The sequence below is a fragment of the Massilia horti genome, assembly GCF_004614195.1.
Lineage (GTDB): Bacteria > Pseudomonadota > Gammaproteobacteria > Burkholderiales > Burkholderiaceae_D > Telluria > Telluria horti.
In genome coordinates this window covers 1-43,461 of sequence record NZ_SPUM01000092.1, presented here as the reverse complement: position 1 = coordinate 43,461, position 43,461 = coordinate 1, and the positions used below count along the sequence as shown (strand labels likewise).

Sequence of the window (43,461 nt, the reverse complement as noted above, 5' to 3'; positions counted from 1 at the left end):
TGCCTATGGGGGGAACAGCGCCAGTGGCGCTGTTCCCGCCTTCGCGGGAACGACGTGCGTTTTTTTTTCGGGCGCTGGTGATTCAGCTACGAAACCACGCGTACCGGTCTGGCCATAGGCGGCTGGCCTCAGGCGTGTCCAGCGCCGGCACGGGATACTATCAGTCGACCCAGTTCACCCGGTCGAACTTGGAGCGGAATTCTTCCGGCATGGCCACGACCTGGCTGGTCTTGTAGTTGTAGAAGACGAAGCCGGACTTGGCCATCGCGATCAATTTTTTGTCGCGCGGGCGGGTAACGCGAAAGATGATGTCGCCGCCGTATTTGTTGAAGTCCATTACGCCGACCTCGAACAGCAGCTGGTCGCGGGCATGCGCTTCGGCACGGTAGGTGGTGGCCAGGTCGGTGACGATAATGCCGGTTCCGTCGCGCTCGGTCTCTGCGACGCCGAATTCGAACAGGAATCGCGCGCGTGCCTCGGAAATCATCGAGATCATCGAATCGTTGCCGAGGTGGTTGGCGGCATTGATGTCGGTGACGCGCACGGTCAGCGGTGTTGAATAGTAGAACTGGTCTTCGGGGAAGTTGAGTTGTAAGCGTGCCATGCCGCGATTGTACCCTCCTTGGGTATTCGAATGTCCACATCGCTGCGCTCCCGTCAAGCGAGGCGCAGCAGATGTGCCGGCTGTTACCGCGTCAGCCGGTAGATCAGGATCGCCGTGCGGATCGCGGCCCGCTCGATCGACGCCAGCTCCACTTCCTCGTTCGGCGAATGCGCGCCGCTGCCGCTGGCGCCCAGCCCATCGAGGCTGTCGACGTAAGGCGCCACGAACTGGATGTCGCCCGCGCCGCGCGCCTCGGCCGGCAGCGAGCCGACCACGCCCAAGCCCGCGTCCTGGCTGGCCTGTGAGTACTGTTCCAGCACTTTCAGGTTGCCGGGAGTGACCGCCATCGGCGGATACGAGTCATGGAAGGTGATGGCCGCGCTCGCGCCCGGCAGGCTTTGGGCCACGATCTCGCGCATCCGGGCCTGGGTCCGGTCGCGCTGCGCGTAGTCGAGGTAGCGCAGGTCGCCTTTCACGGTGGCGGTATTGGCGATCACGTTGGTCTTGCCGAACGCGCTGCCCCTGGAGTTGGCATCGTCGTACGCGACCTCGGTGCCGCCCAGGATCACGCCCGGGTTGTAGGTCAGCCCCGGTTCGACCACCTCGCGCCGGAACGTGTCGAGGATGCGCGCCGCCTCATACACCGCGCCATAGCCGGCACTGCCGAATACGCCAGCCGAGTGGGCCTGGTGGCCCTTGACGTCAAGTTCGAACGAGGCGGTGGCGCGCCGGCCCACCGTGCCCATGGCCTGGCCGTCCCTGGTGACCGCGCCTTCGAAGCCGAGCGCAATGTCGCTGCGTTTGGCCAGTTCGACCATGTCGCGGCGCGAGATGCTTTTCGGGTTGCCGGCTTCTTCCTCGTCGCCGGTGAACATCACAGAAATCGTGGTGTTCTCGAGCGCGCCGACCTGCTTGAGTGCGCGCAGCGCCTCGATCACGGCCACGTCGCCGCCCTTCATGTCGGATACGCCCTGGCCGCGCGCGCGCTCGCCCTGGCGCTCCCAGAGCGGCGACTTGGCATCGCGCTCGAACACCGTGTCCAGGTGGCCCAGCAGCAGCAGGCGCTTGCCCTGCTTGCCTTCGCGCGTGGCGACCAGGTGGCCGGCGCGCTGCATCTCGGGCGGCATGTCGATCCACTCGGTCTTGAAGCCGAGCTGGTCGAACTGCTGGCGGAACAGCGCACCGACCGCGCGCACGCCCTCGTGGTTCATGGTCCCGCTGTTGATCTTTGCGCTCTGTTCAAGCAGCGCGATGGCCTGCGGGGAGTGGGCCTTGATTTCGGCGACGATCCGTTGTTCGACCGGCGACAGTGCGCCCGCCGTGGCGTTGGCGCCGCATGAGATTGCCAGCGCGAGCGCGAGTCCAAGCTTTCGATTCATGTGCAACTCTTTCCTGATGGCAGTTAAGAGCTGCAACTGTACTACTTATCAGCTTGCTTGAATGTAAAGATGTGGCGCGGCTGCGACGCTGGGCGCCGCCTGGCATCACCAGTAACGTACCCGCCCGGTATCCAGGTGCACGAACCGCGAGTCCGGATAGTAGCCGACGCCGCCGCCGCGCGCCGCCATGGCCGCCTTATGCAGGTTGGCAAGAGCGGTGCCGGGAAGGCGGACGTCGATCGCCTTGCCTTCCATGTGCAGGCTGTGCTTGGCCACGCCGCCGGTGTGTTCGTGCAGCATCTCGTTGGTTTCAGGAGAGCGATAGCCGGAAATCACGTGCAGCACGTGCTGGTCGCCGAATTGCGCACTGACGCGGTCGAGCAGGACCAGCAACTGCGGATCCATCCGCGTCACCTGGTTGTTGCGGTGGTCGCGCAACAGTTTGTTGATGTCCTGCAATGCCTCCGGGATGAATTGCCCTTCGGCCCAGAACACGCTGCTCAGGCTTTCGCCCGTATGGGTGTTGTACAGGCGCAGCGAGCGCTCGGCGGGGACGCTGCTCTGCGCGGCTTTCGAGAGGGCCGGGAGGCCGAGGGCGGAGGCGAGGACGACGGAACTTTTGAGGAAGGAGCGGCGTTTATTCATGATGCAACCCTTACGCAAATCACTGTGTTCCATGATACCGGGGGCAGGCGTGTTCTGCAGCCCATGACACGTTTCCTTACCACCTTTACTGTGCGGAAAAGCGGCGGGGTGGCGGTCGGATCAGCACACGCCTGCGCCTGCCATCAAAGGCTTTGATGTACCTCGCTCTACAGTACCGTGGCGCGGCCATGATGAGCTCTCTCGCGGCCATTCCCTGCCGGCCGCCGCGACCTGGGTATGAAATATCTGCAAGGACAATGGCATGTTGCGCAAGCTTTTTTCGAGAGCAGTTTCGGCCTCGCAACGCTGGCGTACGCGCAGCGATGGCACGCTCGCCGTCGCCCCTGGTCTTGGCATGGAGCTGGTCGGGTCCGGCACCCTGTACGCGCTGGTGGCGTTGCTGGTGCCGGCCTTCTTCCTTCTATACGGGCTCAACGCTTTTCCGCTGCGCGACAATAACGAAGGCCTGTATGCGGAAATCGCGCGCGAGATGCTGGCCACGGGGCAATACATCATCCCGCACCTGAACGGCGTGCCGTACATCGAAAAGCCGCCGCTGCTGTACTGGCTGATCGCGCTGTCGATGTCGGTGTTCGGGCCGACGCCGTTTGCCGCGCGGCTGGTCTCGGCGGTGTCGATGCTGGCGCTGTGCGGCGGCCTGTTCGTGTTCTGCCGGCGGCACGGCAATGCCCGCGCCGGCTGTTGCGCAAGCGTGGCCGTGGCCAGCGCGTTCCCGGTCGCGCTGGTGGCGCACGTGGTCCTGTTCGATCCCTTGCTCACGGCGCTGCTCGGCGGTGCGCTGCTCTGCTTCCTGCACGGCTACCTGGCGCGCAGCCGCAAGGCGCACCTGGCGTATTTTTTCCTGCTGGCGCTGGCCGTGCTGGAAAAGGGAGGGGTCGCGCTCATGCTGGCATGGGGCAGTGCCGGCGTGTTCCTGCTGTTCATGCATGACCGGTCCGGCTGGCGCTACCTGTTCGATCGCACCGGGCTGGCGCTCCTGCTCCTGGTGGCGGCCTGGTGGCATGTGGCCGCGGCCTGGCAGCAGGACGGCTTCAGCCGGTTTTATTTTGTCAACGAACACCTGTTGCGCTTCCTCGGCCAGCGCTTGCCGGATGACTACCACCACGGCCCGATCTGGTTCTACCTGCCGCGCCTGCTGTTCATGTTGCTGCCGTGGACCCCGTTCCTGCTGCTGCTCGTGCGACCCATCGGCGCGCCGGATCCCGCCAACCGGACCATCGTCAGGTTTTGCCAGGCGGCCGTGCTGTTTCCGCTGGTGTTCTTTTCGCTGTCGCAGGCGAAGGCCGACTATTACATGCTGGTCAGCGTCCCGGCGCTGGCGCTGTGGCTGGCCGTCGAGGCCACGGGGCGGCTGGCGGGCAGCGACCGCGGGCTCGCGCTGTGCTGGGGCATGTCGGCCGCATTCGCGGTGGTGATGCTGGTGGCGGCAAGCCGCGCCGGGCAGCACGAGCTGGGCCTGGTGGAGGTGGCGATGCTGTCGCTGGCATACGCGGCGTTCGCGACTGTCGGCGCGCGATTGTTTCGTTCCTTGCAGTCGCTGCACGCGCGCGAGCTGGCGCTGCTGGGCGTGGCCGTGCTGGGCGCGCCGGTGCTGGCGCTGGTTCTGCGCGCGGTCGACGCGCGGGCCGGGCGCGACAGCAGCATCTACGTCGCGCGCATCATTCTCGAGCACCCGCAGCCGGAACGCGCGGTGTTCATCTACCGCGACTTCGAGGACGTGTTCTCGACCTTGCCGTTTTACCTGGGCCGCACCGTGCCCGTCATCGACAGCGCCAGCCGCGACCTGCAATTCGGCTGCCGCGCCGCGCCTGCGGCCACCTGCCTGTCGCCCGGCGAATTCCTGCGCTTGCGCGAAAAACAGCCGGTTGCGGTGGCGGTCAAGGCCAGCCGGGCGAACGAGTTCCTGGCCCTGGTCGGCGAACGCGGCTGGCAGGCGGAATGGGTTGCCGACAAGATCGTGTTCTTCGATAGCCGCTAGCCGCTGGCCCACGATAGCGACTTGCTGCCGCGCAGCTTGGCGTCCTGTGAACGGAAAAAGCCGGCTTGGCCCGAATCTCGCATCGCGGCCCATAATTCTCGGAGCGATGAAATATCTGTGAAAAGCGCTGTAAGCAAGAAGTCCCTTTGACGGATCGCGAGGGCGGCCATCGGAAAGTCACAGTTCCGCCATTGCTGCCTTCAGCTGCTGCAACCGTTCCTTGTTGACGCAGTAGCAGACGCGTTGCTCGTCGGACGAGCCTTCGATCAGGCCTGCCTCCTTGAGGATCGATACATGCTGCGAAATCGTCGACGGGGCCAACGGCAGCACATCGGTCAGTTTTCCAAAGTAGCAGTCGCCATGGTCGATCAGGTGCCTCAGCAGCTGCACGCGCGCGGGATGCGCGAGCGCCTTGCACATGCGCGCAAGGTCATCGGTATCGATGTCCGAGGTACGCGTCGTGGAAGTCTTGGGGGCGCAGCAGGAGTTCGACATAGTGCTCATTCGTAATTTGGCGAAGGCAGAATAAATGTCAGGCTGCGCTCTTGTCAAAGGCTTTCGCAGCCGCGCGCGGCCCTGCAGGGGCTATCGCGCCGAGGTAAAACGCGAGTGAAGCCACCGACATCGCCAACAGCACCACCAGCAGCACGACGGGTCTGCCGCCGTGGCCCAGGATTGCCGCCGCAGCGAGCGGACCGGCCGCCTTGCACACCAGCGACGGCCCGGCCATCGCGCCCGCGATCGCACCGTAGTTCGCCCGGCCGAACAGCACTTGCGGAATTGTCCCGCGCACGATCGTCAGGATCCCGTTGCTCAGCCCGTAAAGGATGCAGAAAGCGGCGACCGTCCATGCGTGGCCACCGAACAGGGCGAGCAGCAGCAACGCTCCCGGCAGCATGGCAAAGGTGAACTTGCCGACGGTCTGCGGCATTGCATTGCGCGCCAGGGACATCTCGCCCAGCCGTCCAGCCACCTGCATCGGGCCGATCAGCGTGGCCATCAGCACCGCCGTACCAGCCGAGAGGCCGAGTTGTGTTAGCAGCGGGATCAGATGCACCGACATCGCGGAGAAGATGAAGGTGTTGGCGGAAAAGGCGAAGGCCAGCTTCCAGAATCCCGGATGCCTCAGGGCCTCGGCGAGCGTATGACTCCTGTCCGCACCACTGGCAGGCACGCTGTCCTCGCGTGCCGGGTCGGGTCCGAGCAGCAGGTGCAGCGGCATGCATACGGCAAGCTGCAGGACCGCGAAGCACAGGTAGGTCGTGCGCCATCCGAGCGACGCGTCCAACTTCGCGGTCAGCGGCCAGAATAACGTGCTGGCTAAGCCGCCAAACAGCGTCAGGGTGGAGATGGCCTGCCGAGCCCCGGTCGCCATCTTGCGGTTGATTGTGGCGAACGCCGCCTCGTACAGCGTGAGCGCCATCGCCAAGCCGATCAGCGTCCACGCTCCGTAATAGGAGACAGTGCCGCCGGCGCGGGCGAGCCAGGCGAGGCCCAGCGCGCAGAGCAGTGAACCGGTCGCCATCACATAACGGCCGCCGTAGCGGTCAAGCGCGACCCCGACTGGGGTGGCGACAATGCCTGCCACGAGCAGGCTCCAGCAAAATGCACCAAATGCGAGTTCCGGGCCGAGCCCCAGGTCGCGCTGGATATCGGGCGCGACGATCGAGAAAGCGTAGTACAGCGAGCCCCAAGAGGCAATTTGGGTGACGGCGAGGATGCCGATGGTCTTCCAGGATTGGCGCACGATCTACTCCAAGGTGAGGTCGCCGGCGCTGCCGGCGACACCAAACATAGCTTCAAGCGCAGCAGGCGGTGGCTGCAGGAGCGGGTTTGCTGCAGCTGGTGGCGCAGCCGCTTGCGGTGGCCGACCGCTCGGGCTTCACACAGCACCCGTCCGCCTCCGGCGGCGCTGCGCAGCACGAACCGCCCGGTACTTCTGCGGCATGCTGTTCGTAGGCGAAGCGCGTGTTGCATACACCCGTCTCCGGCAAGTCGAGCTGCACGTCATCGGCTGCAGCCGTGTCCCCGGCCAACGCCGCGACCACCGAGCGGACCTGCTCGTAGCCGGTCGCCATCAGGAAGTTCGGCGCGCGCCCGTAGCTCTTGGCGCCGACTGCGTAGTAGCCGGCCTCCGGGTGCGCCAGTTCGCGGTGCCCGTGCGGCCGCACCGTCCCGCAGCTATGTTCGTTCGGATCGATCAGCGGCGCGAGCGCATCCGTGCTCTCGAGCCACGGGTCGTGCCGCACGCGCAGCTCACGGGTGATGGCCAGGTCCGGCCGCGCGCCGGTCGCGCAGACGACCAGGTCGATCCCGTCGATCACCGGCGCCTTGCAACCTTCGGCCTCGCCGAGCACGCGCACCTTGCCATCCACTTCCTCCAGCTCCTGGATCCGGAAGTTCTGGTGCAACTCCAGGCCACCCGAATTGCGCAGCGCCTGCAGGCGCATGCCCAGCTGACCGCGAGCACGCAGGCCATCGGCGTCGCCACCGCCGAACACCCGGTGCAGCTGGCTGCCGCGGGTGGCCCAGACGATACGGGTCGCCGGGTTCTCTTCGGCCAGCTGGGCCAGTGCGAGCAGCGTGCCTGCCGCGGAGTGGCCCGCGCCGACCACCAGCACCCGGCGGCCGGCAAAGCGCGAACGTGCATTACCCAGCACATCCGGCATCCCGTAGTCGATCCGGGCTGCCAGCGCGTCCTCTCCAAGTGCCGGTATGCCGTTCGCTCCCAGCGGATTCGGGTGCGACCACGTGCCGGTCGCGTCGATGACGGCACTGGCCAGGTACTGGCGGACACCTTCCTCAGTTTCGGCACGGATCAGGAAGGGCGCACCTTCCCGGCCCTTCGTTTTGACCTTGTCAAAGCCGATGCGGGTGATCGCGGTCACGCGGTGGCCGAGCTTGAGGTCTGACGCAATTTCCGGCGTCCGGGCCAGCGGCACGAGGTACTGGTCGAGCAGCTCGCCGGCAGTCGGCAGGCCCTCGTCGTCCGGCGATTGCCAGCCATTGCGGGCCAACAGCCGTCGCGCCGCCTTGTCCACGTTGTACTGCCACGGCGAGAAGAGACGCACGTGGCGGTAGGTAGCAAGGTTGGCAGCAACGGTAGGTCCCGCCTCCAGCACCAGCGGCGTCAGCCCGCGTTCCAGCAGGTGGGCAGCAGCCGCGAGTCCGACCGGGCCAGCACCCAGCACAGCGACTGGCAGTGGTTGATTATTATTCGTCGTCATGTTCGTTCTCCTGATCAATGCATTCGTCGGAAAGGCTCGGCATGCGTCATCGCCGCATTTTCTATATTCGTCGAATGACGAATGAAAATGAAAAGTGCTATCGCTTGGGATGAGCCGGCCTGCCATCGCCGCGAACCGGCAAACCTTGTTTTCACTTCATTCGTGATTCGACGAATGAAGAATAAAACGTTGTTCATCATCCTGTCAATAAATTTCGATATCTTTGGAATCGTCGTATGAACCTTGCCAGGCAAATCTTAATTCGACTATACTCAAATAGTCAAAATAACAGATGTCTTCCCATGGAAACCACAGCCGCAATCGCTGCTCTCGCCGCGCTCGCGCAGGAATCGCGACTGGCCGCCTTTCGGCTGCTCGTGCAGGCCGGACCGAGCGGCCTGGCCGCAACCAAGATCGCCGAGGCACTTGGCGTCCCTCCTTCATCCATGTCTTTCCACCTGAAGGAGTTGACGCATGCGAAGCTCATCTCGCCGCGTCAGGAGGGCCGTTTCCTCTTCTATGCCGCGCAGTTCGACACAATGAACACCCTGTTGTCGTTCCTTGGCGAGAATTGCTGCGGCGGCAATCCCTGCTCGCCGGTCGGCGCGACCGTTTGCGCCCAAGGCTCGGCTGACTGTACCTAAGAATCCCCGGCTCACCACCCCAACATTACCTAACTGCTAAAAGCAACTGTGAACGTCCTCTTTCTCTGCACCGGCAACTCGTGCCGTTCCCTGATCAGCGAAGCTACCTTCAACCACCTCGCGCCTTCAGGCTGGCACGCTATCAGTGCGGGCAGCCAGCCAACCGGCAAACTCAACGAAAAGGCGCTTGCGCTGCTGGCGCTGAAGGGCATCCCGACCGAAGGCTATTACAGCAAGTCATGGGACGACCTGCCGGTCACGCCGGACATCGTGGTCACCGTCTGTAGCAGCGCCGCCGGCGAAACCTGCCCCGCCTACCTCGGTCAGGTGCTGCGTACGCACTGGGGCGTCGACGATCCGAGCCACGTGGCCGGCACCGAAGAGGAGATCCATGCCGCCTTCGAGCAGGCCTACGCGATCCTGCGCGCGCGGATCGAGGCCTTCCTGGCCTTGCCCCTCGACGAGCTGAAGAACGACAAAGTGCGTCTGAAGGCGGAGCTGGACCGCATCGGCACCCTGCTGCCGTAATGCGTTCGAGAGACTGAGGAGGAATCAAATGACATTTGCCAGACGAATCGTCGCCGAGGGCCTCGGCACGGCGCTCCTACTGGCCGTGGTGGTGGGCTCGGGCATCATGGCCGAGCGGCTGGCTGGCGGCAACGTAGCGATTGCCCTGCTGGCCAACGCGATCGCGACAGGCGCGGGACTCGTGGCTTTGATCCTGATGTTCGGCACGATCTCGGGTGCACACTTCAATCCGGTCGTCACGCTGTCCGAAGCGTGGCAAAAAAATCTGCCGGCAGCGGAGGTGATCCCGTACATCGCCGTGCAGATCGCCGGTGCCTTTGCTGGTGTGGCCGCCGCGCACCTGATGTTCGATGTCCCCGTGTTCGTCGCGTCGGAGCACGTGCGCACCGGCGCCGCACAATGGTGGAGCGAATTCGTCGCGACCTTCGGCCTGATCGCCGTCATCATCGGTTGCTCGCGCAGCCGGCCTGGTGTGACGCCGTTCGCGGTCGCCGCCTACATCACGGCGGCCTACTGGTTCACGTCGTCGACCTCGTTCGCCAACCCGGCCGTGACGCTGGCCCGCAGCGCCACCAATACCTTCGCCGGCATTCGGCCAAGCGATGTGTCCGGGTTCATCATCGCGCAGCTGCTAGGCGCAGCTACTGCCACGCCATTGTTCTGCTGGCTGTATCCGTCGGCTCATCGCGACGCGTCGGTGGCCGGCACGGTGGCGCAGAGCGACTTCGCCAGCCGCAAGGAGCCGGAGAAATTTAGCACAAGCGGCAGCTAACGCACACGGCGCCCATGCATCCTCACCCGGCGCGCTGAATATCCGCCGTAATCTCGTACGAGCGCAGACGCGCCGCGTGGTCAAAAATCTGCGAGGTGATCATCAGCTCGTCCGCCCCGGTACGGTTGACGAACGCCTTGAGCTGGGCGGCGACGGCATCGCGCGCGCCGATCGCCGAGCACGACAGCGTGTGCTCGAGCATGGTGCGCTCGGCGGGGCCGATCTGGTCGAGGTAGCCGTCCACCGGCGGCGGCAACCGCGCCGGGCGTCCGCTGCGCAAATTGACGAAGGCCTGCTGCATCGACGAGGCGTACAGCTTCGCTTGCTCCTCGGTGTCAGCCGCGACCACGTTAAAGCCGAGCATCAAGTACGGCTTGTCGAGCTGGGACGACGGGCGGAAGGTCGAGCGGTACAGCTCGATCGCCTGCATCATCATCTGCGGCGCAAAGTGCGACGCGAACGCGTACGGCAGGCCGAGCGCGGCGGCCAGCTGCGCGCCGAACAGGCTCGAACCCAGAATCCACACCGGCAAGCGCATGCCGGCGCCCGGTACCGCGCGCACGTGGCGCCGCGGCGAATCGGCCAGGTAATCCATCAGTTCGATCACATCCTGCGGGAACGCATCGGCGTCGGACGCCAGGTTGCGGCGCAGCGCACGCGCGGTGACGTGATCCGACCCCGGCGCCCGCCCGAGGCCCAGGTCAATGCGGCCGGGGAACAGCGACTCGAGCGTGCCGAACTGTTCGGCGATCACCAGCGGCGAATGGTTCGGCAGCATGATGCCGCCGGCGCCAATGCGGATGCGCGTGGTGTGGTTCGCCACATGGCACATCAGCACCGCAGTCGCCGCGCTCGCAATGCCCGGCATGCCGTGGTGCTCGGCCAGCCAGAAGCGGTTGTAATTCCAGCGCTCGCCGTGCTGCGCCAGGTCCACACAATTGCGGAAGGATTGGGCCGCGTCGCCGCCTTGGACGTTGGGCGCAAGGTCAAGAATGGAAAACGGAATCATGACGGCATGATACGCCGATCGGTTTGTTCGCGTGCGCGCCCGCCAAACCGGGCTCGTCTTGACAATCGTGGCTTGCTTGACCCCTCGCCACAGCATCCTTATGATTGCCTGGCAAGCCCTGCCGTAACGAGTCCACCAGACCATTCCATCCCATGCGCCACACCACCCTCCGCGCGCTGTTGCAGCGCAAGACCATCGTCGCCGCCGCCTGCGTCGCCATGTTCGCCGCCGGCTGCGCCCAGCTGCCCGCCGACCAGCCGGCCGCCGCGCCTGACAGCCTGCACGACAATGCCCAGCTCGACAGCGCACAATTTCCCGCGATCGACAACGCGATCGAGGCCGCCATCGCCGAGCGCAAGCTGCCGGGCGCGGTCTTCCGTCTGGAACGCAACGGCGATGCCTACGAAAAAGCCTACGGCAAGCTCAGCTACGAGATTGATGCGGCCGCGGTCACGCCCGCCACCCTGTACGACGCCGCCTCGCTGACCAAGGTCATCGCCACCGCGCCCTCCGTGCTGCTGCTGGCGGAGGAGGGTAAGATCGACCTGGACGCCAGACTGGCCAGCTACTTTCCCGAGTGCGCGGGCGAGGGCAAGGATGCGATCACGATCCGGCACCTGCTGACCCATACTTCCGGCCTGCCATCGGGCCTGCCGGCAAAGCCCGCCTGGAGCGGCGACGCCGCCGCGCGTGCGCTGGCTTGCGCGCAAGCCGTGACCCATGCGCCGGGCACTTTCTTCCGCTACTCCGACATCAACTACGTGCTGCTCGGCCAGCTGGTCGCGCGCGCCGCGGGCGTGCCGCTTGAGCAGTTCGCGCAGCAGCGCATCTACCAGCCGCTCAGGATGCGCGACACCGGCTTTCTGCCGCTGCGCCGCGTGGCCGCCACCGGCATTGCGCCCACCCACAAGTCGCCCCAGCTCGAGGCCGAGCGCGCGAAGCATGACGACCTGGATGGCGGCCAGGTGCTGCAGGGCGTGGTGCACGACCCGACAGCGCGCCGCATGCAGGGCGTAGCAGGTTCGGCGGGTGTGTTCACCACCGCGCGCGACCTGGCGCGCTTTGCCCGCATGTTGCTGGGCGATGGCGAGCTCGATGGGGTGCGCATCCTGAGCCGCGACAGCGTGCGCCTGCTGACCACGGCCCAGTCCCCGGCCGGCATCGAGGCGCTGCGCGGCATGGGCATGGACATCAATTCCCCGTACGCCGTGCGTCCGCGCGGGACAAGGTTCCCGGTCGGCAGCTATGGCCACACCGGGTTTACCGGCTGCATCCTGTGGATCGACCCCAACTCGCGCACCTTCTATGTGTTCCTGTCGAACCGGGTCTACCCGGACGACAAGAGCAACGTGCTGCCGCTGTACACGGAACTGGGTACGCTCGCCGCCCAGTCCGCGCGCGGCTTCGATTTCGCGAAAGTCAAAGTAGATCCGAAGACCGCTGCACGATAGACGTGCGGGCGTGAAGGTCGAGCTCCTGGAGGGCAACGGCAAGCCCTTTCCGAAAACCCGGTTTGGCGCATTTTGCGTGTGACATGTCTGAACTTGCTGCCGCGTTAGGACTCTTAGCAGTGCGTCCCAGACGCGGAGCAGCAGCCTTGGCGGAAACTTGCGCCGGATTGCCGCGCGGCTAACGCGCGCTGTGTTTACGACTGCCGCTCTAAACTCAGCCCTCCTCGCAAATCGGCCAGATATTGTCGAGGATTAGCCCCCCGAAACATTAAGGAGATCGACATGAAAATGAATAAGGTATTGAAAGGCCTGCTGGGCGCCTCCGCTGCCGCGGCGATGTTCAGTGCGGTGCCCGTTCAAGCTCAGTCGAGCAGCACCTCGGATCAGAGCACACCGAGCCAGAGCCAGAGCAGCGCCACGGGCCAGACCGGCGCATCGGGCGCCACCGGCACCACCGGCGCCAGCTCGAGCGAGCAGCCGGCTCAGTCCACTACCACCACCACTACCACGCACCACAAGAAGACCAAAAAACACAAAGAGACCACCCCGAGCGGCACCAGCGGCACCAGCGGCACCAGCGGCACCAGCGGTGCAGCCGGCGCGACCGGCACCAGCGGTGGCACGAGCGGTACTAGTGGCACCAGCGGCACCAGCGGCACCAGCGGCGCCGGCGGCGCAACGGGGGCCAGCGGCATGAGTGGCACCAGCGGCACCAGTGGCAGCAGCGGCATGAGCGGCAGCAGCACCGGCAGCATGGGCCCGACCGGCTCAAGCAGCTCGGGTGCCACCGGCGCCAGCCCTAGCGGTACCAGCGGTACGAGTGGCACCAGCGGAACGAGTGGCACCAGCGGAACCAGCGGCAGCCGCGGCTACTGAATCCGTCTTTGCGCCCGCGGCTCGGCCACGGGTTTGTCGTTCCATGAAAACACCAGCCAGCCGGCTGGTGTTTTCTTGTCGCCTCACGTAACGTCTGGCGGCAAGCCGGGCGGGACGTTGTGGTTGAAGTGGAACAGGTTTTCCGGGTCATAACGCCTCTTGACCTGTACCAGCCGCTCGTAATTGGCGCCGTAGGCCTCGCGGATGCGCGCCCCTTCATCCTGGGTCATGAAGTTGATGTAGACGCTGCCGGCCGCATACGGCGCCGCCGCGGCAAAGAATTCGCGTGCCCAGCCCATGCAGCGCGCGTCGTCGGCGGCATCGGTCCAGCGGCCATGCACGTTCATGGCGAACTGGACATGGCGGTGCGGATAGGCAGTCGCGTCCGGCGCGGGCTCGTTCGCCTTGCCGCCCAACAGTCCCAGGAAAATTTCGCACTGTGGCGTCGGCACGCTGCCGGCGTAGCGCAACACCACATCGATCGCCTCGTCGGAGAGTGCCGTGAAGTTGTGCGACTTCCAGTAATTGCGCGCCCCGAACGTGAGCATCGGATCGAAGATTTTTTGCCAGGCCGTGTACGGCATCGGGCCAACGTGCTCGCCCAGCACCTGCCCGAAGCCGCGCAGTGGCGCGATCATTGGCAGCGCGGCATCGGGCGCCAGCGGCGAAAACACGGCCAGCGCGACGATGTCCTGACCGTGCACCTCGGACGGCAAGAAGGGCAGGGGTGGCGCCTTGCGCAGCACCGCCCACACCGACAGCTCGTCGGGCAGCGAGTTCACGAAATCGCGGTATTGCCGCATCACTGCTCGCCCCTGGGCTGACGGGAACACCACCAGCCCGGCGGTCACTAGCGGGCCGACCGGATGCAAGGCGAACTCGAATTGGGTGACGACACCGAAGTTGCCGCCGCCGCCGCGGATGGCCCAGAACAGGTCGGGTTCCTGCTGCTGGCTCACGTGGCGCCGTTCGCCGTCAGCCGTGACGATTTCCGCGCCGACCAGGCTGTCGACCGTGAGCCCCATGACCCGGCTGAGCCAGCCGAAGCCGCCGCCGAGAGCGAGCCCGGCCACGCCGGTGGTCGAATTGATGCCGAACGGGACCGCCAGAGCGTAGGCCTGCGTTTCGTGGTCGGCGTCGCCCAGCGTGGCGCCGCCGCCAACGAAGGCAAGCCGCGCCTGCGGGTCCACATGTACCGCGCGCATGCCGGACAGGTTGATCACCAGGCCGTCGTCGCACACGGCGTTTCCCGCGATGCCGTGGCCGCCCCCGCGCACCGCTAGCGGCAGGCCGTGGTCGCGCGCGAAAGCCACTGCTGCGCGCACATCGGCCGTACCGGCACAGCAGGCGATGAGCGCGGGGCGGCGGTCGATCATCGCGTTCCACACCGTGCGGGCTTGGTCGTAGCCCGCATCGGCGGGTTGCAGCAGGGGACCTCGCAGCGTGCCCTTGAAGCGGTCAATCACGTCACTGTTCAGTTTGGTCATCGCTTTACCTCCGAACGAGATGAGATGCTCCGGGCGGGCGCAACGGCGGCGCCCAGCGCTTCTATGGGGAAGGATAGGAGACCGTCACGCTAGTGCAAGCGTGGTGAGCGGTGTGTGAAGCCCAGGCTCTGGCCGAGCCGGGGAGTTACTGTTCGCGCAGGAACGCGATCAGCTGGGGATGGACCGCCGCCGGGTCTTCCACCACGGACAGGTGGCCGATCTCCGGCAGCGAGACGAACTGCGCCTGCGGGATCGCGCGCTGCACGTCGGCGTGTTGGGCGTACGGCACCGTGGTGTCGCGCTCGCCCCAGATCAGCTGCACCGGCAGGCCGGTCTTGCCGATCTTCTCGAAGTCGGGCACGGACGATGCCGTGATGATATTGCGCATGCTCGACAAAAGCGCGCGCCCGAAGCCGTCATACTGCATCTGCGGGACGAAGCGTGCCGGCCAGTCGGCAAAGCGCTCCGGATGCATAAAATCCTCGGTCTGGCGGTTCGCGAGCCCGGGCAGGAACCAGGCGCGCAGCAGCCAGTCGCCCACGCCCGGCCAGGCCATGACGCTGATGTCTGTGGCCTTGGTAACCGGCGCGATCAGCACGAGCCTGCGCACCCGCTCCGGATGCAGCGCGGCGAAGCGGCCGGCCACCGCGCCGCCCATCGACAGGCCGACCACGTCCGCCTGTTGCATGTGCAGCGCGTCCATCAATTCGCCCAGCTCCCCGGCCAGCAGGTCGCGGTCGTAGGTAACAATGGGGCGGTCGCTCCAGCCGCGTCCGTACAAATCGAAACTGACGACGCGAAAACCGGCGGCGGCCAGCGCTTCGCGGCTGTGGTCGAATACATAATCGGGCACCGAAAAGCCGTGCACCAGCAGCACCGGCTGGCCCTGTTCGGGTCCGGCCGCGCGGTAGTGCACCATGCCGTGCGAGAGCTGGATGAATTGGCCCGGCGCCTGGCGGCGCGCGGCCGCATCGAGCGGCGCATGTTCGGCATTGCGCAGGACTGGCACAGCCACCACGGCGGCGGCAAGCAGGATGCCTGCGGCCAGTATGGCCTTGCGCAGGCGGGACTTCGGGCGCGGGGTGGTCTGCATTTGTTATCCGGAAGAAAAGAACTCCCGGAATTGAACACCGGCGCCGGGCTGGAGTCAACCGGCGGCGATCAGACTTTCCGCACGAATTCCGACTTCAGGCTCATGGCGCCGAAGCCGTCGATCTTGCAGTCGATGTCGTGGTCGCTATCGACCAGGCGAATGTTCTTGACCTTGGTGCCCTGCTTGATCACGCCGCCGGAACCCTTGGGCTTGAGGTCCTTGATGACGGTGACGGTGTCGCCATCCTGCAAGACATTGCCGGCGGCATCGCGATACACGCGCGCCGCCTCCGCCGCGGGCGCCGCCTCGGCTTTCCATTCGTGGCCGCATTCAGGGCAGACGTATTGGCCGGCGTCCTCATAGGTGTACGCGGACTGGCATTGGGGGCAGGGCGGGAAAGTGCTCATGATGGTGGTAGTAAAAGACAAACGGCGAGTATACCCGCCGGATCGACTTTACGTGGCTGCAGGCGCGGCGTCGACGATGACCTTGCCGAAGTAGCCGTACTGCAGGCTGGACGCGATGCGGTTGGCGACGATCTGGAATTCGGACGCGACGGCCGGTTCGAACAGGTGCACGGCGGTGGCCTGGAACAGCGCCAGCCAGCGCCGGAAATGGTCCGGTTCGATGCCGGACAGCGCCATGTGCTTGCCGAACACGTTGCCTTCGAAGCTGTGCGTGCTGAGCATCACGGTCGACCAGAATTCGACCATGCGCGCCAGGTGCGTATCCCAGTGATCGCCGATCGCGTCGTTGAAGACCGGCCCCAGCACGGGGTCGGCGCGGACCTGGTCGTAGAACTGGTGGACCAGGGCGGTAATCGACGAGCGGTCGAGCGGCAGCGATGACATGTTTCCCTCGGGTGGATGGCAGACAGATGGATGCTACCGGACCGTCAAGTGTAAATCAAGATTTTAAATGCATGTTTTGGATAAAAGGCACCCCGTAGGGTGCGCACCTGTGCGCACCGGTCAACGCATGCTGACTTGCGGCTGCTGCTTCGCTATGCGGCTTTCGCGAACCGCGTGGGCACAGGTCCTCGGCGGCCCCGCCCCCCCTACGCCACCGGCAAGCCACACGACTCACACCTGGACCTGCACCCCCGACAGCGGCCCCTGCTGCATGGTTGGATAATCGATATAGCCTTCGGCCCCGCCGCCGTAGAAGGTTTCCCGTTTCGGGACATTGAGCGGCGCGCGCCGGCGGAAGCGCTCCGGCAGGTCGGGGTTGGCGAGGAACAGCTGGCCGAACGCGACCAGGTCCGCCACGCCCGCCTGCAGCACCCGGTTGGCGCGCTCCAGGTCAAAGCCGCCGGCCACGATCAGCGTGCCCGGGTAGAGCGTGCGGAAGTAGTGCGCCGACAGGTCCGGTATCGGGTGCTCGCATGGCCGCTGGGACGACTCGATCAGGTGCAGGTAGGCCAAGTCCTTCCTTGCGAGCTCCTCAACCACGTAGGAAAACGTCTGCTGCGGATGGCTGTCGCGCATGTCGTTGAAGGCGCTGCCGGGCGACAGGCGCACGCCGACCCGGTCGCTGCCGCACACCGACGCCACCGCGTCGGCCACTTCGATCAGCAGCCGCGCGCGGTTCTCGACGCTGCCGCCATACTGGTCGGTGCGCTGGTTGGTGCTGTCTTCCAAAAACTGGTCGAGCAGGTAGCCGTTCGCGCCGTGCACCTCGATGCCGTCGAAGCCGGCCGCCTGCGCGTTCTGGGCGCCCTGGCGGAACTGCTCGACGATCTGCGGCACTTCGCCGGTGTCCAGCGCGCGCGGCGTGGGGATGTCCTTCAGTCCGTCCGCGGTGTAGGTCTGCACGCCGCGCGGCGCGATCGCGGACGGCGCGACCGGCAGCTCGCCGTTCAGGAAATCGGGGTGCGAGATGCGCCCCACGTGCCACAGCTGCAGGTAGATGTGGCTGCCCGCCGCGTGGACCGCATCGGTGACCTTCTTCCAGCCCGCGATCTGGTCATCGCTGTGGATGCCCGGCGTCGCGATGTAGCCCTGGCCGGCGGGCGATGCCTGGGTCGCTTCGGTGACGATCAGGCCGGCGCCGGCGCGCTGGCTGTAGTACTCGGGCGCCATCTGCGACGGCACGTTACCCGGTTCGGCGCGGCTGCGGGTCAGCGGCGCCATCACCATCCGGTTCTTCAGGTGCAGTGGGCCGAGCTGGTAGGGAGCGAACAGATCGGTCCCTTGGGTAGGAGAATTCATCGCCGTCTCCTTTGAGGCAAAGGGCCAGTCTAGGAAAAGGCTAGGTGAGCGTCAAACGCGGTTCGAGGCGTGCGCGATGCTGCGCCTGGCCGGGAGGCGGCTTTCGTGTGCCTCCTTTTCGGCCAAGCCGGTATCGTTACATCGACGGCTGTCCGGTCTTGCGCCGGAAAGGAGCACACGATGAAAATCCGCAGGCTCGGCAAAGACGGCCTGGAAGTGTCCGCCATCGGCCTGGGTTGCATGGGCATGAGCGACTTCTACGCCAACCGGGACGACGCCGAGTCGATCGCGACGATCCAGGACGCGATCGGCCTGGGCGTGACGCTGTTCGACACGGCCGACGTCTACGGACCGCACACCAACGAGGAGCTGGTCGGGCGCGCCATCAAGGGCCACCGCAACGAGCTGGTCATCGCCACCAAGTTCGGCATCATGCGCAGCCCTGAACACCCGGACGACTTTCGCGTCAACGGCCGGCCCGAGTACGTGCGCCAGGCCTGCGACGCGAGCTTGGCACGGTTGGGCGTGGACACCATCGACCTGTACTACCAGCACCGGATCGACCCGGCGGTGCCGATCGAGGACACGGTGGGCGCCATGGCCGGCCTGGTCAAGGAGGGCAAGGTCCGCTGCATCGGCCTGTCCGAGGCGTCGGTGCCGACCATCGAGCGCGCCGCGCGCGAGCACCCGATCACGGCGCTGCAGAGCGAGTATTCGCTGTGGTCGCGCGACCCGGAAGAGGGCCAGCTCGAGTGCTGCCGGCAGTTAGGGATCGGCTTCGTGGCCTACAGTCCGCTCGGGCGCGGCTTTTTGACCGGCCAGATCCGGCGGCCCGAAGACTTTGCGCCGGACGACTTTCGTGCGCACAATCCGCGTTTTCAGGGCGAGAACTTCCAGAAGAACCTGGAATTGGTGGACAAGGTGCGCGAGCTGGCGGCGCAAATAGGGTGCACCGCGGGACAGCTGGCGCTGGCCTGGGTGCTGCGAAGAGGCACAGACATCGTCCCGATCCCGGGCACCAGGCGCCGCAAGAACTTGGAAGAGAACGTGAAGGCGGCCGACATCGAGCTCGAACCCGAACAGGTGGCCGCGCTGGACGCGATCTTCCCGCCGGGCGCCGTGGCCGGCCCGCGTTACGCGCAATCGGATATGGCGGCCGTGAACCGCTGATGCGGCGCGCGGCCTTAAAACGTGCGATGCACGTTCGGCGAGGCCAGCATGGGCTCTTCGACAGATGCAGGACGGGAGCTGGACCAGGGACCGATTGGCCCGGATCGGCTGGAGCAGGAGGCGCGCAGCCGCTGCGCGCTGCTTGCCGTTATCTGTGAGCAGATGGAGCAGGCCGCATTCATCCTGCGGCCAGGCGGCGACGGGCAACTGCGCTTCGAGACGGTCAACCAGGCGTTCTGCCTGCTGGCCGGTTTGCCGCGCGAGCAGGTGCTGGGCAAGCGCGTGACGGACGTGATCCCCGAGGCCGCGCAGGCGGCGACGCTGGCGCACCTGCGCGAGGCGCTCGAGCGCGCGGCCACAGTGCGCTGGGAGGCCACGCTCGATTTCCCGTCCGCTCAGAAGACCGGCGCGCTGGCGGTGACGCCGGCGTACGATGCGCACGGTCAGCTGGTCGGTGTGGCCGGCACCGTGTACGACCTCACCCGTGCCAGCCGGCTCGAAGCGCAGCTGAGCGCTGCCAGGGCCGAGACCACGCCTTTGGCGCGTGCCCTGCGCATGAGCGGGGCTCCACCGGAGCAGGTGCTGGCGCGGGCGACCCTGCTGGCCCGGCTCGCGCGCCAGGCGCCGGGCGCGCTGTTTCAGCTGGCGCTGCGGCCAGATGGCAGGCTGCACTGCCCATACATCAGCGATGCGGCGCAGGCGCTGTTTGGGTGTGCGCCGGCCGAGATCGAAGCGAGCTTCAAATGCCTGCTGCAATGCATCCCGCGGCGCGACCGGGCCAGGCTGCGGCGCGCGATGCTGGCATCGGCGCTGCGGCTGCAGCCGTGGCACTCCGAGTTCCCGGTCGCGCTGCCAGGCGACGCCGGCATACGCGGCTGGCGCGAACTGGTGGCCGCGCCCACGCGCCAGGCCGACGGCACCGTGGCCTGGCATGGCTTCATCGGCGACATCAGCGAGCGCAAGCGCATCGAGGAGACGATCGGCCAGTTCAACGACAGGCTGGCGAAGCGCGTTCACTACGACCCGCTGACCGGGCTGCCGAACCGGTTCCTGTTCGGCGACCGGCTTGCGCTGGAGATGAAGCATGCGGCAACCGGCGGCCACGGCATGGCGCTGCTGTTCATCGGGCTGGACCGCCGCAAGCTGGCGAGCGATCTGGCAGGGCAGGATGCCGATGAGGCCTTGCTGGCGTACGCGGCGCGCCGCATCGAGCGCTGCCTGCAGCCGGGCGACACCGTGGCGCGGCTGGGCGACGACGAGTTTGCCGTGATCCTGACCGAATGCGGCGAAGTGGAGCATGCCGAGCTGGTCGCTCAGCGCCTCATCGACGTGCTGCGCGCGCCGTTTTGCGTTGGGAACGGGCAGGCCGTCGTTTCAGCCAGCATCGGCATTGCGCAGTACCCGGACGACGGCGGCCAGCCGGAGCGGCTGATGCAGGGCGCCGACCAGGCCATGGCCCGGGCCAGGGCATCCGGCCGCAACCGGCTGGCCTTCCTCGAGGTGGGCATGCAGGCGGCGGCGATGCGGCGCCTGCGGCTGGCCAGCGAATTGCGCGGCGCGCTGGCGGACGGCCAGTTGCTGCTGCTGTTCCAGCCGATCCTCGATATCCGCACCAGCCAGATCACCAAGGCGGAAGCGCTGCTGCGCTGGCGGCGTGCCGGACACGAACCGGCGCTGCCGGCCGGCCTGTTCGGCATTGCCGAGGAAAACGGCCTGATCCATGAGATCGGCGACTGGGTGTTCGTCGAGGCTGCGCGCTGGGCGCAGCGCTGGAGCGGGATGCTGGGGCGGCGCTTCCAGGTCAGCATCAACAAATCGCAGGCGGAGTTCGAACAGCCGCACCATGTGCCCGACTGGGGCGAACACTGGCAGTGCCAGGTCGATCCCTGCATCGCGGTCGAGATCCCGGAGGGCATGCTGCAGCACCTGAACGGCGCGATGGTGAGCAGGCTGCACGAGCTGCAGGCGGCGGGCATCGAAATCGCGGTCGACGGCTTTGGCACCGGCTATTCGTCGATGAGCTACCTGAAGCGGCTGGCGGTCGACTACCTGAAGATCGACAAGAGTTTTGTCGCGGGGATGCTGCACGACCAGACCAGCCGGACCATCACCGAAACCATCATCGTGATGGCGCACAAGCTCGGGCTGAAAGTGATCGCCGAGGGCGTCGAGCACGAGCGGCAGCGCGCGTGGCTGGCCGAGCAGGGCTGCGACTACCTGCAGGGCTACCTGTTCGGGCAGCCGGTGGAGGCGCAGCCGTTCGAACGGATGCTGGCGAGCCAGCCGTTTGCCGCACATTGAGCCAGCGGCTAATCGTAACGTGAATCAACCGCATGTCGAAGGCGTGACTATGCCTCGCCGAAACATGCGATAAAGAAACGCAAAACGCGATGCAATGTTGGCCAAGCGCCACCGCTGGCGCCTCTAACCGTGAATTGCGCTGCGTTTTGCGTGATTCATCCTACGGGGCGGCACGTCGCTTTGCAATGCCCGTTAGGGTGGGCGGGTCTCCCGCCCACGCGTTCAAACAGGGCGAGAATCAAGCGAATGCATAACGGTGGTGGCAGCGCATCCTGAATGCTGGCGGGCAGCCGTTTGCAGGACATCAGGCCAGCGGCCGATGCAAATCGTAGGGGGCGCGGGGCCGCCGAGGACCAGTGCGCACGCGGTTCGCGAACGTGGCGTAGTGGTGCGGCCGTTCAGCCAGTGGCAGAGCGGCCATGTATTCCGTTTATTCGCGCTTGGTTTGAACGCGTGGGCGGGAGACCCGCCCACCCTACCGGGCATTGCAAAGCGACGTGCCGCCCCGTAGGATGAATCACGCAAAACGCAGCGCAATTCACGGTTAGAGGCGCCAGCGGTGGCGCTTGGCCAACATTGCATCGCGTTTTGCGTTTCTTTATCGCATGTTTCGGCGAGGCATAGTCACGCCTTCGACATGCGGTTGATTCACGTTACGATTAGCCGCTGGCTCAATGTGCGGCAAACGGCTGGCTCGCCAGCATCCGTTCGAACGGCTGCGCCTCCACCGGCTGCCCGAACAGGTAGCCCTGCAGGTAGTCGCAGCCCTGCTCGGCCAGCCACGCGCGCTGCCGCTCGTGCTCGACGCCCTCGGCGATCACTTTCAGCCCGAGCTTGTGCGCCATCACGATGATGGTTTCGGTGATGGTCCGGCTGGTCTGGTCGTGCAGCATCCCCGCGACAAAACTCTTGTCGATCTTCAGGTAGTCGACCGCCAGCCGCTTCAGGTAGCTCATCGACGAATAGCCGGTGCCAAAGCCGTCGACCGCGATTTCGATGCCCGCCGCCTGCAGCTCGTGCAGCCTGCTCACCATCGCGCCGTTCAGGTGCTGCAGCATGCCCTCCGGGATCTCGACCGCGATGCAGGGATCGACCTGGCACTGCCAGTGTTCGCCCCAGTCGGGCACATGGTGCGGCTGTTCGAACTCCGCCTGCGATTTGTTGATGCTGACCTGGAAGCGCCGCCCCAGCATCCCGCTCCAGCGCTGCGCCCAGCGCGCAGCCTCGACGAACACCCAGTCGCCGATCTCATGGATCAGGCCGTTTTCCTCGGCAATGCCGAACAGGCCGGCCGGCAGCGCCGGTTCGTGTCCGGCACGCCGCCAGCGCAGCAGCGCTTCCGCCTTGGTGATCTGGCTGGTGCGGATATCGAGGATCGGCTGGAACAGCAGCAGCAACTGGCCGTCCGCCAGCGCGCCGCGCAATTCGCTGGCCAGCCGCAGGCGCCGCATCGCCGCCGCCTGCATGCCCACCTCGAGGAAGGCCAGCCGGTTGCGGCCGGATGCCCTGGCCCGGGCCATGGCCTGGTCGGCGCCCTGCATCAGCCGCTCCGGCTGGCCGCCGTCGTCCGGGTACTGCGCAATGCCGATGCTGGCTGAAACGACGGCCTGCCCGTTCCCAACGCAAAACGGCGCGCGCAGCACGTCGATGAGGCGCTGAGCGACCAGCTCGGCATGCTCCACTTCGCCGCATTCGGTCAGGATCACGGCAAACTCGTCGTCGCCCAGCCGCGCCACGGTGTCGCCCGGCTGCAGGCAGCGCTCGATGCGGCGCGCCGCGTACGCCAGCAAGGCCTCATCGGCATCCTGCCCTGCCAGATCGCTCGCCAGCTTGCGGCGGTCCAGCCCGATGAACAGCAGCGCCATGCCGTGGCCGCCGGTTGCCGCATGCTTCATCTCCAGCGCAAGCCGGTCGCCGAACAGGAACCGGTTCGGCAGCCCGGTCAGCGGGTCGTAGTGAACGCGCTTCGCCAGCCTGTCGTTGAACTGGCCGATCGTCTCCTCGATGCGCTTGCGCTCGCTGATGTCGCCGATGAAGCCATGCCAGGCCACGGTGCCGTCGGCCTGGCGCGTGGGCGCGGCCACCAGTTCGCGCCAGCCGCGTATGCCGGCGTCGCCTGGCAGCGCGACCGGGAACTCGGAGTGCCACGGCTGCAGCCGCAGCGCCGATGCCAGCATCGCGCGCCGCAGCCTGGCCCGGTCGCGCCGCGGGATGCATTGCAGCAGGCATTTGAAGCTCGCTTCGATCTCGGCCGGCGCACACCCAAACAGCGCCTGCGCCGCATCGCTGATGTATGGGCAGTGCAGCCTGCCATCTGGCCGCAGCGCCAGCTGAAACAGCGCGCCCGGCGCCTGGCGCGCGAGCCGGGCCAGCAGGGTCGCCCGCGCCAGCACCTGCTCCGGTGGAGCCCCGCTCATGCGCAGGGCACGCGCCAAAGGCGTGGTCTCGGCCCTGGCAGCGCTCAGCTGCGCTTCGAGCCGGCTGGCACGGGTGAGGTCGTACACGGTGCCGGCCACACCGACCAGCTGACCGTGCGCATCGTACGCCGGCGTCACCGCCAGCGCGCCGGTCTTCTGAGCGGACGGGAAATCGAGCGTGGCCTCCCAGCGCACTGTGGCCGCGCGCTCGAGCGCCTCGCGCAGGTGCGCCAGCGTCGCCGCCTGCGCGGCCTCGGGGATCACGTCCGTCACGCGCTTGCCCAGCACCTGCTCGCGCGGCAAACCGGCCAGCAGGCAGAACGCCTGGTTGACCGTCTCGAAGCGCAGTTGCCCGTCGCCGCCTGGCCGCAGGATGAATGCGGCCTGCTCCATCTGCTCACAGATAACGGCAAGCAGCGCGCAGCGGCTGCGCGCCTCCTGCTCCAGCCGATCCGGGCCAATCGGTCCCTGGTCCAGCTCCCGTCCTGCATCTGTCGAAGAGCCCATGCTGGCCTCGCCGAACGTGCATCGCACGTTTTAAGGCCGCGCGCCGCATCAGCGGTTCACGGCCGCCATATCCGATTGCGCGTAACGCGGGCCGGCCACGGCGCCCGGCGGGAAGATCGCGTCCAGCGCGGCCACCTGTTCGGGTTCGAGCTCGATGTCGGCCGCCTTCACGTTCTCTTCCAAGTTCTTGCGGCGCCTGGTGCCCGGGATCGGGACGATGTCTGTGCCTCTTCGCAGCACCCAGGCCAGCGCCAGCTGTCCCGCGGTGCACCCTATTTGCGCCGCCAGCTCGCGCACCTTGTCCACCAATTCCAGGTTCTTCTGGAAGTTCTCGCCCTGAAAACGCGGATTGTGCGCACGAAAGTCGTCCGGCGCAAAGTCTTCGGGCCGCCGGATCTGGCCGGTCAAAAAGCCGCGCCCGAGCGGACTGTAGGCCACGAAGCCGATCCCTAACTGCCGGCAGCACTCGAGCTGGCCCTCTTCCGGGTCGCGCGACCACAGCGAATACTCGCTCTGCAGCGCCGTGATCGGGTGCTCGCGCGCGGCGCGCTCGATGGTCGGCACCGACGCCTCGGACAGGCCGATGCAGCGGACCTTGCCCTCCTTGACCAGGCCGGCCATGGCGCCCACCGTGTCCTCGATCGGCACCGCCGGGTCGATCCGGTGCTGGTAGTACAGGTCGATGGTGTCCACGCCCAACCGTGCCAAGCTCGCGTCGCAGGCCTGGCGCACGTACTCGGGCCGGCCGTTGACGCGAAAGTCGTCCGGGTGTTCAGGGCTGCGCATGATGCCGAACTTGGTGGCGATGACCAGCTCGTTGCGGTGGCCCTTGATGGCGCGCCCGACCAGCTCCTCGTTGGTGTGCGGTCCGTAGACGTCGGCCGTGTCGAACAGCGTCACGCCCAGGCCGATCGCGTCCTGGATCGTCGCGATCGACTCGGCGTCGTCCCGGTTGGCGTAGAAGTCGCTCATGCCCATGCAACCCAGGCCGATGGCGGACACTTCCAGGCCGTCTTTGCCGAGCCTGCGGATTTTCATCGTGTGCTCCTTTCCGGCGCAAGACCGGACAGCCGTCGATGTAACGATACCGGCTTGGCCGAAAAGGAGGCACACGAAAGCCGCCTCCCGGCCAGGCGCAGCATCGCGCACGCCTCGAACCGCGTTTGACGCTCACCTAGCCTTTTCCTAGACTGGCCCTTTGCCTCAAAGGAGACGGCGATGAATTCTCCTACCCAAGGGACCGATCTGTTCGCTCCCTACCAGCTCGGCCCACTGCACCTGAAGAACCGGATGGTGATGGCGCCGCTGACCCGCAGCCGCGCCGAACCGGGTAACGTGCCGTCGCAGATGGCGCCCGAGTACTACAGCCAGCGCGCCGGCGCCGGCCTGATCGTCACCGAAGCGACCCAGGCATCGCCCGCCGGCCAGGGCTACATCGCGACGCCGGGCATCCACAGCGATGACCAGATCGCGGGCTGGAAGAAGGTCACCGATGCGGTCCACGCGGCGGGCAGCCACATCTACCTGCAGCTGTGGCACGTGGGGCGCATCTCGCACCCCGATTTCCTGAACGGCGAGCTGCCGGTCGCGCCGTCCGCGATCGCGCCGCGCGGCGTGCAGACCTACACCGCGGACGGACTGAAGGACATCCCCACGCCGCGCGCGCTGGACACCGGCGAAGTGCCGCAGATCGTCGAGCAGTTCCGCCAGGGCGCCCAGAACGCGCAGGCGGCCGGCTTCGACGGCATCGAGGTGCACGGCGCGAACGGCTACCTGCTCGACCAGTTTTTGGAAGACAGCACCAACCAGCGCACCGACCAGTATGGCGGCAGCGTCGAGAACCGCGCGCGGCTGCTGATCGAAGTGGCCGACGCGGTGGCGTCGGTGTGCGGCAGCGACCGGGTCGGCGTGCGCCTGTCGCCCGGCAGCGCCTTCAACGACATGCGCGACAGCCATCCGCAGCAGACGTTTTCCTACGTGGTTGAGGAGCTCGCAAGGAAGGACTTGGCCTACCTGCACCTGATCGAGTCGTCCCAGCGGCCATGCGAGCACCCGATACCGGACCTGTCGGCGCACTACTTCCGCACGCTCTACCCGGGCACGCTGATCGTGGCCGGCGGCTTTGACCTGGAGCGCGCCAACCGGGTGCTGCAGGCGGGCGTGGCGGACCTGGTCGCGTTCGGCCAGCTGTTCCTCGCCAACCCCGACCTGCCGGAGCGCTTCCGCCGGCGCGCGCCGCTCAATGTCCCGAAACGGGAAACCTTCTACGGCGGCGGGGCCGAAGGCTATATCGATTATCCAACCATGCAGCAGGGGCCGCTGTCGGGGGTGCAGGTCCAGGTGTGAGTCGTGTGGCTTGCCGGTGGCGTAGGGGGGGCGGGGCCGCCGAGGACCTGTGCCCACGCGGTTCGCGAAAGCCGCATAGCGAAGCAGCAGCCGCAAGTCAGCATGCGTTGACCGGTGCGCACAGGTGCGCACCCTACGGGGTGCCTTTTATCCAAAACATGCATTTAAAATCTTGATTTACACTTGACGGTCCGGTAGCATCCATCTGTCTGCCATCCACCCGAGGGAAACATGTCATCGCTGCCGCTCGACCGCTCGTCGATTACCGCCCTGGTCCACCAGTTCTACGACCAGGTCCGCGCCGACCCCGTGCTGGGGCCGGTCTTCAACGACGCGATCGGCGATCACTGGGATACGCACCTGGCGCGCATGGTCGAATTCTGGTCGACCGTGATGCTCAGCACGCACAGCTTCGAAGGCAACGTGTTCGGCAAGCACATGGCGCTGTCCGGCATCGAACCGGACCATTTCCGGCGCTGGCTGGCGCTGTTCCAGGCCACCGCCGTGCACCTGTTCGAACCGGCCGTCGCGTCCGAATTCCAGATCGTCGCCAACCGCATCGCGTCCAGCCTGCAGTACGGCTACTTCGGCAAGGTCATCGTCGACGCCGCGCCTGCAGCCACGTAAAGTCGATCCGGCGGGTATACTCGCCGTTTGTCTTTTACTACCACCATCATGAGCACTTTCCCGCCCTGCCCCCAATGCCAGTCCGCGTACACCTATGAGGACGCCGGCCAATACGTCTGCCCTGAATGCGGCCACGAATGGAAAGCCGAGGCGGCGCCCGCGGCGGAGGCGGCGCGCGTGTATCGCGATGCCGCCGGCAATGTCTTGCAGGATGGCGACACCGTCACCGTCATCAAGGACCTCAAGCCCAAGGGTTCCGGCGGCGTGATCAAGCAGGGCACCAAGGTCAAGAACATTCGCCTGGTCGATAGCGACCACGACATCGACTGCAAGATCGACGGCTTCGGCGCCATGAGCCTGAAGTCGGAATTCGTGCGGAAAGTCTGATCGCCGCCGGTTGACTCCAGCCCGGCGCCGGTGTTCAATTCCGGGAGTTCTTTTCTTCCGGATAACAAATGCAGACCACCCCGCGCCCGAAGTCCCGCCTGCGCAAGGCCATACTGGCCGCAGGCATCCTGCTTGCCGCCGCCGTGGTGGCTGTGCCAGTCCTGCGCAATGCCGAACATGCGCCGCTCGATGCGGCCGCGCGCCGCCAGGCGCCGGGCCAATTCATCCAGCTCTCGCACGGCATGGTGCACTACCGCGCGGCCGGACCCGAACAGGGCCAGCCGGTGCTGCTGGTGCACGGCTTTTCGGTGCCCGATTATGTATTCGACCACAGCCGCGAAGCGCTGGCCGCCGCCGGTTTTCGCGTCGTCAGTTTCGATTTGTACGGACGCGGCTGGAGCGACCGCCCCATTGTTACCTACGACCGCGACCTGCTGGCCGGGGAGCTGGGCGAATTGATGGACGCGCTGCACATGCAACAGGCGGACGTGGTCGGCCTGTCGATGGGCGGCGCGGTGGCCGGCCGCTTCGCCGCGCTGCATCCGGAGCGGGTGCGCAGGCTCGTGCTGATCGCGCCGGTTACCAAGGCCACAGACATCAGCGTCATGGCCTGGCCGGGCGTGGGCGACTGGCTGCTGCGCGCCTGGTTCCTGCCCGGGCTCGCGAACCGCCAGACCGAGGATTTTATGCATCCGGAGCGCTTTGCCGACTGGCCGGCACGCTTCGTCCCGCAGATGCAGTATGACGGCTTCGGGCGCGCGCTTTTGTCGAGCATGCGCAATATCATCACGGCATCGTCCGTGCCCGACTTCGAGAAGATCGGCAAGACCGGCCTGCCGGTGCAGCTGATCTGGGGCGAGCGCGACACCACGGTGCCGTACGCCCAACACGCCGACGTGCAGCGCGCGATCCCGCAGGCGCAGTTCGTCTCGCTGCCGGAGATCGGCCACCTGTCCGTGGTGGAAGACCCGGCGGCGGTCCATCCCCAGCTGATCGCGTTCCTGCGCGAACAGTAACTCCCCGGCTCGGCCAGAGCCTGGGCTTCACACACCGCTCACCACGCTTGCACTAGCGTGACGGTCTCCTATCCTTCCCCATAGAAGCGCTGGGCGCCGCCGTTGCGCCCGCCCGGAGCATCTCATCTCGTTCGGAGGTAAAGCGATGACCAAACTGAACAGTGACGTGATTGACCGCTTCAAGGGCACGCTGCGAGGTCCCCTGCTGCAACCCGCCGATGCGGGCTACGACCAAGCCCGCACGGTGTGGAACGCGATGATCGACCGCCGCCCCGCGCTCATCGCCTGCTGTGCCGGTACGGCCGATGTGCGCGCAGCAGTGGCTTTCGCGCGCGACCACGGCCTGCCGCTAGCGGTGCGCGGGGGCGGCCACGGCATCGCGGGAAACGCCGTGTGCGACGACGGCCTGGTGATCAACCTGTCCGGCATGCGCGCGGTACATGTGGACCCGCAGGCGCGGCTTGCCTTCGTTGGCGGCGGCGCCACGCTGGGCGACGCCGACCACGAAACGCAGGCCTACGCTCTGGCGGTCCCGTTCGGCATCAATTCGACCACCGGCGTGGCCGGGCTCGCTCTCGGCGGCGGCTTCGGCTGGCTCAGCCGGGTCATGGGGCTCACGGTCGACAGCCTGGTCGGCGCGGAAATCGTCACGGCTGACGGCGAACGGCGCCACGTGAGCCAGCAGCAGGAACCCGACCTGTTCTGGGCCATCCGCGGCGGCGGCGGCAACTTCGGTGTCGTCACCCAATTCGAGTTCGCCTTGCATCCGGTCGGCCCGCTAGTGACCGCCGGGCTGGTGGTGTTCCCGTCAGCCCAGGGGCGAGCAGTGATGCGGCAATACCGCGATTTCGTGAACTCGCTGCCCGACGAGCTGTCGGTGTGGGCGGTGCTGCGCAAGGCGCCACCCCTGCCCTTCTTGCCGTCCGAGGTGCACGGTCAGGACATCGTCGCGCTGGCCGTGTTTTCGCCGCTGGCGCCCGATGCCGCGCTGCCAATGATCGCGCCACTGCGCGGCTTCGGGCAGGTGCTGGGCGAGCACGTTGGCCCGATGCCGTACACGGCCTGGCAAAAAATCTTCGATCCGATGCTCACGTTCGGGGCGCGCAATTACTGGAAGTCGCACAACTTCACGGCACTCTCCGACGAGGCGATCGATGTGGTGTTGCGCTACGCCGGCAGCGTGCCGACGCCACAGTGCGAAATTTTCCTGGGACTGTTGGGCGGCAAGGCGAACGAGCCCGCGCCGGACGCGACTGCCTATCCGCACCGCCATGTCCAGTTCGCCATGAACGTGCATGGCCGCTGGACCGATGCCGCCGACGACGCGCGCTGCATGGGCTGGGCACGCGAATTCTTTGCCGCGGCGGCGCCGTATGCGGCCGGCAGCGTCTACATCAACTTCATGACCCAGGATGAAGGGGCGCGCATCCGCGAGGCCTACGGCGCCAATTACGAGCGGCTGGTACAGGTCAAGAGGCGTTATGACCCGGAAAACCTGTTCCACTTCAACCACAACGTCCCGCCCGGCTTGCCGCCAGACGTTACGTGAGGCGACAAGAAAACACCAGCCGGCTGGCTGGTGTTTTCATGGAACGACAAACCCGTGGCCGAGCCGCGGGCGCAAAGACGGATTCAGTAGCCGCGGCTGCCGCTGGTTCCGCTGGTGCCACTCGTTCCGCTGGTGCCACTCGTACCGCTGGTACCGCTAGGGCTGGCGCCGGTGGCACCCGAGCTGCTTGAGCCGGTCGGGCCCATGCTGCCGGTGCTGCTGCCGCTCATGCCGCTGCTGCCACTGGTGCCGCTGGTGCCACTCATGCCGCTGGCCCCCGTTGCGCCGCCGGCGCCGCTGGTGCCGCTGGTGCCGCTGGTGCCACTAGTACCGCTCGTGCCACCGCTGGTGCCGGTCGCGCCGGCTGCACCGCTGGTGCCGCTGGTGCCGCTGGTGCCGCTGGTGCCGCTCGGGGTGGTCTCTTTGTGTTTTTTGGTCTTCTTGTGGTGCGTGGTAGTGGTGGTGGTAGTGGACTGAGCCGGCTGCTCGCTCGAGCTGGCGCCGGTGGTGCCGGTGGCGCCCGATGCGCCGGTCTGGCCCGTGGCGCTGCTCTGGCTCTGGCTCGGTGTGCTCTGATCCGAGGTGCTGCTCGACTGAGCTTGAACGGGCACCGCACTGAACATCGCCGCGGCAGCGGAGGCGCCCAGCAGGCCTTTCAATACCTTATTCATTTTCATGTCGATCTCCTTAATGTTTCGGGGGGCTAATCCTCGACAATATCTGGCCGATTTGCGAGGAGGGCTGAGTTTAGAGCGGCAGTCGTAAACACAGCGCGCGTTAGCCGCGCGGCAATCCGGCGCAAGTTTCCGCCAAGGCTGCTGCTCCGCGTCTGGGACGCACTGCTAAGAGTCCTAACGCGGCAGCAAGTTCAGACATGTCACACGCAAAATGCGCCAAACCGGGTTTTCGGAAAGGGCTTGCCGTTGCCCTCCAGGAGCTCGACCTTCACGCCCGCACGTCTATCGTGCAGCGGTCTTCGGATCTACTTTGACTTTCGCGAAATCGAAGCCGCGCGCGGACTGGGCGGCGAGCGTACCCAGTTCCGTGTACAGCGGCAGCACGTTGCTCTTGTCGTCCGGGTAGACCCGGTTCGACAGGAACACATAGAAGGTGCGCGAGTTGGGGTCGATCCACAGGATGCAGCCGGTAAACCCGGTGTGGCCATAGCTGCCGACCGGGAACCTTGTCCCGCGCGGACGCACGGCGTACGGGGAATTGATGTCCATGCCCATGCCGCGCAGCGCCTCGATGCCGGCCGGGGACTGGGCCGTGGTCAGCAGGCGCACGCTGTCGCGGCTCAGGATGCGCACCCCATCGAGCTCGCCATCGCCCAGCAACATGCGGGCAAAGCGCGCCAGGTCGCGCGCGGTGGTGAACACACCCGCCGAACCTGCTACGCCCTGCATGCGGCGCGCTGTCGGGTCGTGCACCACGCCCTGCAGCACCTGGCCGCCATCCAGGTCGTCATGCTTCGCGCGCTCGGCCTCGAGCTGGGGCGACTTGTGGGTGGGCGCAATGCCGGTGGCGGCCACGCGGCGCAGCGGCAGAAAGCCGGTGTCGCGCATCCTGAGCGGCTGGTAGATGCGCTGCTGCGCGAACTGCTCAAGCGGCACGCCCGCGGCGCGCGCGACCAGCTGGCCGAGCAGCACGTAGTTGATGTCGGAGTAGCGGAAGAAAGTGCCCGGCGCATGGGTCACGGCTTGCGCGCAAGCCAGCGCACGCGCGGCGGCGTCGCCGCTCCAGGCGGGCTTTGCCGGCAGGCCCGATGGCAGGCCGGAAGTATGGGTCAGCAGGTGCCGGATCGTGATCGCATCCTTGCCCTCGCCCGCGCACTCGGGAAAGTAGCTGGCCAGTCTGGCGTCCAGGTCGATCTTACCCTCCTCCGCCAGCAGCAGCACGGAGGGCGCGGTGGCGATGACCTTGGTCAGCGAGGCGGCGTCGTACAGGGTGGCGGGCGTGACCGCGGCCGCATCAATCTCGTAGCTGAGCTTGCCGTAGGCTTTTTCGTAGGCATCGCCGTTGCGTTCCAGACGGAAGACCGCGCCCGGCAGCTTGCGCTCGGCGATGGCGGCCTCGATCGCGTTGTCGATCGCGGGAAATTGTGCGCTGTCGAGCTGGGCATTGTCGTGCAGGCTGTCAGGCGCGGCGGCCGGCTGGTCGGCGGGCAGCTGGGCGCAGCCGGCGGCGAACATGGCGACGCAGGCGGCGGCGACGATGGTCTTGCGCTGCAACAGCGCGCGGAGGGTGGTGTGGCGCATGGGATGGAATGGTCTGGTGGACTCGTTACGGCAGGGCTTGCCAGGCAATCATAAGGATGCTGTGGCGAGGGGTCAAGCAAGCCACGATTGTCAAGACGAGCCCGGTTTGGCGGGCGCGCACGCGAACAAACCGATCGGCGTATCATGCCGTCATGATTCCGTTTTCCATTCTTGACCTTGCGCCCAACGTCCAAGGCGGCGACGCGGCCCAATCCTTCCGCAATTGTGTGGACCTGGCGCAGCACGGCGAGCGCTGGAATTACAACCGCTTCTGGCTGGCCGAGCACCACGGCATGCCGGGCATTGCGAGCGCGGCGACTGCGGTGCTGATGTGCCATGTGGCGAACCACACCACGCGCATCCGCATTGGCGCCGGCGGCATCATGCTGCCGAACCATTCGCCGCTGGTGATCGCCGAACAGTTCGGCACGCTCGAGTCGCTGTTCCCCGGCCGCATTGACCTGGGCCTCGGGCGGGCGCCGGGGTCGGATCACGTCACCGCGCGTGCGCTGCGCCGCAACCTGGCGTCCGACGCCGATGCGTTCCCGCAGGATGTGATCGAACTGATGGATTACCTGGCCGATTCGCCGCGGCGCCACGTGCGCGCGGTACCGGGCGCCGGCATGCGCTTGCCGGTGTGGATTCTGGGTTCGAGCCTGTTCGGCGCGCAGCTGGCCGCCGCGCTCGGCCTGCCGTACGCGTTCGCGTCGCACTTTGCGCCGCAGATGATGATGCAGGCGATCGAGCTGTACCGCTCGACCTTCCGCCCGTCGTCCCAGCTCGACAAGCCGTACTTGATGCTCGGCTTTAACGTGGTCGCGGCTGACACCGAGGAGCAAGCGAAGCTGTACGCCTCGTCGATGCAGCAGGCCTTCGTCAATTTGCGCAGCGGACGCCCGGCGCGGTTGCCGCCGCCGGTGGACGGCTACCTCGACCAGATCGGCCCCGCCGAGCGCACCATGCTCGAGCACACGCTGTCGTGCTCGGCGATCGGCGCGCGCGATGCCGTCGCCGCCCAGCTCAAGGCGTTCGTCAACCGTACCGGGGCGGACGAGCTGATGATCACCTCGCAGATTTTTGACCACGCGGCGCGTCTGCGCTCGTACGAGATTACGGCGGATATTCAGCGCGCCGGGTGAGGATGCATGGGCGCCGTGTGCGTTAGCTGCCGCTTGTGCTAAATTTCTCCGGCTCCTTGCGGCTGGCGAAGTCGCTCTGCGCCACCGTGCCGGCCACCGACGCGTCGCGATGAGCCGACGGATACAGCCAGCAGAACAATGGCGTGGCAGTAGCTGCGCCTAGCAGCTGCGCGATGATGAACCCGGACACATCGCTTGGCCGAATGCCGGCGAAGGTATTGGTGGCGCTGCGGGCCAGCGTCACGGCCGGGTTGGCGAACGAGGTCGACGACGTGAACCAGTAGGCCGCCGTGATGTAGGCGGCGACCGCGAACGGCGTCACACCAGGCCGGCTGCGCGAGCAACCGATGATGACGGCGATCAGGCCGAAGGTCGCGACGAATTCGCTCCACCATTGTGCGGCGCCGGTGCGCACGTGCTCCGACGCGACGAACACGGGGACATCGAACATCAGGTGCGCGGCGGCCACACCAGCAAAGGCACCGGCGATCTGCACGGCGATGTACGGGATCACCTCCGCTGCCGGCAGATTTTTTTGCCACGCTTCGGACAGCGTGACGACCGGATTGAAGTGTGCACCCGAGATCGTGCCGAACATCAGGATCAAAGCCACGAGTCCCGCGCCTGTCGCGATCGCGTTGGCCAGCAGGGCAATCGCTACGTTGCCGCCAGCCAGCCGCTCGGCCATGATGCCCGAGCCCACCACCACGGCCAGTAGGAGCGCCGTGCCGAGGCCCTCGGCGACGATTCGTCTGGCAAATGTCATTTGATTCCTCCTCAGTCTCTCGAACGCATTACGGCAGCAGGGTGCCGATGCGGTCCAGCTCCGCCTTCAGACGCACTTTGTCGTTCTTCAGCTCGTCGAGGGGCAAGGCCAGGAAGGCCTCGATCCGCGCGCGCAGGATCGCGTAGGCCTGCTCGAAGGCGGCATGGATCTCCTCTTCGGTGCCGGCCACGTGGCTCGGATCGTCGACGCCCCAGTGCGTACGCAGCACCTGACCGAGGTAGGCGGGGCAGGTTTCGCCGGCGGCGCTGCTACAGACGGTGACCACGATGTCCGGCGTGACCGGCAGGTCGTCCCATGACTTGCTGTAATAGCCTTCGGTCGGGATGCCCTTCAGCGCCAGCAGCGCAAGCGCCTTTTCGTTGAGTTTGCCGGTTGGCTGGCTGCCCGCACTGATAGCGTGCCAGCCTGAAGGCGCGAGGTGGTTGAAGGTAGCTTCGCTGATCAGGGAACGGCACGAGTTGCCGGTGCAGAGAAAGAGGACGTTCACAGTTGCTTTTAGCAGTTAGGTAATGTTGGGGTGGTGAGCCGGGGATTCTTAGGTACAGTCAGCCGAGCCTTGGGCGCAAACGGTCGCGCCGACCGGCGAGCAGGGATTGCCGCCGCAGCAATTCTCGCCAAGGAACGACAACAGGGTGTTCATTGTGTCGAACTGCGCGGCATAGAAGAGGAAACGGCCCTCCTGACGCGGCGAGATGAGCTTCGCATGCGTCAACTCCTTCAGGTGGAAAGACATGGATGAAGGAGGGACGCCAAGTGCCTCGGCGATCTTGGTTGCGGCCAGGCCGCTCGGTCCGGCCTGCACGAGCAGCCGAAAGGCGGCCAGTCGCGATTCCTGCGCGAGCGCGGCGAGAGCAGCGATTGCGGCTGTGGTTTCCATGGGAAGACATCTGTTATTTTGACTATTTGAGTATAGTCGAATTAAGATTTGCCTGGCAAGGTTCATACGACGATTCCAAAGATATCGAAATTTATTGACAGGATGATGAACAACGTTTTATTCTTCATTCGTCGAATCACGAATGAAGTGAAAACAAGGTTTGCCGGTTCGCGGCGATGGCAGGCCGGCTCATCCCAAGCGATAGCACTTTTCATTTTCATTCGTCATTCGACGAATATAGAAAATGCGGCGATGACGCATGCCGAGCCTTTCCGACGAATGCATTGATCAGGAGAACGAACATGACGACGAATAATAATCAACCACTGCCAGTCGCTGTGCTGGGTGCTGGCCCGGTCGGACTCGCGGCTGCTGCCCACCTGCTGGAACGCGGGCTGACGCCGCTGGTGCTGGAGGCGGGACCTACCGTTGCTGCCAACCTTGCTACCTACCGCCACGTGCGTCTCTTCTCGCCGTGGCAGTACAACGTGGACAAGGCGGCGCGACGGCTGTTGGCCCGCAATGGCTGGCAATCGCCGGACGACGAGGGCCTGCCGACTGCCGGCGAGCTGCTCGACCAGTACCTCGTGCCGCTGGCCCGGACGCCGGAAATTGCGTCAGACCTCAAGCTCGGCCACCGCGTGACCGCGATCACCCGCATCGGCTTTGACAAGGTCAAAACGAAGGGCCGGGAAGGTGCGCCCTTCCTGATCCGTGCCGAAACTGAGGAAGGTGTCCGCCAGTACCTGGCCAGTGCCGTCATCGACGCGACCGGCACGTGGTCGCACCCGAATCCGCTGGGAGCGAACGGCATACCGGCACTTGGAGAGGACGCGCTGGCAGCCCGGATCGACTACGGGATGCCGGATGTGCTGGGTAATGCACGTTCGCGCTTTGCCGGCCGCCGGGTGCTGGTGGTCGGCGCGGGCCACTCCGCGGCAGGCACGCTGCTCGCACTGGCCCAGCTGGCCGAAGAGAACCCGGCGACCCGTATCGTCTGGGCCACCCGCGGCAGCCAGCTGCACCGGGTGTTCGGCGGTGGCGACGCCGATGGCCTGCGTGCTCGCGGTCAGCTGGGCATGCGCCTGCAGGCGCTGCGCAATTCGGGTGGCCTGGAGTTGCACCAGAACTTCCGGATCCAGGAGCTGGAGGAAGTGGATGGCAAGGTGCGCGTGCTCGGCGAGGCCGAAGGTTGCAAGGCGCCGGTGATCGACGGGATCGACCTGGTCGTCTGCGCGACCGGCGCGCGGCCGGACCTGGCCATCACCCGTGAGCTGCGCGTGCGGCACGACCCGTGGCTCGAGAGCACGGATGCGCTCGCGCCGCTGATCGATCCGAACGAACATAGCTGCGGGACGGTGCGGCCGCACGGGCACCGCGAACTGGCGCACCCGGAGGCCGGCTACTACGCAGTCGGCGCCAAGAGCTACGGGCGCGCGCCGAACTTCCTGATGGCGACCGGCTACGAGCAGGTCCGCTCGGTGGTCGCGGCGTTGGCCGGGGACACGGCTGCAGCCGATGACGTGCAGCTCGACTTGCCGGAGACGGGTGTATGCAACACGCGCTTCGCCTACGAACAGCATGCCGCAGAAGTACCGGGCGGTTCGTGCTGCGCAGCGCCGCCGGAGGCGGACGGGTGCTGTGTGAAGCCCGAGCGGTCGGCCACCGCAAGCGGCTGCGCCACCAGCTGCAGCAAACCCGCTCCTGCAGCCACCGCCTGCTGCGCTTGAAGCTATGTTTGGTGTCGCCGGCAGCGCCGGCGACCTCACCTTGGAGTAGATCGTGCGCCAATCCTGGAAGACCATCGGCATCCTCGCCGTCACCCAAATTGCCTCTTGGGGCTCGCTGTACTACGCTTTCTCGATCGTCGCGCCCGATATCCAGCGCGACCTGGGGCTCGGCCCGGAACTCGCATTTGGTGCATTTTGCTGGAGCCTGCTCGTGGCAGGCATTGTCGCCACCCCAGTCGGGGTCGCGCTTGACCGCTACGGCGGCCGTTATGTGATGGCGACCGGTTCACTGCTCTGCGCGCTGGGCCTCGCCTGGCTCGCCCGCGCCGGCGGCACTGTCTCCTATTACGGAGCGTGGACGCTGATCGGCTTGGCGATGGCGCTCACGCTGTACGAGGCGGCGTTCGCCACAATCAACCGCAAGATGGCGACCGGGGCTCGGCAGGCCATCTCCACCCTGACGCTGTTTGGCGGCTTAGCCAGCACGTTATTCTGGCCGCTGACCGCGAAGTTGGACGCGTCGCTCGGATGGCGCACGACCTACCTGTGCTTCGCGGTCCTGCAGCTTGCCGTATGCATGCCGCTGCACCTGCTGCTCGGACCCGACCCGGCACGCGAGGACAGCGTGCCTGCCAGTGGTGCGGACAGGAGTCATACGCTCGCCGAGGCCCTGAGGCATCCGGGATTCTGGAAGCTGGCCTTCGCCTTTTCCGCCAACACCTTCATCTTCTCCGCGATGTCGGTGCATCTGATCCCGCTGCTAACACAACTCGGCCTCTCGGCTGGTACGGCGGTGCTGATGGCCACGCTGATCGGCCCGATGCAGGTGGCTGGACGGCTGGGCGAGATGTCCCTGGCGCGCAATGCAATGCCGCAGACCGTCGGCAAGTTCACCTTTGCCATGCTGCCGGGAGCGTTGCTGCTGCTCGCCCTGTTCGGTGGCCACGCATGGACGGTCGCCGCTTTCTGCATCCTTTACGGGCTGAGCAACGGGATCCTGACGATCGTGCGCGGGACAATTCCGCAAGTGCTGTTCGGCCGGGCGAACTACGGTGCGATCGCGGGCGCGATGGCCGGGCCGTCGCTGGTGTGCAAGGCGGCCGGTCCGCTCGCTGCGGCGGCAATCCTGGGCCACGGCGGCAGACCCGTCGTGCTGCTGGTGGTGCTGTTGGCGATGTCGGTGGCTTCACTCGCGTTTTACCTCGGCGCGATAGCCCCTGCAGGGCCGCGCGCGGCTGCGAAAGCCTTTGACAAGAGCGCAGCCTGACATTTATTCTGCCTTCGCCAAATTACGAATGAGCACTATGTCGAACTCCTGCTGCGCCCCCAAGACTTCCACGACGCGTACCTCGGACATCGATACCGATGACCTTGCGCGCATGTGCAAGGCGCTCGCGCATCCCGCGCGCGTGCAGCTGCTGAGGCACCTGATCGACCATGGCGACTGCTACTTTGGAAAACTGACCGATGTGCTGCCGTTGGCCCCGTCGACGATTTCGCAGCATGTATCGATCCTCAAGGAGGCAGGCCTGATCGAAGGCTCGTCCGACGAGCAACGCGTCTGCTACTGCGTCAACAAGGAACGGTTGCAGCAGCTGAAGGCAGCAATGGCGGAACTGTGACTTTCCGATGGCCGCCCTCGCGATCCGTCAAAGGGACTTCTTGCTTACAGCGCTTTTCACAGATATTTCATCGCTCCGAGAATTATGGGCCGCGATGCGAGATTCGGGCCAAGCCGGCTTTTTCCGTTCACAGGACGCCAAGCTGCGCGGCAGCAAGTCGCTATCGTGGGCCAGCGGCTAGCGGCTATCGAAGAACACGATCTTGTCGGCAACCCATTCCGCCTGCCAGCCGCGTTCGCCGACCAGGGCCAGGAACTCGTTCGCCCGGCTGGCCTTGACCGCCACCGCAACCGGCTGTTTTTCGCGCAAGCGCAGGAATTCGCCGGGCGACAGGCAGGTGGCCGCAGGCGCGGCGCGGCAGCCGAATTGCAGGTCGCGGCTGGCGCTGTCGATGACGGGCACGGTGCGGCCCAGGTAAAACGGCAAGGTCGAGAACACGTCCTCGAAGTCGCGGTAGATGAACACCGCGCGTTCCGGCTGCGGGTGCTCGAGAATGATGCGCGCGACGTAGATGCTGCTGTCGCGCCCGGCCCGCGCGTCGACCGCGCGCAGAACCAGCGCCAGCACCGGCGCGCCCAGCACGGCCACGCCCAGCAGCGCCAGCTCGCGCGCGTGCAGCGACTGCAAGGAACGAAACAATCGCGCGCCGACAGTCGCGAACGCCGCGTATGCCAGCGACAGCATCGCCACCTCCACCAGGCCCAGCTCGTGCTGCCCGGCGCGGCTTGCCGCCACCAGCATCACCACCGCGAATGCGGCCGACATGCCCCAGCACAGCGCGAGCCCGCGGTCGCTGCCCGCCAGCCGCCCCGTGGCCTCGACGGCCAGCCACAGCGCCAGCGCCGGGACGCTGACCAGCATGTAATAGTCGGCCTTCGCCTGCGACAGCGAAAAGAACACCAGCGGAAACAGCACGGCCGCCTGGCAAAACCTGACGATGGTCCGGTTGGCGGGATCCGGCGCGCCGATGGGTCGCACGAGCAGCAGCAGGAACGGGGTCCACGGCAGCAACATGAACAGCAGGCGCGGCAGGTAGAACCAGATCGGGCCGTGGTGGTAGTCATCCGGCAAGCGCTGGCCGAGGAAGCGCAACAGGTGTTCGTTGACAAAATAAAACCGGCTGAAGCCGTCCTGCTGCCAGGCCGCGGCCACATGCCACCAGGCCGCCACCAGGAGCAGGAGCGCCAGCCCGGTGCGATCGAACAGGTAGCGCCAGCCGGACCGGTCATGCATGAACAGCAGGAACACGCCGGCACTGCCCCATGCCAGCATGAGCGCGACCCCTCCCTTTTCCAGCACGGCCAGCGCCAGCAGGAAAAAATACGCCAGGTGCGCCTTGCGGCTGCGCGCCAGGTAGCCGTGCAGGAAGCAGAGCAGCGCACCGCCGAGCAGCGCCGTGAGCAAGGGATCGAACAGGACCACGTGCGCCACCAGCGCGACCGGGAACGCGCTGGCCACGGCCACGCTTGCGCAACAGCCGGCGCGGGCATTGCCGTGCCGCCGGCAGAACACGAACAGGCCGCCGCACAGCGCCAGCATCGACACCGCCGAGACCAGCCGCGCGGCAAACGGCGTCGGCCCGAACACCGACATCGACAGCGCGATCAGCCAGTACAGCAGCGGCGGCTTTTCGATGTACGGCACGCCGTTCAGGTGCGGGATGATGTATTGCCCCGTGGCCAGCATCTCGCGCGCGATTTCCGCATACAGGCCTTCGTTATTGTCGCGCAGCGGAAAAGCGTTGAGCCCGTATAGAAGGAAGAAGGCCGGCACCAGCAACGCCACCAGCGCGTACAGGGTGCCGGACCCGACCAGCTCCATGCCAAGACCAGGGGCGACGGCGAGCGTGCCATCGCTGCGCGTACGCCAGCGTTGCGAGGCCGAAACTGCTCTCGAAAAAAGCTTGCGCAACATGCCATTGTCCTTGCAGATATTTCATACCCAGGTCGCGGCGGCCGGCAGGGAATGGCCGCGAGAGAGCTCATCATGGCCGCGCCACGGTACTGTAGAGCGAGGTACATCAAAGCCTTTGATGGCAGGCGCAGGCGTGTGCTGATCCGACCGCCACCCCGCCGCTTTTCCGCACAGTAAAGGTGGTAAGGAAACGTGTCATGGGCTGCAGAACACGCCTGCCCCCGGTATCATGGAACACAGTGATTTGCGTAAGGGTTGCATCATGAATAAACGCCGCTCCTTCCTCAAAAGTTCCGTCGTCCTCGCCTCCGCCCTCGGCCTCCCGGCCCTCTCGAAAGCCGCGCAGAGCAGCGTCCCCGCCGAGCGCTCGCTGCGCCTGTACAACACCCATACGGGCGAAAGCCTGAGCAGCGTGTTCTGGGCCGAAGGGCAATTCATCCCGGAGGCATTGCAGGACATCAACAAACTGTTGCGCGACCACCGCAACAACCAGGTGACGCGGATGGATCCGCAGTTGCTGGTCCTGCTCGACCGCGTCAGTGCGCAATTCGGCGACCAGCACGTGCTGCACGTGATTTCCGGCTATCGCTCTCCTGAAACCAACGAGATGCTGCACGAACACACCGGCGGCGTGGCCAAGCACAGCCTGCACATGGAAGGCAAGGCGATCGACGTCCGCCTTCCCGGCACCGCTCTTGCCAACCTGCATAAGGCGGCCATGGCGGCGCGCGGCGGCGGCGTCGGCTACTATCCGGACTCGCGGTTCGTGCACCTGGATACCGGGCGGGTACGTTACTGGTGATGCCAGGCGGCGCCCAGCGTCGCAGCCGCGCCACATCTTTACATTCAAGCAAGCTGATAAGTAGTACAGTTGCAGCTCTTAACTGCCATCAGGAAAGAGTTGCACATGAATCGAAAGCTTGGACTCGCGCTCGCGCTGGCAATCTCATGCGGCGCCAACGCCACGGCGGGCGCACTGTCGCCGGTCGAACAACGGATCGTCGCCGAAATCAAGGCCCACTCCCCGCAGGCCATCGCGCTGCTTGAACAGAGCGCAAAGATCAACAGCGGGACCATGAACCACGAGGGCGTGCGCGCGGTCGGTGCGCTGTTCCGCCAGCAGTTCGACCAGCTCGGCTTCAAGACCGAGTGGATCGACATGCCGCCCGAGATGCAGCGCGCCGGCCACCTGGTCGCCACGCGCGAAGGCAAGCAGGGCAAGCGCCTGCTGCTGCTGGGCCACCTGGACACGGTGTTCGAGCGCGATGCCAAGTCGCCGCTCTGGGAGCGCCAGGGCGAGCGCGCGCGCGGCCAGGGCGTATCCGACATGAAGGGCGGCGACGTGGCCGTGATCGAGGCGCTGCGCGCACTCAAGCAGGTCGGCGCGCTCGAGAACACCACGATTTCTGTGATGTTCACCGGCGACGAGGAAGAAGCCGGCAACCCGAAAAGCATCTCGCGCCGCGACATGGTCGAACTGGCCAAACGCAGCGACATTGCGCTCGGCTTCGAAGGCGCGGTCACCAGGGACGGCCAGGCCATGGGCACGGTGGGCCGGCGCGCCACCGCCTCGTTCGAACTTGACGTCAAGGGCCACCAGGCCCACTCGGCTGGCGTATTCGGCAGTGCCGGCTATGGCGCGGTGTATGAGGCGGCGCGCATCCTCGACACGTTCCGGCGCGAGGTGGTCGAACCGGGGCTGACCTACAACCCGGGCGTGATCCTGGGCGGCACCGAGGTCGCGTACGACGATGCCAACTCCAGGGGCAGCGCGTTCGGCAAGACCAACGTGATCGCCAATACCGCCACCGTGAAAGGCGACCTGCGCTACCTCGACTACGCGCAGCGCGACCGGACCCAGGCCCGGATGCGCGAGATCGTGGCCCAAAGCCTGCCGGGCGCGAGCGCGGCCATCACCTTCCATGACTCGTATCCGCCGATGGCGGTCACTCCCGGCAACCTGAAAGTGCTGGAACAGTACTCACAGGCCAGCCAGGACGCGGGCTTGGGCGTGGTCGGCTCGCTGCCGGCCGAGGCGCGCGGCGCGGGCGACATCCAGTTCGTGGCGCCTTACGTCGACAGCCTCGATGGGCTGGGCGCCAGCGGCAGCGGCGCGCATTCGCCGAACGAGGAAGTGGAGCTGGCGTCGATCGAGCGGGCCGCGATCCGCACGGCGATCCTGATCTACCGGCTGACGCGGTAACAGCCGGCACATCTGCTGCGCCTCGCTTGACGGGAGCGCAGCGATGTGGACATTCGAATACCCAAGGAGGGTACAATCGCGGCATGGCACGCTTACAACTCAACTTCCCCGAAGACCAGTTCTACTATTCAACACCGCTGACCGTGCGCGTCACCGACATCAATGCCGCCAACCACCTCGGCAACGATTCGATGATCTCGATGATTTCCGAGGCACGCGCGCGATTCCTGTTCGAATTCGGCGTCGCAGAGACCGAGCGCGACGGAACCGGCATTATCGTCACCGACCTGGCCACCACCTACCGTGCCGAAGCGCATGCCCGCGACCAGCTGCTGTTCGAGGTCGGCGTAATGGACTTCAACAAATACGGCGGCGACATCATCTTTCGCGTTACCCGCCCGCGCGACAAAAAATTGATCGCGATGGCCAAGTCCGGCTTCGTCTTCTACAACTACAAGACCAGCCAGGTCGTGGCCATGCCGGAAGAATTCCGCTCCAAGTTCGACCGGGTGAACTGGGTCGACTGATAGTATCCCGTGCCGGCGCTGGACACGCCTGAGGCCAGCCGCCTATGGCCAGACCGGTACGCGTGGTTTCGTAGCTGAATCACCAGCGCCCGAAAAAAAAACGCACGTCGTTCCCGCGAAGGCGGGAACAGCGCCACTGGCGCTGTTCCCCCCATAGGCA

At 66.1% G+C, this 43,461-nt stretch carries 40 protein-coding genes; 20 read left to right on the top strand and 20 right to left on the bottom strand.

From position 1 onward, the window contains the following. Nucleotides 1–160 precede the first annotated feature (160 nt). From E4O92_RS13890 to mepK (E4O92_RS13880), 3 genes are all read right to left on the bottom strand, one after another. The gene (locus E4O92_RS13890; protein WP_135190312.1) at nucleotides 161–604 is read right to left on the bottom strand and encodes a thioesterase family protein; all 444 of its coding nucleotides are present in this window, start codon (nucleotides 602–604) and stop codon (nucleotides 161–163) included. Nucleotides 605–687: 83 nt separating this feature from the next. Further along, a complete protein-coding gene (locus E4O92_RS13885) occupies nucleotides 688–1,983 on the bottom strand; it encodes a M20/M25/M40 family metallo-hydrolase (protein ID WP_135190313.1) in 1,296 nt (431 codons plus the stop codon). A 105-nt stretch (nucleotides 1,984–2,088) separates the two neighbouring features. Then, the gene (mepK, locus tag E4O92_RS13880) at nucleotides 2,089–2,628 is read right to left on the bottom strand and encodes a peptidoglycan L,D-endopeptidase MepK (RefSeq protein ID WP_135190314.1); all 540 of its coding nucleotides are present in this window, start codon (nucleotides 2,626–2,628) and stop codon (nucleotides 2,089–2,091) included. Between the two features lie 262 nt (nucleotides 2,629–2,890). Between mepK (E4O92_RS13880) and E4O92_RS13875 the strand changes: the two genes are divergently transcribed. Further along, entirely contained in the window at nucleotides 2,891–4,627 is a 1,737-nt protein-coding gene (locus E4O92_RS13875) for an ArnT family glycosyltransferase (RefSeq protein WP_135190315.1), read from the top strand. 177 nt (nucleotides 4,628–4,804) lie between these two features. Here the strand turns inward: E4O92_RS13875 and E4O92_RS13870 are convergent, their stop codons facing one another. The 3 genes from E4O92_RS13870 to E4O92_RS13860 are packed head-to-tail and all read right to left on the bottom strand — an operon-like array spanning nucleotide 4,805 to nucleotide 7,854. After that, entirely contained in the window at nucleotides 4,805–5,122 is a 318-nt protein-coding gene (locus E4O92_RS13870; RefSeq protein WP_167759788.1) for an ArsR/SmtB family transcription factor, read from the bottom strand. A 37-nt stretch (nucleotides 5,123–5,159) separates the two neighbouring features. Further along, nucleotides 5,160–6,374, bottom strand: coding sequence for an MFS transporter (locus E4O92_RS13865; protein ID WP_135190317.1), 1,215 nt, complete (start codon nucleotides 6,372–6,374; stop codon nucleotides 5,160–5,162). Nucleotides 6,375–6,426: 52 nt separating this feature from the next. Next, a complete protein-coding gene (locus tag E4O92_RS13860; RefSeq protein ID WP_135190318.1) occupies nucleotides 6,427–7,854 on the bottom strand; it encodes an FAD-dependent oxidoreductase in 1,428 nt (475 codons plus the stop codon). A gap of 302 nt (nucleotides 7,855–8,156) precedes the next feature. Here E4O92_RS13860 and E4O92_RS13855 point away from each other — a divergent pair, with 302 nt between their 5' ends. From E4O92_RS13855 to E4O92_RS13845, 3 genes are read left to right on the top strand one after another with little or no spacing between them, the layout of a single operon-like run. Beyond that, on the top strand, nucleotides 8,157–8,498 hold the full coding sequence (locus E4O92_RS13855) for an ArsR/SmtB family transcription factor (RefSeq protein ID WP_135190319.1): 342 nt from the start codon (nucleotides 8,157–8,159) through the stop codon (nucleotides 8,496–8,498). Between the two features lie 48 nt (nucleotides 8,499–8,546). Then, nucleotides 8,547–9,026 (top strand): arsenate reductase ArsC, encoded by a 480-nt coding sequence (locus E4O92_RS13850; RefSeq protein ID WP_135190320.1) that lies wholly within the window; start codon nucleotides 8,547–8,549, stop codon nucleotides 9,024–9,026. Between the two features lie 28 nt (nucleotides 9,027–9,054). After that, nucleotides 9,055–9,798: an aquaporin gene (locus tag E4O92_RS13845; RefSeq protein ID WP_135190321.1), complete on the top strand. Its 744-nt coding sequence runs from the start codon at nucleotides 9,055–9,057 to the stop codon at nucleotides 9,796–9,798. A gap of 22 nt (nucleotides 9,799–9,820) precedes the next feature. On the opposite strand, the gene E4O92_RS13840 is transcribed toward E4O92_RS13845, so the two are convergent. Next, a complete protein-coding gene (locus E4O92_RS13840) occupies nucleotides 9,821–10,807 on the bottom strand; it encodes an LLM class flavin-dependent oxidoreductase (protein WP_135190322.1) in 987 nt (328 codons plus the stop codon). A 152-nt stretch (nucleotides 10,808–10,959) separates the two neighbouring features. Between E4O92_RS13840 and E4O92_RS13835 the strand changes: the two genes are divergently transcribed. Both E4O92_RS13835 and E4O92_RS24845 read left to right on the top strand, forming a co-directional pair. Next, nucleotides 10,960–12,258, top strand: coding sequence for a serine hydrolase domain-containing protein (locus E4O92_RS13835; protein ID WP_229483347.1), 1,299 nt, complete (start codon nucleotides 10,960–10,962; stop codon nucleotides 12,256–12,258). A 282-nt stretch (nucleotides 12,259–12,540) separates the two neighbouring features. Then, nucleotides 12,541–13,134 (top strand): hypothetical protein, encoded by a 594-nt coding sequence (locus E4O92_RS24845; protein WP_167759789.1) that lies wholly within the window; start codon nucleotides 12,541–12,543, stop codon nucleotides 13,132–13,134. Nucleotides 13,135–13,217: 83 nt separating this feature from the next. On the opposite strand, the gene E4O92_RS13825 is transcribed toward E4O92_RS24845, so the two are convergent. The 5 genes from E4O92_RS13825 to E4O92_RS13805 form a co-directional block, all read right to left on the bottom strand. Beyond that, a complete protein-coding gene (locus tag E4O92_RS13825; RefSeq protein ID WP_135190324.1) occupies nucleotides 13,218–14,621 on the bottom strand; it encodes an FAD-binding oxidoreductase in 1,404 nt (467 codons plus the stop codon). Between the two features lie 145 nt (nucleotides 14,622–14,766). After that, complete coding sequence (locus E4O92_RS13820; protein ID WP_135190325.1) at nucleotides 14,767–15,714, bottom strand: alpha/beta fold hydrolase; 948 nt, start codon at nucleotides 15,712–15,714, stop codon at nucleotides 14,767–14,769. Between the two features lie 68 nt (nucleotides 15,715–15,782). Then, entirely contained in the window at nucleotides 15,783–16,121 is a 339-nt protein-coding gene (locus tag E4O92_RS13815; RefSeq protein ID WP_135190326.1) for a zinc ribbon domain-containing protein YjdM, read from the bottom strand. A gap of 48 nt (nucleotides 16,122–16,169) precedes the next feature. Next, nucleotides 16,170–16,565 carry a group III truncated hemoglobin gene (locus E4O92_RS13810; RefSeq protein WP_135190327.1) on the bottom strand — a complete coding sequence of 132 codons (396 nt, stop codon included), beginning with the start codon at nucleotides 16,563–16,565 and terminating at the stop codon, nucleotides 16,170–16,172. A 231-nt stretch (nucleotides 16,566–16,796) separates the two neighbouring features. Continuing rightward, the gene (locus E4O92_RS13805) at nucleotides 16,797–17,924 is read right to left on the bottom strand and encodes an alkene reductase (RefSeq protein ID WP_135190328.1); all 1,128 of its coding nucleotides are present in this window, start codon (nucleotides 17,922–17,924) and stop codon (nucleotides 16,797–16,799) included. Between the two features lie 180 nt (nucleotides 17,925–18,104). Between E4O92_RS13805 and E4O92_RS13800 the strand changes: the two genes are divergently transcribed. Both E4O92_RS13800 and E4O92_RS13795 read left to right on the top strand, forming a co-directional pair. Beyond that, the gene (locus tag E4O92_RS13800; protein WP_135190329.1) at nucleotides 18,105–19,094 is read left to right on the top strand and encodes an aldo/keto reductase; all 990 of its coding nucleotides are present in this window, start codon (nucleotides 18,105–18,107) and stop codon (nucleotides 19,092–19,094) included. Nucleotides 19,095–19,142: 48 nt separating this feature from the next. Then, nucleotides 19,143–21,395: a sensor domain-containing protein gene (locus E4O92_RS13795; RefSeq protein ID WP_135190330.1), complete on the top strand. Its 2,253-nt coding sequence runs from the start codon at nucleotides 19,143–19,145 to the stop codon at nucleotides 21,393–21,395. 671 nt (nucleotides 21,396–22,066) lie between these two features. Here E4O92_RS13795 and E4O92_RS13790 read toward each other — a convergent pair. Next, nucleotides 22,067–24,319, bottom strand: coding sequence for a sensor domain-containing protein (locus tag E4O92_RS13790; RefSeq protein WP_135190330.1), 2,253 nt, complete (start codon nucleotides 24,317–24,319; stop codon nucleotides 22,067–22,069). A gap of 48 nt (nucleotides 24,320–24,367) precedes the next feature. Then, nucleotides 24,368–25,357 (bottom strand): aldo/keto reductase, encoded by a 990-nt coding sequence (locus E4O92_RS13785; RefSeq protein ID WP_135190329.1) that lies wholly within the window; start codon nucleotides 25,355–25,357, stop codon nucleotides 24,368–24,370. 180 nt (nucleotides 25,358–25,537) lie between these two features. Between E4O92_RS13785 and E4O92_RS13780 the strand changes: the two genes are divergently transcribed. The 5 genes from E4O92_RS13780 to E4O92_RS13760 all read left to right on the top strand — a co-directional run bounded on the left by E4O92_RS13780 (nucleotide 25,538) and on the right by E4O92_RS13760 (nucleotide 30,244). Continuing rightward, nucleotides 25,538–26,665, top strand: a complete 1,128-nt coding sequence (locus E4O92_RS13780; protein ID WP_135190328.1) for an alkene reductase — start codon at nucleotides 25,538–25,540, stop codon at nucleotides 26,663–26,665. Between the two features lie 231 nt (nucleotides 26,666–26,896). Next, on the top strand, nucleotides 26,897–27,292 hold the full coding sequence (locus E4O92_RS13775; protein WP_135190327.1) for a group III truncated hemoglobin: 396 nt from the start codon (nucleotides 26,897–26,899) through the stop codon (nucleotides 27,290–27,292). A gap of 48 nt (nucleotides 27,293–27,340) precedes the next feature. Then, entirely contained in the window at nucleotides 27,341–27,679 is a 339-nt protein-coding gene (locus E4O92_RS13770) for a zinc ribbon domain-containing protein YjdM (protein ID WP_135190326.1), read from the top strand. 68 nt (nucleotides 27,680–27,747) lie between these two features. Next, nucleotides 27,748–28,695, top strand: coding sequence for an alpha/beta fold hydrolase (locus E4O92_RS13765; RefSeq protein ID WP_135190325.1), 948 nt, complete (start codon nucleotides 27,748–27,750; stop codon nucleotides 28,693–28,695). Between the two features lie 145 nt (nucleotides 28,696–28,840). Continuing rightward, nucleotides 28,841–30,244, top strand: coding sequence for an FAD-binding oxidoreductase (locus tag E4O92_RS13760; RefSeq protein WP_135190324.1), 1,404 nt, complete (start codon nucleotides 28,841–28,843; stop codon nucleotides 30,242–30,244). An 83-nt stretch (nucleotides 30,245–30,327) separates the two neighbouring features. Here E4O92_RS13760 and E4O92_RS24840 read toward each other — a convergent pair whose 3' ends face one another. Together E4O92_RS24840 and E4O92_RS13750 are read right to left on the bottom strand one after the other, a co-directional pair. Further along, nucleotides 30,328–30,921, bottom strand: coding sequence for a hypothetical protein (locus E4O92_RS24840; protein ID WP_167759789.1), 594 nt, complete (start codon nucleotides 30,919–30,921; stop codon nucleotides 30,328–30,330). A 282-nt stretch (nucleotides 30,922–31,203) separates the two neighbouring features. Next, on the bottom strand, nucleotides 31,204–32,502 hold the full coding sequence (locus E4O92_RS13750) for a serine hydrolase domain-containing protein (protein ID WP_229483347.1): 1,299 nt from the start codon (nucleotides 32,500–32,502) through the stop codon (nucleotides 31,204–31,206). Between the two features lie 152 nt (nucleotides 32,503–32,654). Between E4O92_RS13750 and E4O92_RS13745 the strand changes: the two genes are divergently transcribed. Beyond that, nucleotides 32,655–33,641, top strand: coding sequence for an LLM class flavin-dependent oxidoreductase (locus E4O92_RS13745; RefSeq protein ID WP_135190322.1), 987 nt, complete (start codon nucleotides 32,655–32,657; stop codon nucleotides 33,639–33,641). A gap of 22 nt (nucleotides 33,642–33,663) precedes the next feature. Here the strand turns inward: E4O92_RS13745 and E4O92_RS13740 are convergent, their stop codons facing one another. Genes E4O92_RS13740 through E4O92_RS13730 form a run of 3 tightly spaced genes read right to left on the bottom strand, consistent with a single transcriptional unit; the run spans nucleotide 33,664 to nucleotide 35,305 of the window. Further along, complete coding sequence (locus tag E4O92_RS13740) at nucleotides 33,664–34,407, bottom strand: aquaporin (RefSeq protein ID WP_135190321.1); 744 nt, start codon at nucleotides 34,405–34,407, stop codon at nucleotides 33,664–33,666. Between the two features lie 28 nt (nucleotides 34,408–34,435). Further along, on the bottom strand, nucleotides 34,436–34,915 hold the full coding sequence (locus E4O92_RS13735; RefSeq protein ID WP_135190320.1) for an arsenate reductase ArsC: 480 nt from the start codon (nucleotides 34,913–34,915) through the stop codon (nucleotides 34,436–34,438). A gap of 48 nt (nucleotides 34,916–34,963) precedes the next feature. Beyond that, nucleotides 34,964–35,305 carry an ArsR/SmtB family transcription factor gene (locus tag E4O92_RS13730; RefSeq protein ID WP_135190319.1) on the bottom strand — a complete coding sequence of 114 codons (342 nt, stop codon included), beginning with the start codon at nucleotides 35,303–35,305 and terminating at the stop codon, nucleotides 34,964–34,966. A 302-nt stretch (nucleotides 35,306–35,607) separates the two neighbouring features. On the opposite strand from E4O92_RS13730, the gene E4O92_RS13725 reads away from it, so the two are divergent. Genes E4O92_RS13725 through E4O92_RS13715 form a run of 3 tightly spaced genes read left to right on the top strand, consistent with a single transcriptional unit; the run spans nucleotide 35,608 to nucleotide 38,657 of the window. After that, a complete protein-coding gene (locus tag E4O92_RS13725; protein ID WP_135190318.1) occupies nucleotides 35,608–37,035 on the top strand; it encodes an FAD-dependent oxidoreductase in 1,428 nt (475 codons plus the stop codon). 52 nt (nucleotides 37,036–37,087) lie between these two features. Beyond that, nucleotides 37,088–38,302, top strand: coding sequence for an MFS transporter (locus E4O92_RS13720; protein ID WP_135190317.1), 1,215 nt, complete (start codon nucleotides 37,088–37,090; stop codon nucleotides 38,300–38,302). A 37-nt stretch (nucleotides 38,303–38,339) separates the two neighbouring features. Beyond that, a complete protein-coding gene (locus E4O92_RS13715; protein WP_167759788.1) occupies nucleotides 38,340–38,657 on the top strand; it encodes an ArsR/SmtB family transcription factor in 318 nt (105 codons plus the stop codon). A 177-nt stretch (nucleotides 38,658–38,834) separates the two neighbouring features. Here the strand turns inward: E4O92_RS13715 and E4O92_RS13710 are convergent, their stop codons facing one another. Beyond that, on the bottom strand, nucleotides 38,835–40,571 hold the full coding sequence (locus E4O92_RS13710) for an ArnT family glycosyltransferase (protein WP_135190315.1): 1,737 nt from the start codon (nucleotides 40,569–40,571) through the stop codon (nucleotides 38,835–38,837). Nucleotides 40,572–40,833: 262 nt separating this feature from the next. Here E4O92_RS13710 and mepK (E4O92_RS13705) point away from each other — a divergent pair, with 262 nt between their 5' ends. The 3 genes from mepK (E4O92_RS13705) (at nucleotide 40,834) to E4O92_RS13695 (ending at nucleotide 43,301) form a co-directional block, all read left to right on the top strand. Beyond that, on the top strand, nucleotides 40,834–41,373 hold the full coding sequence (mepK, locus tag E4O92_RS13705; RefSeq protein WP_135190314.1) for a peptidoglycan L,D-endopeptidase MepK: 540 nt from the start codon (nucleotides 40,834–40,836) through the stop codon (nucleotides 41,371–41,373). A gap of 105 nt (nucleotides 41,374–41,478) precedes the next feature. Continuing rightward, the gene (locus tag E4O92_RS13700) at nucleotides 41,479–42,774 is read left to right on the top strand and encodes a M20/M25/M40 family metallo-hydrolase (protein WP_135190313.1); all 1,296 of its coding nucleotides are present in this window, start codon (nucleotides 41,479–41,481) and stop codon (nucleotides 42,772–42,774) included. Between the two features lie 83 nt (nucleotides 42,775–42,857). After that, nucleotides 42,858–43,301 carry a thioesterase family protein gene (locus tag E4O92_RS13695; RefSeq protein WP_135190312.1) on the top strand — a complete coding sequence of 148 codons (444 nt, stop codon included), beginning with the start codon at nucleotides 42,858–42,860 and terminating at the stop codon, nucleotides 43,299–43,301. Nucleotides 43,302–43,461: the final 160 nt, after the last annotated feature.

Coding starts and splice junctions, on each gene's coding strand:
- E4O92_RS13890 (WP_135190312.1), bottom strand. CDS start 604: ATGGCACGCTTACAACTCAACTTCCCCGAAGACCAGTTCTACTATTCA.
- E4O92_RS13885 (WP_135190313.1), bottom strand. CDS start 1,983: ATGAATCGAAAGCTTGGACTCGCGCTCGCGCTGGCAATCTCATGCGGC.
- mepK (WP_135190314.1), bottom strand. CDS start 2,628: ATGAATAAACGCCGCTCCTTCCTCAAAAGTTCCGTCGTCCTCGCCTCC.
- E4O92_RS13875 (WP_135190315.1), top strand. CDS start 2,891: ATGTTGCGCAAGCTTTTTTCGAGAGCAGTTTCGGCCTCGCAACGCTGG.
- E4O92_RS13870 (WP_167759788.1), bottom strand. CDS start 5,122: ATGTCGAACTCCTGCTGCGCCCCCAAGACTTCCACGACGCGTACCTCG.
- E4O92_RS13860 (WP_135190318.1), bottom strand. CDS start 7,854: ATGACGACGAATAATAATCAACCACTGCCAGTCGCTGTGCTGGGTGCT.
- E4O92_RS13855 (WP_135190319.1), top strand. CDS start 8,157: ATGGAAACCACAGCCGCAATCGCTGCTCTCGCCGCGCTCGCGCAGGAA.
- E4O92_RS13845 (WP_135190321.1), top strand. CDS start 9,055: ATGACATTTGCCAGACGAATCGTCGCCGAGGGCCTCGGCACGGCGCTC.
- E4O92_RS13840 (WP_135190322.1), bottom strand. CDS start 10,807: ATGATTCCGTTTTCCATTCTTGACCTTGCGCCCAACGTCCAAGGCGGC.
- E4O92_RS13835 (WP_229483347.1), top strand. CDS start 10,960: ATGCGCCACACCACCCTCCGCGCGCTGTTGCAGCGCAAGACCATCGTC.
- E4O92_RS24845 (WP_167759789.1), top strand. CDS start 12,541: ATGAAAATGAATAAGGTATTGAAAGGCCTGCTGGGCGCCTCCGCTGCC.
- E4O92_RS13825 (WP_135190324.1), bottom strand. CDS start 14,621: ATGACCAAACTGAACAGTGACGTGATTGACCGCTTCAAGGGCACGCTG.
- E4O92_RS13820 (WP_135190325.1), bottom strand. CDS start 15,714: ATGCAGACCACCCCGCGCCCGAAGTCCCGCCTGCGCAAGGCCATACTG.
- E4O92_RS13815 (WP_135190326.1), bottom strand. CDS start 16,121: ATGAGCACTTTCCCGCCCTGCCCCCAATGCCAGTCCGCGTACACCTAT.
- E4O92_RS13810 (WP_135190327.1), bottom strand. CDS start 16,565: ATGTCATCGCTGCCGCTCGACCGCTCGTCGATTACCGCCCTGGTCCAC.
- E4O92_RS13805 (WP_135190328.1), bottom strand. CDS start 17,924: ATGAATTCTCCTACCCAAGGGACCGATCTGTTCGCTCCCTACCAGCTC.
- E4O92_RS13800 (WP_135190329.1), top strand. CDS start 18,105: ATGAAAATCCGCAGGCTCGGCAAAGACGGCCTGGAAGTGTCCGCCATC.
- E4O92_RS13795 (WP_135190330.1), top strand. CDS start 19,143: ATGGGCTCTTCGACAGATGCAGGACGGGAGCTGGACCAGGGACCGATT.
- E4O92_RS13790 (WP_135190330.1), bottom strand. CDS start 24,319: ATGGGCTCTTCGACAGATGCAGGACGGGAGCTGGACCAGGGACCGATT.
- E4O92_RS13785 (WP_135190329.1), bottom strand. CDS start 25,357: ATGAAAATCCGCAGGCTCGGCAAAGACGGCCTGGAAGTGTCCGCCATC.
- E4O92_RS13780 (WP_135190328.1), top strand. CDS start 25,538: ATGAATTCTCCTACCCAAGGGACCGATCTGTTCGCTCCCTACCAGCTC.
- E4O92_RS13775 (WP_135190327.1), top strand. CDS start 26,897: ATGTCATCGCTGCCGCTCGACCGCTCGTCGATTACCGCCCTGGTCCAC.
- E4O92_RS13770 (WP_135190326.1), top strand. CDS start 27,341: ATGAGCACTTTCCCGCCCTGCCCCCAATGCCAGTCCGCGTACACCTAT.
- E4O92_RS13765 (WP_135190325.1), top strand. CDS start 27,748: ATGCAGACCACCCCGCGCCCGAAGTCCCGCCTGCGCAAGGCCATACTG.
- E4O92_RS13760 (WP_135190324.1), top strand. CDS start 28,841: ATGACCAAACTGAACAGTGACGTGATTGACCGCTTCAAGGGCACGCTG.
- E4O92_RS24840 (WP_167759789.1), bottom strand. CDS start 30,921: ATGAAAATGAATAAGGTATTGAAAGGCCTGCTGGGCGCCTCCGCTGCC.
- E4O92_RS13750 (WP_229483347.1), bottom strand. CDS start 32,502: ATGCGCCACACCACCCTCCGCGCGCTGTTGCAGCGCAAGACCATCGTC.
- E4O92_RS13745 (WP_135190322.1), top strand. CDS start 32,655: ATGATTCCGTTTTCCATTCTTGACCTTGCGCCCAACGTCCAAGGCGGC.
- E4O92_RS13740 (WP_135190321.1), bottom strand. CDS start 34,407: ATGACATTTGCCAGACGAATCGTCGCCGAGGGCCTCGGCACGGCGCTC.
- E4O92_RS13730 (WP_135190319.1), bottom strand. CDS start 35,305: ATGGAAACCACAGCCGCAATCGCTGCTCTCGCCGCGCTCGCGCAGGAA.
- E4O92_RS13725 (WP_135190318.1), top strand. CDS start 35,608: ATGACGACGAATAATAATCAACCACTGCCAGTCGCTGTGCTGGGTGCT.
- E4O92_RS13715 (WP_167759788.1), top strand. CDS start 38,340: ATGTCGAACTCCTGCTGCGCCCCCAAGACTTCCACGACGCGTACCTCG.
- E4O92_RS13710 (WP_135190315.1), bottom strand. CDS start 40,571: ATGTTGCGCAAGCTTTTTTCGAGAGCAGTTTCGGCCTCGCAACGCTGG.
- mepK (WP_135190314.1), top strand. CDS start 40,834: ATGAATAAACGCCGCTCCTTCCTCAAAAGTTCCGTCGTCCTCGCCTCC.
- E4O92_RS13700 (WP_135190313.1), top strand. CDS start 41,479: ATGAATCGAAAGCTTGGACTCGCGCTCGCGCTGGCAATCTCATGCGGC.
- E4O92_RS13695 (WP_135190312.1), top strand. CDS start 42,858: ATGGCACGCTTACAACTCAACTTCCCCGAAGACCAGTTCTACTATTCA.